The organism is Chitinophaga sp. CF118 (assembly GCF_900112615.1).
Lineage (GTDB): Bacteria > Bacteroidota > Bacteroidia > Chitinophagales > Chitinophagaceae > Chitinophaga.
Window position 1 is genome coordinate 519,043 of sequence record NZ_FOMK01000001.1, and the last position, 57,671, is coordinate 576,713.

The 57,671-nt window shown below is 42.1% G+C and carries 43 protein-coding genes (2 of these 43 only partly in view); 6 read left to right on the top strand and 37 right to left on the bottom strand.

Annotated elements, in window-relative coordinates; translation table 11 throughout:
* The 7 genes from BM176_RS01975 to BM176_RS02005 form a co-directional block, all read right to left on the bottom strand.
* Positions 1-280, bottom strand: the beginning of a protein-coding gene (locus BM176_RS01975) for a PKD-like family lipoprotein (protein ID WP_090099024.1). 1,187 nt of this gene lie to the left of the window's left edge; 280 of the gene's 1,467 nt are visible here — the first part of the coding sequence; its start codon is at positions 278-280; its stop codon lies off the left edge, out of view.
* A gap of 11 nt (positions 281-291) precedes the next feature.
* Positions 292-1,029 carry a DUF4843 domain-containing protein gene (locus BM176_RS01980; protein ID WP_177230270.1) on the bottom strand — a complete coding sequence of 246 codons (738 nt, stop codon included), beginning with the start codon at positions 1,027-1,029 and terminating at the stop codon, positions 292-294.
* A gap of 10 nt (positions 1,030-1,039) precedes the next feature.
* A complete protein-coding gene (locus BM176_RS01985) occupies positions 1,040-2,476 on the bottom strand; it encodes a RagB/SusD family nutrient uptake outer membrane protein (protein WP_090099028.1) in 1,437 nt (478 codons plus the stop codon).
* 17 nt (positions 2,477-2,493) lie between these two features.
* The gene (locus tag BM176_RS01990; RefSeq protein WP_090099030.1) at positions 2,494-5,862 is read right to left on the bottom strand and encodes a SusC/RagA family TonB-linked outer membrane protein; all 3,369 of its coding nucleotides are present in this window, start codon (positions 5,860-5,862) and stop codon (positions 2,494-2,496) included.
* 111 nt (positions 5,863-5,973) lie between these two features.
* Complete coding sequence (locus BM176_RS01995; protein WP_090099032.1) at positions 5,974-7,146, bottom strand: FecR family protein; 1,173 nt, start codon at positions 7,144-7,146, stop codon at positions 5,974-5,976.
* Positions 7,147-7,200: 54 nt separating this feature from the next.
* Complete coding sequence (locus BM176_RS02000) at positions 7,201-7,794, bottom strand: RNA polymerase sigma factor (protein ID WP_090099034.1); 594 nt, start codon at positions 7,792-7,794, stop codon at positions 7,201-7,203.
* Between the two features lie 57 nt (positions 7,795-7,851).
* The gene (locus BM176_RS02005) at positions 7,852-9,804 is read right to left on the bottom strand and encodes a KUP/HAK/KT family potassium transporter (protein WP_090099036.1); all 1,953 of its coding nucleotides are present in this window, start codon (positions 9,802-9,804) and stop codon (positions 7,852-7,854) included.
* 398 nt (positions 9,805-10,202) lie between these two features.
* Here BM176_RS02005 and BM176_RS02010 point away from each other — a divergent pair, with 398 nt between their 5' ends.
* Together BM176_RS02010 and BM176_RS02015 are read left to right on the top strand one after the other, a co-directional pair.
* Complete coding sequence (locus BM176_RS02010; protein ID WP_090099038.1) at positions 10,203-11,255, top strand: serine hydrolase domain-containing protein; 1,053 nt, start codon at positions 10,203-10,205, stop codon at positions 11,253-11,255.
* 95 nt (positions 11,256-11,350) lie between these two features.
* Entirely contained in the window at positions 11,351-12,211 is an 861-nt protein-coding gene (locus BM176_RS02015; protein WP_090099041.1) for a hypothetical protein, read from the top strand.
* A 71-nt stretch (positions 12,212-12,282) separates the two neighbouring features.
* On the opposite strand, the gene BM176_RS02020 is transcribed toward BM176_RS02015, so the two are convergent.
* The 3 genes from BM176_RS02020 to BM176_RS02030 all read right to left on the bottom strand — a co-directional run bounded on the left by BM176_RS02020 (position 12,283) and on the right by BM176_RS02030 (position 14,278).
* On the bottom strand, positions 12,283-12,939 hold the full coding sequence (locus tag BM176_RS02020; RefSeq protein WP_090099043.1) for a pirin family protein: 657 nt from the start codon (positions 12,937-12,939) through the stop codon (positions 12,283-12,285).
* Positions 12,940-12,941: 2 nt separating this feature from the next.
* Entirely contained in the window at positions 12,942-13,454 is a 513-nt protein-coding gene (locus BM176_RS02025) for a hypothetical protein (RefSeq protein WP_090099044.1), read from the bottom strand.
* A 77-nt stretch (positions 13,455-13,531) separates the two neighbouring features.
* A complete protein-coding gene (locus BM176_RS02030) occupies positions 13,532-14,278 on the bottom strand; it encodes a dioxygenase family protein (RefSeq protein WP_090099046.1) in 747 nt (248 codons plus the stop codon).
* Between the two features lie 280 nt (positions 14,279-14,558).
* On the opposite strand from BM176_RS02030, the gene BM176_RS02035 reads away from it, so the two are divergent.
* Positions 14,559-15,542: a zinc metalloprotease gene (locus BM176_RS02035; RefSeq protein ID WP_090099048.1), complete on the top strand. Its 984-nt coding sequence runs from the start codon at positions 14,559-14,561 to the stop codon at positions 15,540-15,542.
* A 50-nt stretch (positions 15,543-15,592) separates the two neighbouring features.
* The gene (locus BM176_RS02040) at positions 15,593-16,243 is read left to right on the top strand and encodes a M949_RS01915 family surface polysaccharide biosynthesis protein (RefSeq protein WP_143097679.1); all 651 of its coding nucleotides are present in this window, start codon (positions 15,593-15,595) and stop codon (positions 16,241-16,243) included.
* On the opposite strand, the gene BM176_RS02045 is transcribed toward BM176_RS02040, so the two are convergent.
* The gene (locus tag BM176_RS02045; RefSeq protein ID WP_218162136.1) at positions 16,244-16,918 is read right to left on the bottom strand and encodes a TIGR02117 family protein; all 675 of its coding nucleotides are present in this window, start codon (positions 16,916-16,918) and stop codon (positions 16,244-16,246) included.
* A gap of 85 nt (positions 16,919-17,003) precedes the next feature.
* Between BM176_RS02045 and BM176_RS02050 the strand changes: the two genes are divergently transcribed.
* Complete coding sequence (locus tag BM176_RS02050; RefSeq protein ID WP_090099055.1) at positions 17,004-17,516, top strand: DinB family protein; 513 nt, start codon at positions 17,004-17,006, stop codon at positions 17,514-17,516.
* Positions 17,517-17,578: 62 nt separating this feature from the next.
* On the opposite strand, the gene BM176_RS02055 is transcribed toward BM176_RS02050, so the two are convergent.
* The 24 genes from BM176_RS02055 to BM176_RS02175 all read right to left on the bottom strand — a co-directional run bounded on the left by BM176_RS02055 (position 17,579) and on the right by BM176_RS02175 (position 52,756).
* Complete coding sequence (locus tag BM176_RS02055) at positions 17,579-18,643, bottom strand: acyltransferase family protein (protein WP_090099057.1); 1,065 nt, start codon at positions 18,641-18,643, stop codon at positions 17,579-17,581.
* Positions 18,624-20,153 carry a DUF4832 domain-containing protein gene (locus tag BM176_RS02060; RefSeq protein ID WP_218162137.1) on the bottom strand — a complete coding sequence of 510 codons (1,530 nt, stop codon included), beginning with the start codon at positions 20,151-20,153 and terminating at the stop codon, positions 18,624-18,626. The genes BM176_RS02055 and BM176_RS02060 overlap by 20 nt, the downstream gene beginning before the upstream one ends.
* A gap of 69 nt (positions 20,154-20,222) precedes the next feature.
* Positions 20,223-21,083: a PKD domain-containing protein gene (locus BM176_RS02065; protein ID WP_090099061.1), complete on the bottom strand. Its 861-nt coding sequence runs from the start codon at positions 21,081-21,083 to the stop codon at positions 20,223-20,225.
* Positions 21,084-21,118: 35 nt separating this feature from the next.
* Positions 21,119-22,633, bottom strand: a complete 1,515-nt coding sequence (locus BM176_RS02070) for a RagB/SusD family nutrient uptake outer membrane protein (protein WP_090099063.1) — start codon at positions 22,631-22,633, stop codon at positions 21,119-21,121.
* A 17-nt stretch (positions 22,634-22,650) separates the two neighbouring features.
* Positions 22,651-25,905: a TonB-dependent receptor gene (locus BM176_RS02075; RefSeq protein WP_090099065.1), complete on the bottom strand. Its 3,255-nt coding sequence runs from the start codon at positions 25,903-25,905 to the stop codon at positions 22,651-22,653.
* Positions 25,906-26,184: 279 nt separating this feature from the next.
* A complete protein-coding gene (locus tag BM176_RS02080) occupies positions 26,185-27,327 on the bottom strand; it encodes a FecR family protein (protein ID WP_090099067.1) in 1,143 nt (380 codons plus the stop codon).
* A 60-nt stretch (positions 27,328-27,387) separates the two neighbouring features.
* Positions 27,388-28,596 carry an alkaline phosphatase family protein gene (locus tag BM176_RS02085; RefSeq protein WP_090099069.1) on the bottom strand — a complete coding sequence of 403 codons (1,209 nt, stop codon included), beginning with the start codon at positions 28,594-28,596 and terminating at the stop codon, positions 27,388-27,390.
* Positions 28,597-28,652: 56 nt separating this feature from the next.
* Positions 28,653-30,104, bottom strand: coding sequence for a SusD/RagB family nutrient-binding outer membrane lipoprotein (locus BM176_RS02090; RefSeq protein ID WP_090099071.1), 1,452 nt, complete (start codon positions 30,102-30,104; stop codon positions 28,653-28,655).
* Positions 30,105-30,116: 12 nt separating this feature from the next.
* Entirely contained in the window at positions 30,117-33,428 is a 3,312-nt protein-coding gene (locus tag BM176_RS02095) for a SusC/RagA family TonB-linked outer membrane protein (RefSeq protein ID WP_255373407.1), read from the bottom strand.
* 129 nt (positions 33,429-33,557) lie between these two features.
* Positions 33,558-34,493, bottom strand: coding sequence for a FecR family protein (locus BM176_RS02100; protein ID WP_090099075.1), 936 nt, complete (start codon positions 34,491-34,493; stop codon positions 33,558-33,560).
* A gap of 93 nt (positions 34,494-34,586) precedes the next feature.
* Complete coding sequence (locus tag BM176_RS02105; RefSeq protein WP_090099077.1) at positions 34,587-35,144, bottom strand: RNA polymerase sigma-70 factor; 558 nt, start codon at positions 35,142-35,144, stop codon at positions 34,587-34,589.
* A 38-nt stretch (positions 35,145-35,182) separates the two neighbouring features.
* Complete coding sequence (locus tag BM176_RS02110; RefSeq protein WP_090099078.1) at positions 35,183-35,773, bottom strand: RNA polymerase sigma factor; 591 nt, start codon at positions 35,771-35,773, stop codon at positions 35,183-35,185.
* A gap of 124 nt (positions 35,774-35,897) precedes the next feature.
* On the bottom strand, positions 35,898-37,439 hold the full coding sequence (locus tag BM176_RS02115; RefSeq protein WP_090099081.1) for a right-handed parallel beta-helix repeat-containing protein: 1,542 nt from the start codon (positions 37,437-37,439) through the stop codon (positions 35,898-35,900).
* Between the two features lie 157 nt (positions 37,440-37,596).
* Positions 37,597-39,258, bottom strand: a complete 1,662-nt coding sequence (locus tag BM176_RS02120; RefSeq protein WP_090099082.1) for an alpha-L-fucosidase — start codon at positions 39,256-39,258, stop codon at positions 37,597-37,599.
* A 72-nt stretch (positions 39,259-39,330) separates the two neighbouring features.
* Positions 39,331-39,651, bottom strand: a complete 321-nt coding sequence (locus BM176_RS02125) for a hypothetical protein (protein ID WP_090099084.1) — start codon at positions 39,649-39,651, stop codon at positions 39,331-39,333.
* A gap of 132 nt (positions 39,652-39,783) precedes the next feature.
* The gene (locus BM176_RS02130; RefSeq protein WP_090099086.1) at positions 39,784-40,248 is read right to left on the bottom strand and encodes a c-type cytochrome; all 465 of its coding nucleotides are present in this window, start codon (positions 40,246-40,248) and stop codon (positions 39,784-39,786) included.
* A 303-nt stretch (positions 40,249-40,551) separates the two neighbouring features.
* The gene (locus tag BM176_RS02140) at positions 40,552-41,571 is read right to left on the bottom strand and encodes a PorP/SprF family type IX secretion system membrane protein (RefSeq protein ID WP_090101546.1); all 1,020 of its coding nucleotides are present in this window, start codon (positions 41,569-41,571) and stop codon (positions 40,552-40,554) included.
* 11 nt (positions 41,572-41,582) lie between these two features.
* A complete protein-coding gene (locus tag BM176_RS02145; protein WP_090099090.1) occupies positions 41,583-43,526 on the bottom strand; it encodes a gliding motility-associated C-terminal domain-containing protein in 1,944 nt (647 codons plus the stop codon).
* 224 nt (positions 43,527-43,750) lie between these two features.
* A complete protein-coding gene (locus tag BM176_RS02150; protein ID WP_090099092.1) occupies positions 43,751-45,055 on the bottom strand; it encodes a RagB/SusD family nutrient uptake outer membrane protein in 1,305 nt (434 codons plus the stop codon).
* Positions 45,056-45,074: 19 nt separating this feature from the next.
* Positions 45,075-48,134, bottom strand: coding sequence for a SusC/RagA family TonB-linked outer membrane protein (locus BM176_RS02155; RefSeq protein WP_255373408.1), 3,060 nt, complete (start codon positions 48,132-48,134; stop codon positions 45,075-45,077).
* 272 nt (positions 48,135-48,406) lie between these two features.
* Positions 48,407-49,153: a DeoR/GlpR family DNA-binding transcription regulator gene (locus tag BM176_RS02160; RefSeq protein ID WP_090101548.1), complete on the bottom strand. Its 747-nt coding sequence runs from the start codon at positions 49,151-49,153 to the stop codon at positions 48,407-48,409.
* 118 nt (positions 49,154-49,271) lie between these two features.
* Positions 49,272-50,465, bottom strand: coding sequence for an anhydro-N-acetylmuramic acid kinase (locus BM176_RS02165; RefSeq protein WP_090099096.1), 1,194 nt, complete (start codon positions 50,463-50,465; stop codon positions 49,272-49,274).
* A 6-nt stretch (positions 50,466-50,471) separates the two neighbouring features.
* Positions 50,472-51,272 carry an N-acetylmuramic acid 6-phosphate etherase gene (gene murQ / locus BM176_RS02170; protein ID WP_090099098.1) on the bottom strand — a complete coding sequence of 267 codons (801 nt, stop codon included), beginning with the start codon at positions 51,270-51,272 and terminating at the stop codon, positions 50,472-50,474.
* A 26-nt stretch (positions 51,273-51,298) separates the two neighbouring features.
* A complete protein-coding gene (locus BM176_RS02175; RefSeq protein WP_090099100.1) occupies positions 51,299-52,756 on the bottom strand; it encodes a sodium:solute symporter in 1,458 nt (485 codons plus the stop codon).
* A gap of 160 nt (positions 52,757-52,916) precedes the next feature.
* On the opposite strand from BM176_RS02175, the gene BM176_RS02180 reads away from it, so the two are divergent.
* Positions 52,917-55,343: a glycoside hydrolase family 9 protein gene (locus BM176_RS02180; protein WP_090099102.1), complete on the top strand. Its 2,427-nt coding sequence runs from the start codon at positions 52,917-52,919 to the stop codon at positions 55,341-55,343.
* Positions 55,344-55,459: 116 nt separating this feature from the next.
* On the opposite strand, the gene BM176_RS02185 is transcribed toward BM176_RS02180, so the two are convergent.
* Positions 55,460-56,710 carry a glutamate-5-semialdehyde dehydrogenase gene (locus BM176_RS02185; RefSeq protein WP_090099103.1) on the bottom strand — a complete coding sequence of 417 codons (1,251 nt, stop codon included), beginning with the start codon at positions 56,708-56,710 and terminating at the stop codon, positions 55,460-55,462.
* A 14-nt stretch (positions 56,711-56,724) separates the two neighbouring features.
* On the bottom strand, positions 56,725-57,671 hold the 3' portion of the coding sequence (gene proB / locus BM176_RS02190) for a glutamate 5-kinase (protein WP_090099105.1). Its footprint extends 88 nt past the window's final position; 947 of the gene's 1,035 nt are visible here — the last part of the coding sequence; the start codon falls outside the window, past its right edge; its stop codon occupies positions 56,725-56,727.

The following is a 57,671-nucleotide window of genomic DNA, read 5'->3' on the forward strand; positions in this document are numbered from 1 at the left end:
AACAGCGGTTCCGTGAAATCACCTCAATCCTTCCCGGATCCAGCGGATTAGCCGGATCTGTAACAGGATACACCCTCCATTCGAAGCTGAGACGGTTAGTGTCCCGGCCGGTGATAACAGGTGATATGCGTAATGTGTCAAACTGACCTACATGAAAGGTATCCTTAACTACCGTGGCTGTAATATCATTGATAGGCTGATAATCGTAGTTACCTTTGTCTTTATAACATCCTGTGAAGAGGATGATCACCAAAAACAGCGAATTTAATATATGCTTCATAGTTATACTAATTAAGGGATTACAACAGGATTTCCGTTCTCGTCAATTAAAGGTCCATTTTCGGTATTGTAAGCAAGCAGCGCATTCCTGACTGCGTTCTGATAATATTGTAACGTTGGGTAATCAAGCGCATTGGGCCCCTCGGAAGGGAAAGTAGCAATACCCAATACAGATGCAATGAAGCGCAGCTTCGTTTCGCTATACGCGCCAAAGAAGATCACGAGGTAAGAATCCCAGTTCCCGGGCTTTATCAACCTGTCAGTGAAGATAATCCTGGCCTGGCTCCTGTTATAATAAGCACCATCCGCCATCAGGGTATCCTTCATCAATACAGGAAAATCTTTGCCGGGCTGCAAACTGAGGGTCAGTACTACAGAAGTATCCCGAAGGGAAACATCGCGCAGCAACACTATACCCAAACGTGTAGTGAACGAATCTTTCGGCATGTTGTAACTCAGCAGCCTATAATGCACATCAGCTATAGCTGTTGTTTTATTTGCTACTACCGCCAGGTCAATAGCACGGTCACGGCCAGACTGATTACCAGTGATGTGAACGGGTAACCAGACTGTATCCTGGCTCACAGTACTGCTCTTCTCCACAAATGTGTAACTCACACTATCAATGCCGCCTGAATAAACAGCGTTGGTGTTATAGATAAAATACACACTTTGCTGTCCGTTCCAGGACTCTGATATTTGATCTTTGCTACAAGCTGTTAAAAAGAGTATTACAAGTAATTTTTTCATGAAAAGGAGTTTAGTTTCTGTACTGTAATTCTGCATCTGGCAGCGGTAAAACATACATTTTATCAGACGTTGCTACAGCTGCGAACCTGATCTGGGAACTGTTAATTCTTTTGTAGTAATAAAACAATTGGCCCTCCGCATAAAATTCCTTCTGGTACTCTTTCAGGATCTCATACTGCACTCCCGCCTGATCCATCCCATCTGACAGATCACTCAAACCCCGCTGGTGACGCACTGTATTGAGGTATCCGATAGCGGTTGATGGATCGGAACATTCTGCAGCGATATAATACATCTCGGGTAAGCGAATGAGCGGCACAAGATTGTTGTAGATGAGATTACCGGAAATCTGCCAGAACTTTGAGCAGAAATAAACAGTACCACTGAGATCCCAGAGACGGGCATAACGGATATCACTGACGCCACCGGAACTGATCTCATAAATCTGATCTACCACTCCTCCATTGCCATACGTATTGGTTAGCTGCTGATTCACGTTCAGGTTTACAGTTCCGCCAGTGCTTTTAAAATACTGATCAACCTGCGCGCGAAGATTAAACTTACTGAGGGCAAAAACCTGTTCGGGAATGAAGGTTCTGTCTTCGTAGTTAGTAATACGGTCAGGCGTCTGGAAATCAAACATGCCGGAATAAATCACATTGTTCGCATGCAACAATGCATGTGTTTTATCTCCTTTGTAAAGGCAGGCCCTGGCAAGTGTAGCTTCTGCGGCCCAGTAATTAAAATGATTCTGCCGGTGATTGAGCCAGTCATTCTGCGACTGGTTGCTGGCATCATAATAGTTATAATTCACTGTCTTGTAACCAGCCAGCAGCGAATCAGCCAGGGTAAGCTCACTGATCACACTATCCAGCACCTGGCTTACAGTCAGTAATGGCGTTACATTCCCTGAAACCGTCTTTACATAAGGAATAGCTGGTCTTGACGGATCACTGACATAAGAGGCGCCAAACAACCGTAACAGGTCAAAGTGCATAAAAGCTCTTAGTCCGATAGCCTCCCCTTTCATCAGCTCATAATTGCCCGGCTGGAACAGGTCTTTATTCGCATCGATCCGTTGAAGTATATTATTAACATTGGTAATCGCATAATACATGGAATCCCATATATTATCGATCCTCGTCTTTACAACGGCATCCTGGTAGTTATAAACCGCTGCCTGATAGAACTGATGAGCAGGAATACTCTGACAGCTATATTGCTGGGCCAGTACATCGAGGAAACTCATGGAAAGCTGGTCTCCGTATAAGGAGGAGCTGCCCATTATTGTATACACGCCATACATCGCATCCTCAAAGCCACTTTCCGTAGAGAAGAGCTTATCAGGCGCCACAAGGGTCTGAGGACGGGTATCCAGCCATTTGTTACAGCCGGGCGCTATTAAGATGATACCTAAGAATATTATAAAGAAATGAGCCTTTTTCATACATCAGTTTTTAAGATTTAGAATCCCACTTGCAGAGAGAATGAATAATTGCGGGCAAAGGGATAACTAAGCCCTCTTTCCTGCCTCACCGAAGAAATCACAAATGGATTGTTGATATACAGGTAACATTGCAGCCTGCTCATCTTCCATTTGTCAGTAAGACTGTGTGGGAACAGATATCCCAGTGTGATGGCATCACAATACAGCGTATTATTATCCTGTATGAACCGGGAAGTGGCTTTGGTGATATCAGTGCGGGTATTGCCGTTCAGATTCGTCAATCCTTTATAGCGGACAACATCACCCGGCTTTTGCCATCTGTCTGTGAGTACACGTACGTCCACATTGTATACGGGATCGGCATTTTCCACCCGGTCGGCCAGCGTATTGTTGTAGATCTGTCCGCCCAGCTCTGTACGCATGGAAACATTCACACTAAATCCTTTGTACATGAAGTTGGTGCCGAAGTTACCAGTGACCTCAGGCTGGTTATCACCTACCGGCACCTCATCGAGCGGGCTCCATCTGTAGGTCTGCTCACCATTTGCTGTAAGAAAAACCTCATTACCAGTACTGGGATCAATTCCCAGGGAGCGCACTGCATAGATGGTGCTCACACTTTGCCCTTCTTTATACTGCAGCACGGGAGCTGTAACAGGCTTGTCGGACTTTGTCTGTTCACCCACAGCCTGTTCATTCTGTGCTTTTAATGCATCGGAAATGCGTAGCAGCTTATTTTGATTATGCAGCAGGTTGCCATAAATGCTCCAGAATATATTTTCCTTCTCCTTTTTCATGGCGAATACAGTCAGGTACACTTCCATTCCTTTGTTCTTCAGGGTACCCAGATTGGCAAAAAAACTGCTAAAACCTGTAGAAGGCGTGGTATTGACGGTTGTAAACAAGTCATTGGTACGTTCCACGTAATAGTTGAATGTGAGCTGCATCTTACCCCTGAATAATTCGATGTCAGTACCAATATTCAGCTTGTTCGTCTGTTGCCATTTCAGATCTGTATTACCCAGGCTTAACAGAGAAGCACCAATATGATCCAGGTAGCGGGTAGATGTTAAGTACTGGTAAGTCTGAGCCGCTGCAAAAGGAGGAAAGTTCTGTGAGCCGGTAGTCCCAATTGAAGCGCGCAGCTTAAACCGGTTGATCATCGCGGGAATGTGCAGGAACTTTTCTTTATTTACATTCCAGCCTATACCAACTGACCAGAAAGGTGCGTAATGTTTATTGGAGCCAAATAAGGAAGAGCCGTCCTCCCGGAAAGACAGATCGAGCAAATACCTATAGTCGTAAGCGTAACTAACGTTAGCATAATAGCTGATCAATCGCTGGATGCTTTCAGTACCGGTAGGCTTACCGTTTACGGGGTATTGTAATCCAAAGAGGATATTGTCAAGGTCAGCATTGGGAAATCCCTGTACCATTACTGTGCTGGCATTGGATTTATCCTGCTGGATATGATAACCTGCAGTAGAAAATAATGTATGCCGGCCAAAATTAGTTCCATAATTCAGATACACATCACCCTGATAGCTGGATGATAAACCGGTAGTTTGCTGGTAGTAACCACGGGTGGAGAAAAGACTGTCTGGCGTATTCACAAACTCCACCGCATCGGCCGGCAGGAAAAAATCGGCCGTATTTCGCTGGCTGTACATACTGAACCGCGTGCTCAGCTTCAGGTCTTTCAGGATATTCCAGTCTGCCTGAAAATTATTAGTGATATTAACGTAACCGGTTGTATTTTTTGTCTTCAGCTGCGCATCATACATGGGATTATAAACCGTATTCTGCAAGCCAGCATCGTAATCGCTATACTGGAGGATTTTAGAGACCTTTCCGCTGAGTGAATCAACAGCTCGCCAGTAAGGATTTAGCTTTGCATATTGTGAGAAATCGCCGTAAGGGGAATTAACCGCTTTGTTGCTGGTAACAGAGAGGTAGTTGCTAAACTGCAGTGGGCCTTTGTGATAAACCAGGTTCACTCCACCGGAAAGGTTATCTCTTTTTGATCCCTTCATAACTCCGGGCGTATTAGCATAAGAAACATCTACACCGTAACGCATGTAATCGTCGCCACCATCCAGGTACACACTGTGCTTCTGTGCAAAAGCAGTTTTAAGCGGCTGGGACAACCAATAGGTATTTACTCCTCTTCTTACCTCAGCCAGGCGCCTGTTGTATATTTCCGCCAGGGCTTCCTGCGATGAGAGCGGCTGGCTGGATGACTTGTTATAAATACCGGCTACCTGTTCCAGCTGCAGTTTTTGCTCCGCATTCAGCAAGTGATAGCTGGTCAGATCAGGTGTGCTGAGGGAAAGGTTATTATTATAGCTCAAACGCAGCCGTCCTTTCCTGGGCTGTATGCTTTCTATCACAAGTACTCCATTGGCCGCTTTGGAGCCATAGATGGAAGTAGCCGCAGCATCTTTGAGAATTGTCACCTTACTCACCCGGTTCATATCCAGGTCATAAACCTTTTGCAGCGGCACCTCGAAACCATCAAGAATAAACAATGGCGGGTTACTAATATAACCATACTGGCTGGTAAGATTCGTATTTGCGATACTGTTAGCACCGCGTACCTGGATCTGAGGCAGATGGTTAGGATCAGACCCGAAATTCACATCGGAAGGTACCTGGAAAGAAGCGTCCAGGGAACGTAAGGCGCCTGTTACGCTTGTATTATTGGCAGTACGCAACTGATCAACGGTGTAGATCTTTGCCTCTCCGGTATAATTTTCTACAGGTCGTTTATAAATCCCGTTCACCACGGTCTCGTTCAGGTTGAACACCAATGGCTGTAGTATGACCGTAATTCCGGAAGTTGGTGAAGATCGTACTTTTACTTCTATGGATGCCTGATTGATACAGGTGATCAGCAATACGTCTCCTTCTTCAGCCATAATTGAAAAACTTCCGTCGGCACCAGTAGGAGCAAATACATTTTTTCCTTTAACACTAACAGTAGCATCGGGCAATGGCTGCCCGTCCTTATCGGTAACAACCCCTGTTACAAGGGCCGGGGGCGGGCCATCCGACGGCTGCTTCTGTTTGCTGAATAATACAATTGTCTTACTCCTGATGATGTAATCTACAGGGAGATCTTTAAAGAGCAAATCAAGAAATTTTGTAAGTGGCAAATGGTCAGCCTTAATAGAAATCAAAGGAATGTTATCAAGGACAGGCCCATTGTAAATGACGAAATAGCCGGTCTGCTTTTCGACCTCTTTAAATACGGTCTTAACAGGAACATTTTTGCCAGCATAAGTAATTTCCTGGGCTGTCCCTCTGGCGCATAGGTTTAAGAGAGCGATTAACAGGTAGAGGCAACGCCTTAGCGCTGCGTATCTACACAAAGCAGTGTTCTGCATACTTTTGCAGGGTTTAATGGTTATTTGATTCTGGTTGATTTATGACATGCATTGTACTTTACCCGCCGGCAAGGGCGAATTCAATTAACAATGCACAGATACTTTTTACTTTTAATTTCCGGTCACCTGTATCGTACGGCTTTTCATAGTATAGTGCACACCCATTTTTGTCAGGAAGTCCATCACTCCCTGCAGGGTAAGATTACGATCCATTTTTCCATTGATCCTAAGTTCCGGCACGGGTCCTTTATACAGTACTTCTATATTATACCATCTTTCAAGTTGTTTCATCACTAACGGCAAACTGGCATCTTCGAAATAAAATATGCCATTTTTCCACGCAATTTCCTTTTCAATGTTCACATCTGTAAGAATGCTGAGCGGCTCGTCTGCGCTTTCAACCACCTGCTGTCCGGGCTTCAATATGACAGTGCTCCCGGTCATTCTGATACGTCCATCAATCAACGTTGTCTTTATTTTCCCTTCATCTCCATAAGCGTTAATATCAAAGCTGGTCCCCAGCACTTCTATACCAGAGCGGCCTGCTACATCTACGATAAAGGGGTGAGACATATCCTTTGCTACCTCCAGGTATACTTCCCCGGTGACTGCTACTTTACGGTCCCTGTCTGCAAAAAAAGCAGGATAAGTGATGGAAGAAGCTGCATTCAACCAGGCTTTTGTTCCATCGGGTAATGTTACCTGGTACTGCCCACCCATGGGAGTGGTAATTTTATTCATCATCACCTCATCGTTTGCAGCATCACCTTTTGAATCATAACGCACTTCTCCGTTTGCGGACTTTATAATGTTTACATTTCCCTGCCTGGCAATCGTTCCGCTGGCGGCACTATCCAGCGTGATGGTTGAACCATCTGATAATGTCAGCACAGCCTTATTATCTCCCGCGGGTATATCCATGACTGTTTCAACCTTAGGTACGGGCTGCCTGTTTACGAAAACAAAGGTGGTTATGGCAGTTATCAGCGCAGCTGCAGCTACCCAGCGCATCATCACAACAGGTCTCCTTTTTTGCTTTTGCCATTGTTTGCTTAAGGGCTCATTGGCTTCGAGCATATTCTCCCACACTCTTTTATGACTTTCCGAAAACCTTTTATCCGCGCCTGCCTCTTCGCTCATCTGCCGGGAAACCAGCTCATGGCTTACAGCATCGTTAGCCGGATCTTGCAGGAACAGGAACAGCTCCCTGACCTGCTCATCAGTTGCCTGATTGGTCACATACAGCTGAAGGAGCTGGCGGATATGTTCGGTTTCATTTGTCATATACAATTAAGTCGATTAAGAGAAAGTGAAGGACTACCTGAAATGGAAAAAAAATCAAAAAAAGAGTAAAAAGAAGAAAAGGGGCATAAACTCCCCATGGTCGATCAGATGTTGCCGGATGGCGGCAAAGGCACGTACGAGGTGATTGCGAACGGTATTGGGGCTTATTCCAAGCCGTTCCCCTATTTCTTTATAACTGAGCTCCTCCTGCTCCTGTAGCTTATAAACAAGCCGCTGCTGTTCGGGTAACCGGTCTACTGCTTCGGCAATCAGCTTTCGTAGCAGATTATAATCAAGTTGCCATTTCTGCTCTACCTTATTATTTTCGTATAAGGTGGCATTAATAATATACTGCGCCCTTAGCTCAATGCCCTGGCGTTTCATTCTGTCGAGGCATTTATTGGCAACCACACGAAAGATCCAGGCCGCAGGATGCTCAATACCGGTTAATGTGGCTCTGCTCTCCCAGATATAAAGGAAAGTTTCCTGCGTTACCTCCTCGCTCCAGTACTCGGATTTTAGCAGCTTTATGGCATTAAAGCGCAATACCTGGAAATATTTGTCATACAGCTGACGGAAGGCAAGAGCATCCCCTTCAGCAATTCGTGCAAAGAATTCTTTATCCTGATATAAGTTATTATTTTTCAATTTCTATAGTTCTCAGCCGCTTATTTTGAGTTCATCAGAGTGCCTCTAAATGGGCTTTCATATCCTCTCTAGTTTCAGGTTTTGTTTATTGGTATATACCAACGGATATTTTTCAATTATCACGTTACTTGTATCCAGTCCATAATTTACATCTTCTGTTACTCCTATTCCTTTCAGATTGTAATAACTTTTAATGAGGATGGATTTCCAGAAAGGCAGATCATTATCAAAAGAGAGATAAGAATTGATGATGATAAATTTGTAGTCGCCGATATCATTCATCGCAAATTCCATCATAGGGCTGCGTTCAAGTTTAAGTTCTCCTTTACTGACAAGTTCATTTGCTATATGCCGGAAGAAAAGATCCACACGGGGTTGAACACGGAATCCTAATCTGAGGGTTACATGATAAACATCATTTACTGATAATGTAGTAACTGAATATTGTAGTGTATAAGGTTCATCATCAATTTTTACATGAAAAAACCAATAAACATCTGCCTTTTTAATAGGATTGCTAAAAATTGATCTGAGCGTTTTATCTTCAATCTCACTAGGATCTGATGATGTGGTGAGGTATATAAGATTAGTAGCAAAGCTGTTTATCTCATTATGATGACTGAGTTCCACTAAGCGCTGCAGGTTTTTAGGCTCTAACTTACTCAGCGTAATAAGTTTTTTCTGTTGTAAACGACCGGTACGCCAAACCAACATTATGAAAGTAAGGAAAGCTCCAACAACCAGCATGATCCAACCACCTTCTTTTACTTTTTGAAGATTGGCAATCAAAAAAGAAATTTCCACAGTAAGGAATAATGCTGTGAAAACTCCAACTACTATTAATGGGCTTCTGCGGGCTCTTAACCAAAGGGCAACTAAAACTGTAGTTGTAATCATTGTCAGCGTAACAGAAAGGCCAAAAGCAGCTTCCATTCTGCCAGATTCCCTGAAGTGAAGTACCATTCCAATACAGGCTATCATTAAAGCCCAATTGAAGAAAGGAATATATAACTGCCCTCTTACGTTACTCGGAAAAACTATTTTATGGCGGGGCCAGAAGCCGAGATGAATAGCTTCATTCGCCAGGGTAAAGCAACCACTGATTAATGCCTGACTGGCAATAATAGTGGCAAGTGTAGAAAGGATAACTGATGGAACATAAATAGCCTTGGGAACAATACTGTAAAAAGGACTCAGGGCATTAGCCTGTCCCGCACTCAATAACCAGGCTGTTTGCCCGGCATAACAAAGAATCAGTGCTACTTTTATGTATATCCAGCTTACCCGGATGTTATTTCTTCCCACATGCCCCATATCACTATACATGGCTTCTGCTCCGGTAGTACAAAGAAAAACACCTCCCAATAACCAAAAGCCTTTCGGATAATACATCAGTAATTCATAAGCATATACAGGATTCAATGCTTTTAATACGCTAAAATCATGACTTAATGCCATCGCTCCAATCACTCCAATGAAAGTGAACCATATCATCATCACCGGTCCAAAGAATTTTCCTATCTGTTGTGTACCGAATTGCTGAATTACAAAAAGCAAAATGATAATAGCAATGACAATTGGTACTGTATCAATATCCGGATAGATAGCCTTCATACCTTCTATGGCAGATGCTACAGAAATGGGAGGAGTAATAATACCATCAGCTACAAGGAAAGAACCTCCTATAATCGCAACAACAATCAACCATCTCCTATAGTATCTTTTTATCAGTGCAAACAAAGAGAATATACCACCTTCTCCATTATTGTCCGCTTGTAAAGTGATGAAAATATACTTAAACGTGGTTTGCAAAGTAAGTGTCCAGATAACACAACTTAATACGCCTAAAGCCTTGGCACTATTAATAATTTCTCCAGGTTTGAATAAAGCAGTGTAAGTATAAAGCGGAGAAGTTCCGATATCCCCGAACACTATGCCCAGAGCAATAAGCACACCTGCTGAACGGATCTGCGTGTGAAAGTCTTTCGTAGTTTGCGCCGATTGCTCCATTATATATATTTTTAAAGTACTCAAATATATAAACAGAATTTCACTTTTTGATTATCAATAATATATTGATTAGCTTATAGCTGTGTGTGGGATAATATTTTCCATCTGCAATCTATTATCTTATTCATGGGTAATCGCATTTGTTGGTTTTGGGATGACAGTGGCGACTTCAGTTTACGGATGCTCTATGTTGATCAGAGGAAAAACCCTAATGACAGATTCATATAATGGGAAGTTAAGAGCAAGTTCGTAGTGTTTCCGGCTTATTCCACCATTCTACCCCCCCAAAATCAGCAATTATTAAACCTAATACATTCTAATTTCTTCTTATCTATACAATTTTGTATCTTCAGTATCGCCTATAGGCTCTATTTCAAAAAAAGATATCCCATCACCTTATGAATACCACTAACATCCCACGTATCGCATTAATGCTCATACCATTACTGTCCATTGTCAATAACAATACTAAAGGACAAAGCCGGAGCAGGGGAGGTTTAGATTCAGCCATTAATCATACTGCAGCCATGTTTATGAGTGATCCGGCAAGGGTAACCCTTTCCATTGGCATATATGATCATGGCAACCTGTTTACCTACCATTTTGGCAAAAAAGAGGTCCCTGATGATGAAAGTGTGTACGAAATTGGCTCTATCACCAAAACAATGACAGGCATCCTGCTGGCAAATGCTGTCAGGGAAAAAAAGGTAATGCTGGATGATGATATCCGGAAATATATGGATGGCCAGTACCCGAATCTGGAATATGAGGGACAGCCCATCCGCCTTTCCCAGCTGCTGAACCATACCTCAGGTCTTCCTTTCAGCCTGCCCGCTAGTCCGGTACCCGGCCAAACGTACACAAAGGAACAGTTCTACCAGGATCTTCACCTGGTTAAGCTAGATACTGTACCAGGCTACAAACTCAGCTATTCTAACAGTGCAGCACAATTACTTGGTTACATCCTGGAACGCGTATATCGCAAAACCTACGATCAATTACTGGCAGAATATATCACCACTCCCTTACGGATGAGCAATACAGGTATTAACATTTCCCGGCACCTCCTGAAAGGGCATAACAATGAAGGAGAGATCATGCCTTACACAGAGAGCGGTGCCGCTGGTGGGGTTCGTTCTACCCTTCCAGATATGTTGCAGTATATCCGCTACGAAATGGATGAAAGCAATCCTGTGGTGGCATTATCACATCAACCCACCTGGGGAGAGATCCAGAATTACGCAATAGGATTAAACTGGCAGATGCTGCAAAAGGCAGGTAAGCAGAAAAGCATTTTTCAAAATGGAGGAACATCAGGCTTCAGTAGTAACCTGGTATTTTATCCCGATCTGAAGACTGGTATCGTATTGCTAACTAATGAAGCAGATAAAACTGCCCAGGACAAATTAAGTGAAGTAGCAGAACAAATCTTTGCTCAGCTAAATAAGTAAAGTAATTTCTACGTCTCAGGCAACCCTTTTACTATATCGTCCGTATTAAGGTATTGTAACAACACAATCACGTGCTTTATTAAAACCTTAAAAAGATGAAAAATCAATTTAAAGTTGCAGCATTTGCTGCAATGTGCCTTATTACGTCTGTACTTTCCTCTTGTTCAAAGGACGATGACAATTCGAATCCGGATAATACTACTAAAGGAACAAGTGTAAAGGTTGCCACCAATGCCACATTTGGAAAAATATTAACAGATAGTCTTGGAAAAAGCCTGTATTTCTTTTCGCTGGATGCAAACGGTTCATCAGGTTGTACTGGAGATTGTATTGCAGCATGGCCTGTATTCTATAAAGAACATCTTACAATAGACACCTCACTGACTTCGGCAGATTTTGGTACCATTACCCGTGCTGATGGTTCAAAACAAACAACTTACAAAGGATGGCCATTATATTATTATGTTGGCGATACAAAGGCAGGTGATGTTACCGGAGAAGCAGTAGGTAAAATCTGGTTCCTTGCTAAACCTGATTACACCGTGATGCTGGCTAATCAGCAGTTAACAGGAAATGATGGAGTAAAATATAACAGCCAGTTACAGCCAGGAACAGAAGTAACACAATTTATCACAGATGCTTATGGAAGAACACTGTATGCATTTGCTAATGATAAGAGCAATACCAATGTGTATACTAAAGCAGACTTCAGTAATAATGCAACATGGCCTATCTATGAGTTAGATTCTATCAAAAGCATTCCTTCCATACTGGATAAAGCATCATTCGCAAAAATTACCGTTTTCGGCAGAACACAATTGACATATAAAGGATGGCCTCTCTATTACTTTGGCCCTGATCAGCAAACAAGAGGTAATACAAAAGGTGTAAGCGTACCTACCCCTGGAGTATGGCCATATGTAGGCTTGAATACTACAGCAGCTCCTTTACCTTAAACAGTGAACAATGCAAAATGAAAACGCTCCTTAATGTGAAACGCATTAGGGAGCGTTTTTAATTTGTCCAACTATACAGGCATTTCAACAAGCAGGATAATAGCATCATTGGATAATGCTTCCAGCTCAATATGTTCCACCTCCCACAGGCCAAGACTATCACCGGCATGCAACAGCCGGTATTGTACTTCAAATACGCCCTCTATCACAAAAGCAAATATGCCGTTTGCCGGATGAGAAATCTTATACTCCGCTTCTTCCCTGCCATCAAATTTACCAATCAATATCCCCTTATCTACTGAAATAAGTTTATTCTTATCCGTATCCACATCAAAAGAAGTTAACCGGGATGCTGTTGTACCTGGTACTTTTATCCATATCTGCAGAAATTTTATCAGCTCCGTTTCATAAGGATTGGTTATTGAAAATGAAGTACCCGCCTTCATACTCAGAAACTGTGTTTGTCCGGCCTCCACAATCTGATCCTCACACGCCACAGCTCCTACTACCGGAATTAAAATAATATCCGAATCTTCTTCTACCTGCATCATAATACTACGGCCACCTGCAAGCGTATCTTCATTCAAAACATATAATGCACCAAACGGCATTTTATGCTCATTATAATATCTGCCGAAATTAAAGGTATTATAACTTCTGAACCATGACAGTTCATTTAAACCACGTTCAGCTGCCAGGAAAATTTTTCCTTTTGATTGAGGTACCATGATTATCTTATTTCCTTTAATGAATAAATGCTCAGAAAGGGCTGCATCGAAAACTGTTCAATGAGTATTTCGTCATTCACAGAATTAGCGAGACCGTTAACAGATACCAGCAGCTGGTTATCTATCGTATCATACCAGGTAAGCGGTTCAGACATAAAATTAATGGCCACCTGATGTTTGCCCTTATCCTTAATATCAGAATTAATAATCTCAAACTTGTAATTAGAAAAAGGTAGAAAATGCTTCCCTAAGCTATTCAGAATATCAGGAACATTTCCGTTCAGTTGCTTTAAATAACCAACAATAGCACCACTCACCAGGAAATGTAATTTCTCCGCATTCGGAACGTTTGTGATCAACTCACCAAATGTGGTATATTTCTTCTCCTGATTATAGAACTGTGCCTGCATCAGGAATTCTGTATAGGAATCATTGAACACATAATTTTCCCAGGCCGTCCGGGAATTAACATCAATGATCTTTCTATACAATAAGCGGATCACTCTCTTTTCCATTTTTAGCTGAGATGAGATGTATCTAAAATATAAAGAGGCCGTATCATATTTTTGATACAGCCCCTTCCTGTAAATTATCAGGCAGCCACATAAATTGTATGTGTAAGAGTATAACCGCCAGATACACTACCGGTAACAGTAGACAATTCATTGGCCAGCGAGTCACTGAAAACCATGTCTGCTGTATTAGCTGTATCCTGTGTGCCGTGCGCCTTATAGTCTGTTGCAGTAGTGTACACTGTATTACAAACATCAGTTGGGAAAGCAATCTGTGTTACCAGCAGAGAGGTACCTGCAGAATTGTAAACGTGCACATGAATATGCGGAGCCCGTGGAGAATACCAACCAGGGAAAATACTGGTAAAAGTAACCAGCCCGTTCGAATCGGTAGTTTGTCTTCCCCGCAGGAAATGCGATGCTGTATAATCTACAGTAGCATAACCGCCGCCGGGGGTATCTACATACTCCGAATAATATCCCACTGCAGTGCAATGCCAGATGTCCACCAGTGCACCGGAAAGTGCCGCGCAACTGTTATTTGTATTATTAATCGTGATTTTTATGGTCAACGGCACCCCCGATTGCCCGTCAACAATATTACTTCTTACATAAGAAGAAGGAGTTTTTGTAGGATAAGGACCTGCAGTTTCGGAAGAAGTAGCCGTGCAGGAGCCGGATGAAGTGCCCCCGGTGCTGGTACTATCAGTTGTTGTCGTAGTGGCAGCAGTTGTATCACTGTCCTTACTACAGGAGCTGGCCAGGGGTGCTATTACGGCAAGCCCTAAAGCTGCCAGTCCGCTTTTCAAAAAATGTTTTCTTTCCATTGTTCGCCGTTTTTAAAAATGAGTGGTCGTGGTATATAAATTATCCGTACTATAAATATATCGCTGGAAAAAGGCTTTTATTACATTTTAGCGGTAAACATCCCTTTTGTTGCGGTGAATTATCTTTTTGGGAAAAGATGCAGCCCTTCAGCAGGAAAATAATAATGATGTTCAAATTTGAATTATATTTGATTTGTAAACCCGATCCTCAAGTATCTATCAAGCTCTCTCCCGGCAATATTATCCGATAGATGTATGAGTCAACCCAAATCTGTAACAAATGAAAAAACTATCGATTTTAGTAACCTGTGGAATCTTCTTTATTTCTGCATGCACTAAACCAGACAAAAATTCGACTGAAAAACCTGCAACAGACAACACTACTGCTGTTGCTACAGAGAGACATTGCGCCGCTATGGATGTATTAAATGAGCAACTGAAAAATGACCCGGCACTGGCTTCCCGGATGGCTGCAATAGAAGCAAATACAAACCGGATTATGCAAGACAAATCCCTTTATCGTCTCCTGCCAGATGGTAGTATCATGATCCCTGTTATAGTAAATGTGCTGTATAGAACAACTGCACAAAACGTTTCTGCGGCACAGATCCAGTCACAGATCGATGTATTGAACAGAGACTATAACGGACTTAATTCGGAGTACAGCACTGTACCCACCCTGTTTTCATCTGTAAAAGCAAGTGTAGGCGTACATTTTGTACTTAAATCAGTAGTACGCAAATCCACAACAGTAACCACCTGGTCTACCAATGATGCTATGAAAAAAAGCGCGCAGGGAGGTATCAATCCTACCACTCCGGACTCTGTTCTGAATATCTGGGTAGTAGGTGCTATGAGCGGCGGCGTAATTGGTTATGCGCAATTCCCCGGTGGCGCCAGTGCTACTGATGGCGTGGTAATTGCATATAACTGTTTCGGTAATACCGGTACTGCTGCGGCTCCATTTGGACTGGGCAGAACGGCCACACATGAAATAGGCCATTGGCTGAATCTGCGCCATATCTGGGGCGATGCCACCTGCGGTACTGATCTGGTAGGTGATACCCCGGCGCATAATGCCGCTAACTATGGCTGTCCTTCTTATCCGCATTTAAGTACCTGCTCCGGCACACCTGTAGAAATGACCATGAACTATATGGACTATACAGACGATGCATGTATGTATATGTTTACTGCCGGACAAAAAACCAGGATGCTGGCAACATTTGTTTCCGGTGGCGGCCGTTACGGCTTTGCCCAATAAATAAAACTCCGGGAGAGAGTTTTCAGATTCTTATTGTATTTTGTCGGGATATGAAGCTATTACTAACCATCATGATAGTATGCACATTCGGGCAATTGCATGCACAAACTATAATATCAAAAGCAGAAACGGAGAAGATATTTACCGGAACCAGGCCCCCTATACGCATAGCGTATAGCTATAGCGACAATACTGGAAAATATTATCTCGCACTCGCAGAAAGCATTGATTCAATAGCAGATAAAAATGACACCTTACACTATATCATAAAAGGAATCTGCCTGCAGGCGGGAGATAATGGAACCGTGAAAAAGTGGGAACTGAATGATCATAAAAGAAGTGAGATGGATGGCGAATTTTCTATCTGGTTCTGGACAAAGTTCTGTGAATTAAAAGATATCGACGGAGACGGAATCGTAGAACCTATTATAGTATATGGCACCGCCGGAATGAACGGTATAGGTGATGGCAGAATAAAAATACTGATCTATTACAAAGGACAGAAAACAGCTATACGCCACCAGAATTCAGAAATGGATGGTGGCAGGAGCACCGCTATAGATGCTACCTTTTATACCTTACCCCTCCTCCTGCAGCAACATATAAAAGATCTCATGAAAACATTGGATGATAAGGGCTTGGCTATTTTTGCACCATACTATGAAGCAAAAATGAAAAAGAAAGCCTTATCCTTGGAATAGCTATTTATACTGATAAAAGATACCGGTATCAAAAGGCGTCCACAAACATGCTTTTTGTCCGCAACTTTTAAGCCCGTTGTTAGCCCAGGTATTACAGGTATAAAACAGATTGTAATGTCCCTTTGCTTCGTAAAAAGCATCGTTTTTACTGTAGTTGGCATTGGTCACAATATGTATAAATTCTCCGTTCTCATTTGTGTCAAAACTTTTTTGTACAAATGCAATCAGTCGCAGATATTGCTCCTTACTGATATTAATCTTCACGCAGGATTTCCTTTCGTGCATCTGTTTATAAAAAGTGGCATGAATGGCAGAAGTACTTAAAGCAAATGCTGCTTTAAATGCTGTGCTGAATTTCAGATCCGCCCAGGTAGGCGTTTCAAGATAAAAGCCTTTATCGCCCCAGCCAAAAGCAATGAATTGAGCAAGTGTATCATTAGCAAGCGTATTGTCGAAATGAACGCTTTTACTCCAGTCTATACACTCATTCCTGACAGGCAATACCAGGTCTGTATGCACACCGTTGGTAAGAATATAAATAGTGATATCATTGTTTATCATATCTTCTCTTGCCACACTGATCCTGGATAACGAGAAAGCTAAAAGCAGGTAAATACCAACAAATAATACAAGGGCCAGTACAGAAATACCCAGGATCTTAAATATCTTCTTCAAAATGATGTGGATTTTATAAGTATAGATGGCATAAAAATAAATAATCCCAATAGAAAATGTTTATTTTTATTGAAATTTATAACCTATGGTCAGCAAACCACTACCAGGCGAATACACAAAATTTCAGGAAACTTACGTTAGCATGGTAGGGAATCTCCCCGTGCTGGATGTATTGATCGAATCAAAGAAAAACACGCACGCATTTCTTAGCAGTGTTCCGCTGGATAAGGAAGAATATGCCTATGCTGAGGGTAAATGGACTATCAAAGAAGTAGTGGGGCATATGATCGATACAGAGCGGATCTTCGCATACCGTCTTTTATGCTTTGCACGTGGCGAACAAAAGCCTCTGCCAGGCTTCGAGCAGGACGATTACGTACTGCAATCTTTTGCTAACGACCGGGTGTTATCTGATCTTGCAGACGAATTCAGAGTAATACGTGAATCTACCTTGTATCTCGTTCGGAACCTGAATGAAAAACAGTTACTAAATATTGGCACCTCTAGTGGAAACCCGCTTTCTGCAAGGGCATTGGTTTACATGATAGCTGGACACGAACTGCATCATATAAAAATCCTTAAAGAAAAATATATCTAGTATAACTCTGATTATTTCGTCTTATAATCCTTCCTGGAAAGGATTATAAGACGAAATAATCATCAGAGTTTAAAAAATATCTGCTTCTTATACAGCCAGTAACACAGGTACCATTCCAGGAATAATGTTACCAATGCTGACAATACCTTTATAGGTACAAAGATCGCCACTACCCCATTCACCCATTGCGCCCCTACAGTCTCAAAGAACACGTAGATAAAAATTGCATTCATACCTACTACCACTGCAATCCAGGTATACTTACTATGTTGCTTCACATCTATCCACCAATATAATGCGGCAAGAATCAATAACACCCATCCCACAGATGCGAGTACAAAACCAGCAGTACTGATACGTTTGATAATGGGCGATATATTACTTATATCTGCGCCAAAACCAAGTACCAATGCAATCACTCCTATTGCTAACAATGTAACCGTCTTTTTCGTACCACTGTTTGCTGTCATCAGGAATTTACCGGCTACCATTCCCCATACAGTATGTGCTGCTGTGGGAATAATATTAATCGCTACCCACCCATCAGGATTTATCTTTCCCATTAGCAAAGTATCTGCATATGCACCGAAGTTATGATACTCTGTAAATGGCTGATCAAATCCTGGCATTAATATCGTTCTGTATAATACATCATTCAATACAATCAGCAGTAGTCCGGCTATTATCTGGAATGTAAAAGATCTGCCTATAATCAGGTAAGCGATGATAGTGGTAACAGATAACTGGGTTAATACATTCCACAGTTCCCAAACGATCTTACCGGAATAGATACAATGTAATCCTGTACCCAGTAGAAACAGCTTCGCACTTCTTATCAGAATATGTTTGAAGTTTTGTCTCCAGGTGATGCCCTTCTTTCTTTTGCTCTCGAAAGAGATATACATGGCAGTTCCTGCCATGAACATAAAGGAAGGCTGTACCAGATCCCAGAAACGTAGTCCATGCCAGGGATGATGAAAGAATTGTTCTATCACTCCTCCCTCATGTAACTCTTTTATAGACTCATAAACCCGGCAACTTTCTGCGGCCAGTAAGATCATGATCATACCACGCATCACATCCAGCGACAATAATCGTTCCGATGATTTATTTAACTGTAATGGCATAATTCAGCTTATTATATCCTGTGTTTGCTTCCCATACATTCTCGTTAGCCAACCGCACACTAAAGGCTGGTTTCACCTTTAAAGCGGCATATTTATCGGGTAAATTCAGCAGCAGATCATAATTACCGGCACTGATACCTGCAGGCAAAGCAAAAGACTGCTGTAAAGTAATAGCACCTGTTAACCATTTGCGTACTTCGGTATTAAAGTCCAGTAAATAAACCTGGCCGGAAGTCGCATTCCGTAACACCAGTTGCACCGGCCGCGGATTGTATGGAGCGGCATAACCGCCGTTCTGCAGATGGATGAGTACAGACAGCGAATCGTTCAGCTGAAAGCTTGCATCTTTTAATACAAGCCGGTAGCCCAGTTTACGTTTGATGTTATCAAGGCACCCACCTATTTTCCAATCATTATTCACTTCAGGATTGTAATCCGCATTCAGAAAACTGTAATGCATATCACCAAATTCCTTTTCTGCATGACCAGTAGGCTCACAATCATTCTGGGGACTATATTCATCGCTGCAGGTTTCCCCTCCCACTACCACAAACTTGCTGTCCAGATTGTAGTAATTACGGAAGGCTGTAGTTGCTTCTTTTGGTGCTGACGAAGAATTACCATAATCAGCATAAGTACCGTAATCATTTGCACTGGCAAGGAAACAGTCATTATGAAATCCTATTCTTGCTTTATCAGTTCCCAATGCGGCTTCTGCAGATGTTAATGCAGCTGAAGTAGCAGGCGCATTTACACCATATATATAACGTTGTTTGATCTGCGGATAACGCACCTGCACCATTCTGTCTGTTGGTAATGCGCCAAGCATCGCACTCAATATCGCTGCCCTGTCGGTCCAGTTATTATCGTACAACTGACCTTGTCCATTTGAAGAAGCATCCCCAAAATAGTCTGTATAATAGTTCTCTCCCCAGGTACCAATAAAACCCAGCTGCACACAGGCAATCACATCTGCATTAGCCTGCAATACAGGTTTTAGCTGACTTATATGATTCAGCACAATACTCTTGGGAGCATCCCCGTAAGGAGAACAAATGAACTCCTCAGAACAACTACCGGCTGTTGCTGTAACAGTATAAGTAAATCGGGGAATCAGCTTTACCCCTGCTGTTCTGGCAGTAGCACAGTCTTTTGTTATATTGTTCAGGAATGCTGCGGGCAAGGCTTTTCCATTATATCCATCAAGAATAAAATACCTGAATACCAATGTGCTGATCACACTATAAGTAGTACCGGATACACTCTGTCCGGTACGGTAACCTGTCAACGTAGCAGCGTCCAGTGGATCATAATTATCTACTGAAGTTTCGGAATACCGGTAAAAACCACGCTCGGGGTTAGGAAAGTCTGCTGTACTCTCCGTATAGGTAATTGCAGTTGCTTTCAGAGCTATTTTATTGTCATCATCACTGTTGCTTTTTTTATCACAGCTGATGATCAATAGTGCAGAGATAAAGAATAACGATGGTTTCATTAATGAGGGTTTCATAAAGATGGGTTTGTTATAGGAGACTCCTCACGGAGTCTCCTGTTTATGATATTATTCAAATATAATATATTATTCAAAATTAATTAAGATAGACGGTTGTTTCCCATTTGGCATATTACCCAATGTTGCAGACCAATCACTCTTGGTTGCCTGTATCCCGATCCTGAAAGCACTTGTGGCTGCCATGTTTTTTATTTTGGAACGTACCAGCCGCATTTCAAACTTCAGGGTAGTACCATCCTGTACAACAGTTCCCACACTGTAAAATTCAGCAACACCTGTTGGTGTAAAGACAAATGCATCCTGTGTAGCGCCGGTGTGATTGTATACATCAAACCAATCTGCGAGAATACCACCTTCGATCAATACATCGTATCCACCATCAGGAAAAAGGCCTGGAAGTAATAAACCAGTAGTGGTACTATTATCTGTATCCATGTAAAAGTCAAAGATATCCCCGTTGGCCTTGTTTGAATTCATCTCAAAGTAGATGTACACATAGTTGGCATCATAATCAAACTTCGCCCTTTTGAAATAGGTTTCACCGGCACCGGAGGTAATGTCATAAGTAGTAACATTATCCCAGTCGGATAAAGTATTATCATCCAGTTTTACAGGTGATGATTTAGCAATATATACCACAGTAGAAGCTTCGGTTACACGACCTTCTTTTGTGGTAGCATACAGGGTAGGTACATACTTCCCTTTACCCGGATAAGTATGTACAGGACTGGCATCAGTAGAAGTTGTACTGTCTCCGAAATCCCATTTATAAGACACTGCTCCTGTGGTTGTATTCGTGAACGTTACATCATATCCGTTAATGCTTACAGCATAAAAGACATCCGCCTCTGGCGTATCTTTATCTTTTTTACAGGCACTTAATACAGTTACCAGTAACAGGAAAGAAAATATATGTTTGAGTTGCATAATGATACTTCATTAAAAAATGAATAAATAACTAATCAGGGATTCTGCTGACATAATTTATTAGTCTGTACTTCATCTATCGGTATGTAATAGATGATCCTGTTGTTATCCCAGTTAATGATCTCATTGTTATAATTAGCAGGCTGCGTGCTAAGGTCGATATCAGACTCCTTTAATCCGGGCAGATGATATCCCCAGTAGGTGCGGTTCATACTTAGTTTATTCCGGTATACATCAAAAGTACGATGCCCTTCAAAAGCCAGTTCAATACGCCTTTCTTTTAATACCACTTCCAGTGCGGTTTTATCTGCCGGTACTTTTCCTTTGTATAGGGAACTGTCCAGTCCGCGGTTCTTACGGATCATATCCACATCATTAAGTGCAGCAGTTATATCACCCTTTTTAGCTTCTGCTTCTGCTTTGTTCAGGTACATTTCAGAGATGCGGAACATGATAGGTGAACTTAATGTAGGACTACCCCCCTGGAAAGAGAACTTAGTAATATAATACATCTCGATACCGTTCTTCTTTTGCAAATTACTATCCGCGTCTCTCGCAGGTACAATGTAAGACCAGCGTATATCTTCCTGATGCTCAGACATAGTATCCCTTAAAGAAGCAGAAGCAAACTCCTCTCCCCATCCGGAGTTACCATCAGAATAGATCATGGAAGCAATAGAACCTTCCTTACCATAATCATCCACTGTTGTAAAAGCTACACACAGAATTGTTTCTGTACTGGTAGCAGCATTTGCAAACATAGTAGGGTAATTTGCAGCTGTCGCAATGCTGAATTTTCCTGAGTTGATTACTTTATCTGAGAAATAAATTGTACTATCATTATCACCTTTATATAAGAATACCCTGGATAACAATGCCCATGCGGCTTCCTGCGAAGCATACTGTACACCACGTGAAGCAGTCATAAGATCTGCACCTTTTTCTGCATCTGCAATAATAGAAGCATACACCTCTGATATTGTTGATCTTGCCTTGGAAGAAGGATCACTGGTAGAGGTACGCAATATAATACCATTCCCGTTCGGGTCCTGCGTATAAGGTCTTGCATAAAAACGAGCAAGGTTGAAATGACAGAAGGCACGGAGAAAATAACACTCCCCTATCAGCTGTTGTACACTTGCATCAGGATTGCTGATAGTTTGTGCCGCCTCAATAACCGTATTCACATCATTAATGATCTTATAAGAGATATACCAGAAATAACGGCTGTTCGTCTGCGTAGGGGTATGATTAAGAGAAAAACTGTAATAAAGTGGATCGGTGGTTGTTTGCCCGCATACGATATCATCACTGGCAAAGTCACTCATCTGGAAGTACTGACGCAGGTACATGTTATTAAGGTCTGTAGTACCGTTAAATTCCACATGATCCTTGAAGAGCGAGTAAGCACCATTCAGTGCATTCTTCAGTCCCTGAATTGTATTGGTTAATGTGCCGGTAGTTAATGAATCACTTGGTGTCACATCCTTCAAACAACCGGTAATAAGCAGCGGTAAAGCTAATATGATGATGAAAAATCTTGTTCTCATGGTCTTGATCGTTTTAACTAAAACCTGATGTTGATGTTAAACAGAAACTGACGGTTGTTCGGATACTTGAAATCCGAAACGCCTGGCATTACATTACTACCAGGGGTGATAGTAGTACTGGGATCCTGTCCCAGGAATTTTGTGAACGTGTATACATTGTCTGCTGTCAGCGACAATGTAACACCATCCATATGCCAGTGACTGATCAACGATTTAGGTAATGCATACGATAATGCAATGTTGCGGATAGATAAGAAACTACCATCCTTTAAATAACGGGTAGATGTTTCTGTTGAATTGGCAGCATTCTGCGGACTAGGTTCCGTTGCAATATCTCCGGGTTTAGTCCATATTTTATAGTCCTTCGGCAATACAATTTGATTATAGTAAGGTTCATTACCATCATTCATTACAAACCGTAGTGTATTGCTGAACACTTTATTTCCAGACAGGAAATATGCATTCACACTCAGAGAAATATTTTTGTATGTCCATTGTGAATTGAATCCACCCTGGAACTTAGGTAATGCAGAACCTACTTCCTGGTAGGTAGCACTGGCATAATCAGAAGTGGCTGCTCTTGAAATGATCTTACCATCTGCATCCTTATTTACTACTTCCCATTGGGGAGCACCCGTTTCTTTATTTACACCCAGCCATTTCGGCATATAGAACTCATACAGGTTACCTCCATTCCGGTAAATCTGTGAAATGCTCCATGTTGGCTGTGTACGGGTGATATCACTGGGCAACTGTTGCAGTTTGTTACTATTGAAGCTGATATTAAAATCAGTAGTCCATTCGAAATTCCTTGTTTTGATATTCACAGTATTGATACCTAATTCAATACCATTATTAATCACCTGCCCTACATTCTCCCAACGTTGTTCAAAACCAACAGAAAGTGGTTGCGGCACCTGCAACAGCAGTTTTTTAGTAATATTATTATAAGCATCCACAGTCAGATTGATCCTGTTAAACAGGCTGAGGTCAATCCCTACATTTGCCTGCTCTTTACTTTCCCAGGTCAGATTCGGACTAGGCAGCTGTGAAGGAGTAGCGGCTGTTCCTCCATTATACTGACTGTTCAGTGAATAGAGCCCCAGGTAACGGGAAGAACCAATGTCCTGTGTACCCGTAACCCCATAGCTAGCTCTCAGCTTCAGTGTATTTATAAGTTTGTTATCTTCCAGGAAACCTTCTTTACTGATCAGCCATGCTGCTGATATAGATGGGAAAGAACCATAACGATGACTGGAAGGAAACGCGGTAGAACCATCTACACGGTAAGATCCTGTGATGTAATATTTATCCTTATAACCATAATTCAACTGAGAAATAAATGACTGGATAATAGCCGCATCACTGGAGCCTGTTACAAGCTGATTATTGGATACTACATTCAACACTTTCAGTCCTTCCGGCAATCCTTTACCGGATGCTCCCAGTATTTCTGTTTTACTGTTTTCTATCGCAATACCGGCCAATCCACTGATCGAATGATCACCTTTCTTAAAACTAAACTTTAACAGGTCGTTGGATATGATACCATATGATAATGTACTCAACTCATTCAGATATCCGGTACCATTATACTGTCCTGCCACTACAGGAGAATAATAATCCGTTCCCTTGTTATAACCTACAGCCGCCCGGTTACTGCTGGAGAATGATAACCAGTCTGTGATATTCACATTCAATCCCAGATCGTAGTTTACATCAAAGTTCTTATAAGGGTGATTGGAATTTTTAATTGTATGAATAGGATTTATCTTATCCCTTGACCACCATTTGAAAGTGGAATTACCATCTACATATACCGGTTGTCCTTTACTGTCATATGGATTATCCCATGGCATGTTCAGATAAGCGTTATACACATCCTCATAGTTGTAACTCTTTCCGGAAGATCCGCTGATGTTGATATTATTAGTTACACTCACATTTTTTGAGAAATGATAGGTAGAATTACCACGCAGGTTTACCCGCTGGTAACCGGTATTCATGAAAGTACCTTTTTCATTATAGTAAGAAATCCCGGTATAGTATTCGTTCTTCTCTGTACTACCACTGGCAGAAAGATAGATATTCTGCATTGGTGCTGTTTCAAACATTGTAGTCAGCCAGTTATAATTCTGGTTCTGTAATGTTTTAGGACGCTCACTATAAAACTTAAGGATATCTATTTTGTAAGAGTTATTTGTAGTACCCGGAATATAATCACGGTAATATTCTTTCTGACGATCATACAACTGGCTGCCATTCATCATCTCCATTCTCCCAAAATCCGGTGTACGGAATCCCGTGGTTACCTTTGCTTCAAAACGTGTTTTACCCAGCTTTGCTTTTTTGGTTGTAACGATGATCACCCCTGCATTGGCCTGAGAACCATACATAGCAGTAGCACCTGCATCTTTCAGTACGGTAATATTTTCCACATCATTGGGATCATAATTACCGCCGATAATACCATCCACTACAAACAGCGGGCTCTGTGATGCATTCACAGAAGAAACGCCGCGTAGCCTGATTTCGGAAGAAGCCCCTGGCACACCGGAACTGTTCACTACCTGTAAACCCGCAACCTTTCCCTGCAACATGGAACCAACATCATTGGTGGTCACATCCTTTAGTTTATCAGATGACACCACACTTACAGCACTGGTCAGTTCACTCTTTTTCTTATCACTATATCCCACAACAACTACCTCATTAAATTTGCGGGTATCCTCTTCCAGTGATACGTTGATGCGGTCACGTGCAGCTACTTCTTTTGTAACATACCCGATATTGCTGATAACCAGCACATCTTTACGTTGAAGCTCCCGTAATGTAAAGTTCCCTTGTGCATCTGTCTGTGTACCCTTGCGCGTACCTTTTACCAGTACCGTAGCTCCTGGTAATGGTGCACCCGCAGCTGTATTTACTTTCCCGCTGATAGTGATCAGCGTATCGGCATAAGTCGCCGGCGGAGTGAATACTACCGGCTTAATAATGAAGCTATTCCCTTCATGGGAATACATCACCAGTTGATTCTTCAGGCACAGATCCAGCACCTCCTGTATGCTGGCATCTTTTACCTGTAAAGTAACCGGTTTGGCACTGGAAAGTACCTTTTCAGAATATACAATTGAAACTCCCGTTTGTGTAATAATCTCTGCAAACACCTGTTGGAGTGGCACATCTCTCACGGCTAAAGTCACCTTCTGGGAGTATCCCGCCGCAGATACATGCAAACAGGTCACTAACAGAACAAATGCGGTCAATTTCATAACCAGGCAAATTTTGGTTGTTAGCCCGCGCACACAGCGGGCCATTACATTACAATCGAAATGCATACTTTTGTAGTGTTTGGTAGTACTTAAATGGTCTTACAGCGATTATTAAAGGATACCAGATAAATTGCCGGAGGTGTTGCGAGCATCTCCGGTTTTATAAGGGTCCTTCCCCCTTTGATTGAATTAATTGCTTGATTGAATTGCCGGTGTTTTACCGGACAGCTGCTTAAATTCTGGTTTAATTAATTTCTACTGATTTTGATTTTCACTACCCTACGGCAGTACAATTACTTTCCTTCCTTCTATTCTGAAATGATTATAACCGCTGCCTTCCAGCAGACTTAATACTCCTGAAAGATTCAGGTTTCTGCCTATTCCTCCACCGTATAGTTCTTCACTTGGTTTGGCCGCATATACAATATCTACATCGTACCAGCGGGCCACTTCACGTAGAATGGCGGGCAAAGCCATATTGTTAAATACAAATAAGCCGTTTTTCCAGGCTGTTACTTTCTTCAGATCGGCATCCTTCACCGAGATAGCATGATTTTGGTTATCCAGTACTGCCTGTTGGCCGGGCTTTAGCAATTGCAGCGCAGGCCCTTCTTTTACCTGTACACTACCTGTTAATAACGTGGTGTTCACCGTAGTTTCATCAGGGTAAGCCATCACATCAAAGTCGGTACCCAGTACCTGAACTTCCATGTTGCTAACCATTACCCGGAACGGTTGTGCAGCATTCTTTGCTACTTCAAAATATCCCTGTCCTTCCAGTTCTACAATTCGTTTTTCACCGGTAAATGCAGTAGGATACCGGAGTGTGGATGCTGAATTCAGCCAGACTTTTGTACCATCTGGCAATACTAATTTGAACTGCCCTCCCCTGGGCGTAGTTAACTTATTATAATGTACACCGGTACCATCCCCATGGGCGGCGTACAATAATTGTCCATTTTGTTTCCGTATGGCTACCTGCCCCTGCCTGATCACCTGATTGCCGGTACTGTCCAGCGTAACGGTAGAACCGTCTGCGAGCGTCAGCACCGCCTTGTTTATACCCGGGGCAATATCCGTTTCCTGCACCTTAACAAGCATCTTTTCCGGTGTTTTCCGGTTTAACAGCCAGTAAGCGCTGCCTGCCAATAACAACACCACTGCCGCGGCGGCTATACGGGTAAATGAAAAGATCCTTGCACGGACAACGGGTGCCGGTGCAAGGATCTTCTCATAAATATCCTCAAAGTCTAATTCAGGTACAGTTGTGTCTGCCCCATAAACATCTCCCATGAAGCGTTTTAACACTTCCTCACTGTTTTCTCCCCCTATATAACTGAATAGTTCCTCCAGTTCCTCTCGGCTGCAGGACTTATTCAAATAACCTTCCAGGAGGTATTGTATTCTTGACGGATCAGGCATATAAGTATAAAGACGAAGCAGAAAACAAACAGGACCGTCAAAAAACAATATTTTTTTAAATTATGGTTTTACCCACCTGTTAATGGTATTCTCATTGGTTTCAAGCACTATTTTATACATGTTTGCCGGCAATTGTTGCACATTAATAAGGGCATGTTCGTTTTTCACCGGCACCTCTCCCAACAATTTATATTCATCAGTTCCTCCGGTTTTGAAGTCATTGGTGGTAGTCACCCATATTTTCACTCTCCCGGTATCCTGCATAGCCTGCCATTTCAGGTCTATATTTCCCTGGATATAATTTGCTACAGCATTAGTAATAGCTACTTTACCGATCAAAGACACCCCATCTACCTCACGGGTGGTATGTGCCGGAATAGTAAGATCCATAAACTTCGCTATAGTAGGCATGATGTCCACAATAGCGGGTTCATAATACCGGGCATAATCATTCAGTTTGGGATAGTTCGTAACCATCCAGGTGCCACGTTGTCTTGCAGACTGCCCACCATGATTCTTTCCGGTGCTTTCATCACGGCCATGATCTGTGGTGATAATGATCATCCAGTCTTCCGCAAATTTTTGCTGCCGGTAAGTGATCGCATCCCAAAGCCGGCCCATCTGTTTGTCCATCATCTCTACAGCAGTGTAGAACTGCGGACTGTCACCATACATATGGCCCATATCATCTGTATATTCCAGGTACACCCAGGAAAGATCAGCAGCCTGTTTTTTAATTCCCTCAGCAGCTTCTGAGATTACCTTCTCATCAATAGCATGCATGAAGTCCCGCTGTTTGTCATGTTTGAAATTCACGGTATCCAGTTCATAACCATCAGCATGAAAATCTATATAAGTATCCAATGCCAATTTGGTACGATTATCAAGCCAGCTGGAATAGATAGCCGTCTTTTTACCGGGATACTGTGTTTTCAACAGCCTGAAAATGTTGTAGTAATTATAATTGGGAGCAGTGATATCATTATCAGGCACATTGTGTTTATTCACCCATACACCAGTTAGCAAACTGTTATACCCCACCGCTGAAATAGTAGGTGTTTGTGAATAGGTATCTTTATCACCACCCACATGCATACGGGTATAATTACCGGCAGCTTTTATACGATCTATATTAGGTGTAGCCAGTCTTTCAATAACATCTGCAGGAATACCATCAGCAATAACAAATACTACTTTCTTTATTTTCTGTGCAGATAAAGAGCCGGCAAATAATAAACATCCTGCAAATGCGATATATAATTTCTTCATGACTTTGGATTAAAAAGGGCCAGCCAGTTACCAGCCGGCCCATACAATATAATAAATTATTCAGCCTTTAATAACCACATCACGCCATTGATATTATCCCCTTCCGGATACTGACGGGAGATAGCTTCATTCACATGCTGCTGGTTATTCTGTAATTCAGTTTCAGGATACATCCACCGCGCAGGCACCTTCTTATTGTTCAGCACTCCGTCGCCCGATACATCAAACACAGGCAAACCAGTGCGGCGTTGCTCATAGAAGAATTGCCAGCCGCCACTCAGGAAAGAAGCCAGATATTTCTGCGTCATTACTGTTTCCAGGCTGTTAACTGCAGGATAAGGATTCAATTGCAGATAAGCAGTAATCTCAGCCTGGGCTATACCATAAAACTGCATAGAGGCTGTTACTCCTTTATTGTAGTAATCAGCAGCACTGCCACTTATCCAGCCACGGATCACACCTTCTGCAAGAATAAATTGCAACTCAGGATATCCCAGTGCCACACTAGGTTCATTTACCGGGTTATTGTAATAACGTTTCTTAATTCTGGAGGCTTCTCCCGCTAATATGCGTACGCTGTTTTTATCAAGAGAAGCACTACCTTTTACACCCCCATACGCATTAAAATCATTATCAGGTAATGCAGCATATTTAGGTGCTTTTTCTGCAAAAGCGAATAACCTTGGGTCTTTCAGTCCTTTCAGCAGATCCATAAATGTCTCCTCCATATAATAAGCTGTTTGCAGATCATTACTGTTATAATGCTTATAACGGTTATCCTGCAGATCATAAAATGTTAGCTGACCATTATCCCCATTACCTGTCAGCAATGGATAAGTAGTGGGATCATTTACGATAGCAGCAAAACGTTTCTTTACTTCTATTTTAGTATTATTTCCTTTCTGAGATAAGCTTATCAACACCCTGAGTGAAAGCGTATTGATCAGTTGTTTCCATTTAGTCATCTCTCCTTTATACACAATATCTCCCTGTACAGATGCAGTAGACGAAGTGATCAGCTTATTCGCCTCATCCAGATCATTCAGGATAGACAGGAAAATATCTTCCTGTTTATCGTATACCGGCGCACCGTTTCCTTCATCTCCTTTCATGGCTTCACTGTACGGAATATCACCGAAAGTATTGGTCAGTTGTAAAAAGTACCAGGCATTGAAGAATTTAACCAGTGGGATATACTCCGGTTTTCCCATACGGTTTGCTTCCTGTTCCATTTTCTCTACCTGTAATAATTGAGAATAAGGATTAAAAGAAGCTCTTGCCCATCCATAATACTGTTCGTTAGAAACGGAGTTGTTAAACACCATTTGTCTGGTAGCCAGAGTAGCACTCAGATCTAATACCTCAAAGGCATTTTGTTCTACACTATTCAACAACAGATCTGGCGTAGCTATGGTTGAATAATTAGGATCTATCTGAAATTCTTCGAATTTTTTACAACCGGCAGCCATGATCAGCAACAGGGTTGTTATAGTATATATCTTTCTCATGATCGCTGATGGTTAGAATTTAAGATTAACATTAAAGCCCATACTCCTTGTAGAAGGCGTTTGTAAATTATCAGCACCTGCATCCGGATCCACATTAGGCATTTTAGAGAACAATAACAGATTTCTACCTACTGCAGACACTTCTGCACTATGGAAGAAGCTACCTTTCAGCCAACTACCGGGAACTCTCCAGGTAAGTGTTACTTCTCTTAACTTCAGGAAGGTTTGAGAGAAATAATTGTAATTATTGTTTGCACCATTGCTGGTTTGCTTCATATAAGCGATATAGTTAACCGTGTTTGTATTTGGTGCAAACGTGCGGGTATCAGTAATTATATTTCCGTCGTCATCATAACTGGCAGCACCACCTGTTACCACTACACCTTTACCTACATAAGTAGCTTTTCCTGCATTGGCATCATCCCTGAACTGATTTACTGTACCAGGGTTGGTACCACCCCACCACATTTTCTGATTGGTTGTTGAATAGATCATTCCACCAATACGACCGTCTACCAGGAAACGTAAACTAAAGTTTTTATAGCTGAAGCTATTCTCTATACCATAGATCCAGTCGGGATCCTGATTACCTACAGAACGTTTGAAAACATCTTTCAGCGGATATCCGTTTGAGTCGTAAATAATGTTTCCTGAAGCATCTTTCTGGTAAACGTCTGCAAAAACCATATCTGTTCTATCTCCTTCTTTCAGATAATTAAAACGTTTAACAGTACCGGAAATATCTTTAAGATAACGACGGTAAGTACTAAGATTCACCATTACATCCCATCTGAAATCAGCTTTACGGATAGGATTGGCAGTGATTACTATTTCCAGACCTTTGCGCTGATATACATTACCATTTTCCTTCTTGTAGTTATAACCGCTACCCAGTGAAATAGGAACAGATAAAATGTTATTATAGTCTTTCGTCTGGAAGTAAGTAAATTCCACACCTAGTCTGTTACTAAAGAACTTTGTATCTACCCCCGCTTCCCAGCTGTCTGATGTTTGCGGACGCAATGATTTATTATAGATCACATCCCCATAAGTTAGTGATGGTACAGTATTCCAGATAACTCCTTTGCCATAGGAAGGCAGATATGCATAGGTATAAGCATTATCATCCAATGTACCGCTGGACACCCTGGATAAAGATCCTCTCGCTTTCAGGAAAGAGAACCATTCAGGCAATTTAACTAATTGGGAAACCACCACTGCACCAGTTAAGGATGGATAGAAGAAACTATTATGTTCAACAGGTAATGTAGAGATCTTATCATTACGCCCTGTTACAGAGATATACAGTGCATTATACAATTCAAGGTCTACAAGTCCGTAGTAGCTGCGGGTTCTCCGCTCTTCAATACCATTGGTGGCAGTTACAGGGCTGGTTGAATTATTCAGATTATAAAACCCGGGAATCGTTAACCCGTCTGTATTACTCTTATTATATTTATAGTTGCGATAGTAATTAGAGCCTCCTCCCTGTACATGGATCTTAAACTTATCACTGAAAGTATGGTTGTAATCCACAATAACATCAGATACAATATCGAAATAACCTTCTGAGGAAACGGTATACTGTCCTCTCGATTTATTACCATATCCTATATAACTTTTAGGTTCGTTATAGTTACGGTTAAGCCCATACTCATTAATACCCGTGCGGAACTTTGCAGTAAAGGACGGACTAATCTGATAATTCATGTCCACTGATCCAAAAGTATTATCCTTGTTATACCCACGCAGATACTCATATGCCTGGAAGTACGGATTGTTATAATAAGATGTATTGAAATGCCGTTGTAGCACCCCTTCTTTTCCCGGTGCCCAGTAATTACGCAGGTCACGTACATCCACGTCCGGTCCTGTCCACAAAACCAGGTTATACAGGTAGTTGGTAGGACCATATCCTGTTTCAGGGAAGTTTTTTGTATACTCCTTATTGTAGCTGATCCTTGCATTAATGCTGAATGCATCACTGAGGTTATAATTACCAGCCATATTAAAAGAAGTATTTTTCAGATCAGTATTAGGAACAATACCCTGCTGATAGATATGTGAAGCAGATGCCCTGAAACTTCCTTTATCGCCCGATTTTGTAAAGCTCACGTTATTACTGGAAATGACACCGGTACGGAAAAAGTTCTTCACATTATCCTTACCTCTTGATAGAAAAGGTATCGGCACTAATTTACCTGTAACTGGATCCACCGGGCTGTTAAATTGCGTGGTTTCAAAATAACCGCTGGGAGTAGAAGGATCCCTCTGATCCAGTTTAGGCCCCCATATCCATCCACCACCTTCTTCAGAACCACCTCCACCATCAACATAAGCATACTTTCCGGCATCCCCATTTCCATAAGTTGATTGCACTTTAGGGATGCGGATAAAGCCGGTCTGGAATTGCGTAGATGAATTAAACTCTACACTCAGATCTTTACCACCACCTCTTTTAGTGGTAATCATAATTGCACCATTCTGACCAATAGATCCATACAATGCAGAAGCAGAAGCACCTTTCAGTACCGTCATACTTTCCACATCATCAGCATTGATCTTGAAAAGATCTGCCGACTGATCAGGGATTCCATCGATAACAATCAGTGGTTTTCTTCCACGTAAAGAGATTTCAGGATCCTGAAAAAGATCGGATTTATTACGGATAGTCAAACCGGCTACCTTACCTGTCAGAGAACTGATCACATTCGATTCACGGGCTTTCACCAGTTCTGCTCCTTTTACTTCCTGTGCAGCATAACCCAGTTTGGCTTTCTCTTTTTTGATACCTAAAGCAGTTACCACAACTTCAGATAATTTCTTTTCATCATCCGGCAATGTTACCTGGTAGCTGGTGGTTGCTCCCACAGTGATCTGTTGGGATACATAACCAGTGAAGGAAATAATCAGTACATCACCTTCAGATACTTTTATCTGGAAGTCCCCATTATCATTAGTGATAGTACCCCTTTTAGTTCCTTTCACCATTACAGATACACCGGGAATAGGCTGTTTCTTTGCATCCGTTACCTTCCCTGAAATCGTCTTTTCTTCAGGCGCAGGAGCAGTTGTAGCTACAGATGAACGGATAATAATATTATTGTCCAGGCATTTGTAATTAAACGTTGCCTGACTGGCCAGCAGCTGTAATACTTTTTCCAGTGAGGCATTTGGTGCATTTACATTTACCTTTCTTTTCATCAGACCTGACTGATCCATACAAACAATAGAATACTTTGTTTGCTGCTCAATCATCTCAAACACATCTTCCAATGGTTTATTCTGCACAGAAATTGAACAGGGCACTTTTTGAAGATCCATCAGTGAAGTTGCTTTTGCAATAGCAAAGCTGTGTAGAAAAATATGGCATAACAAGACACACAAGAGTATCCTGCCATGTTTTGGCATTAGGCTTTTGTACAAAAAATGCATATATAGGTGTTTATATTTTTACTTTATTCGTGAGATGTATACGTTCTTTTCTTTAATGGTGTAATCAATATCATTGGCTGCTTTAATCATATCCAGCACATACCGGAGTGGCTTGTTACTGAATTTTGCGAAGAGCATATAGTTCGCAGTTTCAGGATCAGCAAAAATGATCTTAACATCATACATCTTTTCAATCTTTGCTGCTGCTGATGCAAAACTTTCATTACGGAATACGAGTAATGCCGAAGCCCATCCGGTAACTGCTTCTACATCATAATTACGCTGATAGCAGCGATCTTCACTGGCATTATAATATAACTGCTGTCCTGGCTGAAGGTTATAGGCATGTTGCTGTGCGATCACCTGTACCTTACCCTCTACAAGGGATACAGCGGTATCAGATACATTGAATTTTGTACCCAGTACACGCACAGATAATTTTCCGGCAAGTACTGAAAATGGTTCATGTGCATCTTTACGCACTTCAAAAAACGCCTCTCCATATAAGGTAATATCACGGTTTTTCTCTCCAAAGTTTTTAGCATATCTGATCCTGCTACCCGGTGCAAGATCCACCAATGTTCCATCTGCCAGTTGCAGGTGCATTACCTGTCCGGGCCCTGATACCGTTTCAATATATGCATTGCCCTGATGGCTAAAGAAGAAAGCACATGAAATAACAACAACGGCTATCATAGCGGCAGCGGCGGCATATTTCCGGTAAATATTTCTCCTGGAAGCTGCTATCTTATATTTAACATTATTTAATCCGGCATTCATCACTTCATTATTTGCCGGTTGTTTATCCACATTCCATATTTCCTGCAAGGCAGAAAAAGTTTGTCTGTTCTCGTTTGATTCCTCTAGCCAGCCTGTCAGAAAAAGTTCCTCTTCGGTTGTAGTTTCTGCATTTAAATGACGGATAATCAATAAATAAAGTTCCTGCTGTTCCAACGATCCATATGTTTTATAGCAGAAAGACGTATTTCAGGAAAAGATTCGTGACAGGAAAAACGGAGTTAACAGTTTGGTAATATTGGAAGGTAATCAGAGGGGAACGGGATATGATGCCTTCAATGATTTAAGTGCACGGAACATATGTGTTTTCACAGAGTTCACTGAGATATTCAGCAGTCCCGCAATCTCTTCATAGCTGAAACCTTCATAGCGGTTCAGTTGAAACACCAGACGCATTTGTGGAGGAAGTTCATTAATCAGGTGACGGATACGCAACGTTACATCTTTATACATCAGCAGATGATCTGGTTGCTGGTAGCCTGCTGCGGGGGGTTCGGGTGCGCTGTCTTCTGGAATGCTGAATATAACTTTACGCTTACGGTAATAATCGAACACCCTGTTCTTCACAGCAGTATACAGATAGGCTCTTAATGTATTGGTGATGTTGATTTGTTTCCGGTTATGCCAGAGACTGCAGAACATTTCTGCAACGATATCTTCTGCTTCATCAGTAGGATAAGGGATTAACACCTTTGCAAAGTTCAGCAACCCTTCATAATATCTTTTGAAGATAGTATTAAAGGCATCTTCACTGCCGGAGATAAATAATTGCAGGCATTTGTCCTCTTCAAAAAAATCCTGGTCCATGACAGCACGAAACTAAATAATAGCCTCCGCTTTCAATGTTAGCTTTTCATTAAGGATGCCAACACGAACAATATACCTAAAGGGCCTCCATGTTGCACAAGAAATTGTCTGATGTAACGGAGTGTTTCTACCTGCACATTCTTCACCCTACTTTTGGACAACCGCAATTGCTGAGCAATGGCTTCGTGGGTCATGCCCTCCTGCCGGCTCAATCTGAAAATAGTCTGCTGCTGTTCAGTTAGTTGTGTAAAAGCCCTGTTAATCAGTTGCTGACTTTCCCGGGCATGTAGTTGTTGCTCAATCCCATCTGCCGGGGTGGAAATGTTGGCCCATACATTGTCTAATAACCGTTGTTGCTGTGCAATCTTCCGGAGGTGGTCGAGGGTTTTATTCCGGGCTATCATGAAGATGTAATTACCGATATTGTCAATAGGAGGCAATTGTTCCCGGCTGGTCCATAGTTTCAGAAAGGTTTCCTGTAAGATGTCTTCTGCATCTACTGCAGAATGGGTAAGATGATAAACAAATGCCGATACCGTCCTGCTATGCCGGTCATATAGCTCCCTGAAGGCATTTTCATCCCCTTCTCTGAACTTTAGCAATAATTCCGTATCTGTAACTGCCTGCATTGGTGAATCTCCTCGTATCCACTTAAAAATACAAAAAAACTCATCTTATTCACAGTTCAGTTATAATTAACGGATCATAAGTGTGCTAAAAGCCCACTTATGATCCGTTAAAGAAAGAAATATATTAGTTAGCCGTTTCGTCCGCACCAATATCAACACGGGTACCCTGTTTACGGGTTTGTTTATCAATATCCAGTTCCTGATATCCGGTTACAAAAGCAGGATCTCCGGCATTAATGCAGGCAGAACCACTGGCCAGATGGAAATTGGTAGCACTCACTAAACCCGGTGTGCCATAGGTTGAATGTGCATCCAAACCCGTTGCAGTTGTAAAGTCAGCCAGTGAACCATATCCGGTTTGAGTAATACCACCCCAGTCGAAAGCAACATTGGTAGCAACACCGGAAACAGAATAGTAACGGTTATAATCCATTGACAGGTTGGTAGAGGCATAGCCAAGCAGGGCAATCACTTCCATGTTAAATTGATTGCCTGACTGAATGATATTATTCTTAATCTTTAAGTAGTCAGTATTCTGAAGATTGATCTCTCCTATCCATCCATCTTTGGTATTATTCTTATAGAAAACATTATTGGTAATAGAAGAATTGGTCACTTTGCTATTGGCCTGATTGGAACCCATAAAAATACCTGCATCAATATTATTGTATATGAAATTATCTCTTATATTGATGTTATCTGCCGTATAATTATTGTTCTCGCAACCTACGGAAACTCCTGTACCATTCTGGTAGATGGTATTTCCTTCAACATTAACATACTGGGCACCATCCACATAAATACCAGCGCTTACAGCAACAGGAGATACACAATGATGTACTATGTTATACTTCACATTACCATTGCGGGCATAATTTACACTCGGCGTTGGATTAGCCCATGCATAATGACCAGCAATATCTATCCCGATATTTCTATTATGATGAACCACATTGCTTTCAATCAGGAAGTTTTCAATGTTTCCATTCAGCGTAAGTGATTCACTGTACCCTGTATTACAGCTGTAGATCTCATTACTGCCAATATAGATCTTGTTGTAGGAAGTTGCTAAAGAACCTACTACCACCAGTGGATTGGCATTATCACCAGAACCAGCTACAGCCGTGGAATCGGCCGTGTAACCGATATTATACAGCTTACAGGAAGTAACCTGTATATCAGTACCGGCGCCGCTAATATTAATACCGGAAGCATTGGCCCGGATATTATTGGCGATTCTGATGTTGTTAATCCGCAGATGACTTTTACTGCTGATGCTGATCATCGCTCCCTGTGTACCACCGGCAGTACTGGCACCATCAAGAATTACAGTTCCTCCGGCATAATTGGTTAATGTAATTGGTGAAATAGAATCTGCGCCGGAATTAGGCCATACCAGCCTTTCACTATAAGTACCTCCTGCTACCCAGATAGTAGCACCGGCGCCATCGGTCGTTTTATTCAGGGCAGCCTGAATAGTTTTAAGTGCTGTAAGATCAGTAGTACCGGTATTGGCATCATTACCAGTGGTAGCATTCACATAATAATTTGTAACGGCTAAAGTAGAAACGGCCAATGCATCTTTATTGTTGAGCCGGTCAACATTCTCCTTTTTACAGGCGGAAGCTACTAAAATGAACATGCATACTGCAAGTGTGTTTCTCATAGTAAAACTACATTTAAGGTGAGTAGGTTTGGGTTATTCTCATAGTAAAGACGAAGATGAGAATCCGTAGGACCGCCAAAAACAAAAATTTATTCTTAATAAAAACAAAGCCGCCCCCGGAATACAGGGACGGCTTCACTTTTTTCAGCAAAACAGACTATGCTGGTAATATCTTTAAAGCAAGTGCAATTGTTTCTTGTTTGCCTTCCGGCAATTTCACCGCCAGTCCATTTTCATTGCGTTCAAAAGTGAGAGACTGATGACCGCCCAGCAATGCTACACTTCCTATTTTACCTGGATAATGAATACTTCCTGATGCAAGCGATTTTACAACCACCTGCCCGTTTGCTGGCATTCCCAGCACAATGCAATAGAGCGCGTCCCCTTTCAGTGTGAAGCGTATATCTTCTGCACCAAAAGGTTTCCCTTTCCCTTCATTGAATCCCTGTGCAGATAAAGGTGCTGCACCTTCCATAGCCGGTCCTTCTCCAAAAATTTTCCACGGAGTAGTATCATAAATGCTCTCACTGTTCTGCGACATCCAGGCGGTAATACCGGCCACTACTTCCTGCTCATCACTGTCGATAGTACCATCTGCACGAACAGGGATACTTAACAACAGGTTTCCATTTTTACTCACTACATCTGCCAGTGTATGGATAATCGTTTTTGCGCTTTTATACCCGTGATTCTCGTAGATGGAGCGGTCGTAATGCCAGCTGCCTATACAAGTATCTGTTTGCCATACAAACGGCTCTATACGATTACTCTGTCCCCGTTCTATATCCCATACCATACATTTACGCTGTTCCTCATCCAGGATTTTTCCGTTTAATACAGCTTCCAGTTTGCCATGTTTTTTAATACTGCTGTTATACAGGTGTGCCGCAATACGCAATCCCGCATCGCTGATGGGGTACAGCGGTAATATAGTATCATCAAAATAGATCAGGTCAGGCGAATACTTATTAATCAGATCTGCTGTGCGGTTATAAAACTTTTCACAATACTCTTTGTCTGGAATACTGGCTCCCTCAGCAGCATCCCAGCCCCATATTTTATGAATACTACCATTATCTGCTGAATTTTTACTCAGAGGATGATTCTGTGCATACAATGCCTGCGGGTCCAGTCCATCCCACCAGGTGCCCTTCCCATCGGCTTTTGTGAGTTTACCATCATAAGGAATGCCTGCCATTGGTCCTGCCTTATCTGCTCGTTGTGCCACTTCATACCAGGTCCAGGCGTGGGCCGCGTGTACACTCACGCCAAAGTGTACCCCCTGCTTACGTGCAGCTTTCGCCCATCCTCCTATAATATCCTTTTTAGGTCCTAATTTTGTTGCATTCCAGGGCTGGTACTTACTATCATAATTATCGAAGTTGTCGTGGTGGTTGGCCATGGCTACAAAGTACTGTGCACCAGCTTTTTTATACAGCTCCAGTAAATGATCAGGGTCCCACTTCTCTGCTTTCCACTGGTGTATCACATCTTTGAATCCGGATTTTGAAGGATGCCCGTATTCCGTCACATGCGACTTATAATCCCTGCTTCCCTCCTGATACATTTCCCTGGCATACCAGTCACCATGTTCCGGCTGGCATTGCGGGCCCCAATGTGCCCATATGCCGAACTTTGCCTGTTTATACCAGCCTGGAACCTTATAATCTTTCAGAGAGTCCCAGGTGGGCTTAAAAGGGCCTTTTGCAACAGGCTCTCCTGGTTGCAATGTTTCCAGCAAGCCAGCTCCCAATGCCCTGGATAGCCATAGTGCAGGTAACGTACCTGCCAACCCTTTTACGACAGCTCTTCTTTGCATAAGCGTATTTGATATTATTAATAATCTTGTATCGTTTTAATGATACAGGCTCCTCTCTTTATTTGGATATACTTATCGCTTATTTACAATATACTTTGGCATAATCAGGAAGCGTACAATAGTATGCGCAGAAAGAGATAACAACAATACTGCTCCAATAATCATTACCTGCTTCTCCATTGTATCGAATACATCCACCAGCGGTGATATCTGTTTACCTGCATATAGCCATGCCAGCAGGAAAAGAATCACGCCGCAGATCCATAAAGTAACATGAGAATAGAAATACCTTTTTTTATGATACCCGTTTTTTCCAAACGATGTGAATAATAAAAATACGTGCGCAATAAAGAATACCAATGCCAGAATGGCCAGGGAATTAAAGGTGGTCATAACAGTTCAATTTTAAGTTGTGTGGTCTGATAATGATTATACAATAATTAGGTGGAATCATTATAAAGATAAATTTTTCCGCCAATTATGGGCTAAATACCATGTATTTTTTTCAGACCAAAACCCAGACAATCAATGATCCTGCGGTGGTGCTGCATGCGGTTGCTCTCCATGCGGCGCCCCCTCTGGTCCTCCTTCCGGCAGCTTCTTTGGCTCAGCGTTTCCATTATGACAGGTATAGCAGGTTACTGTCATAATAGTCTGCCCATTCTCATCTTTACCTGATTTAAAGTATTTCTTATTGATACGATTGGTCAGCTTCATCATATCCCGGGCTGTTTCCTTTTCCTCCTTATCATCACTCACAAAATCCATTTTCTGTGGATTATCCTTAGACTTTGCATGACAGAAATCACACTTCACCCCTAATGCTTTGTTGAAATGACGCATAGTTTTCATCAGCTCGTCATGACTGATGTTCTTAGGCAGTATTTTTAAATTCTTCGCCTTTTCTTCATTTGGCGGTAATGAAAGAGAACAAAGCATAGCTGCCACAATGAGTGACAACGGTACTGCAAATGTTTTTTTGAATTGCATGACCATGGGATTTAGTAGATAAATTATTAGCTTCCTCAAATTATAACTGGAACTTACAAAAAGAACGGCAGAAAGTTGCAGGCCCTTCTCTTATTTTACATAAACGGTCAGCAGATCCTCCTAAACGTACAAACAGCCCGCCCCCGATAGTTGTAAAACAGGAACAGGCTGATGCACAGTTGTAGGTATAAAAAGGTATAATTATAATATTAACAGCGGAAATCGGATTTCCGCTGTTAATATACTTTATTTCCAAATGATGAGATAAAATTATACTGATTTAATTATTCTATTACACTAAAATCACCATACATTCTTAGGACAGGAATCGTCATACTTATTGCCAAGAGTAAAGCCCAGTATGATTTCATGCGTCCCTTTATTGTAACTGGCCAGTGCAGTAGTGGAATTATCGTAAGAGTAGCCGATATTCAATTTACTTGAGATGTTTACCCCCATCATACCGGCAAAACTGTCCTTATGCCGGTAGCTGGCACCAATCCATATCAGATCCCTGTATTGCAGCTTCGTATTCACTTCTACCTGCACAGGAAGCGGATTAATGTATTTGATCATCAATGAGGGAATCAGGTTAAAATCATCATCAATCAGGAAACGGTAACCACCGGTCAGAAACAGATGGGGTACCGTCTTACCTGTTCCAGTAGTAATGGCATGATTTGAATAGTCTAACCTGGAAGGCACAATCTGTTGTGCCGATAAACCCACAAAATAATCGGCAGAATACAGGTACAAACCTGCTGTCATATCAAACTTGGTAGTATTAATATACCCACTGGAATATACCACCGGATCAATTGTTGTATTCTGAAAATCCAATCCTGAACTTTTCAAACCAAAGCGGCTGATACCGGCACCAAAACCTGCTGATATACTGGTACGGGGAGTAAGCCCGATATGATAAGCATAAGTGCCATACACGCTAAGATTACTTAAAGGCCCGGTAACATCATTAATGATCTGCATCCCTACCCCATGATGTGGTTCTGAAGCCGAATAGTTCTCCCAGTAACGTTGCCCCCTGGGATTTTCACCAGGTACAGCAAAAGAAGTAGCAGTCGTACGGTAATCCTTTTTGTTGATAGGCCCCTGAATCGTAAAGTATGTGGTAACAGGAGACCCACTGAGTCCTGTCCACTGGTGCCTGTGACTGAGTTTTATATCCACATAATTCTCTATCCCGGAAAGAGCAGGATTAATGATATACTGATTCAGTATATATTGTGTATAATGAGGTTTCTGCTGCGCATAACAAGTACCGGCAAAAAGAACGCTCACACACAGGATTATTACTTTATTCATCATCTGCTTTTTTATCTGAGAATCACTACCCAGCCAGTAGGATTTTTGCCGAAACCAGTTTTAAGATCTATCACATAATAATAAGTACCTACCGGCAACTGTTTGCCATCATAAGTACCCGTCCATTCATTGCTATATCCCCTGCTTTTAAACACCAGTTGCCCATACCGGTTAAAAACGGATACATCTGCTTCGGGATAAGTATCCAGTTTCTGAATTCTCCAGGTATCATTGATCCCATCATTATTGGGAGAGAAAGCATTCGGGATAATGATCTTCTTATACACACGGATAAATACCTGATCTGTAGCCACGCCACATCCGTCTCCAGATGTTACCGTCAGTGTATAGGTGGTATCACTATCGGGTGTTACTATCGGGTTCAGGATAGTGGCATCTGTAATATTATATACTGGTGTCCATGCATAACTAACATCCGATCCTCCGGCTACACCGGCCAGCTGTGCAGGATCTCCTTCAAATATTTTCTGATCAGGTCCTGCATCGGCAGTAGGTTTTTTCCAGACAAATACCACAACCGTATCATAGGCATTACATTGCCCGTTGCTTACCGTCAATATATAAGATGTAGTATCAGTGGGTGAAGCAACAGGACTGGCAACAGTGGTATCAGACAAGCCAGTGGCAGGCGACCACAAATAAGTGCTGCCTCCGCTACCCTGCAAAGTGACGGTATTACCCTCACAGATATTTACATCACTGCCGGCATCGGCTGTAGGTGCCGGATTTACGTCCACTGTTGTCGAGTCTATATTACTACATCCCAATGCAGTGGTGAGCGTTACATAATACGTCCCATTGCCGGCAGAAGTGATTCCATTGATAGTAGGATTTTGAGACGTACTGCTAAAGCTATTGGGCCCTGTCCAACTAAAAGTAGACCCCGTACTTCCGGAGGCACTTAATTCCAGTATATCTCCTTCACAGGAAGGATTATTGCTGCTGGCAGCCGGATCGGGATTATCATTGACTATAATACTGAGTACATTTGATGCAACACGACAGGAAGAAGAACCAATATTCGCACTTTGTGCTATAGCAAGTCTGTACAGATAGGTACCGGGAGCTGTGGGCAAACGGGTATACGTAGTACTGGTAGCTCCGGCAATATCTGTCCAGGTAGTACCCGTATCCGTACTTACCTGCCACTGATAAGCAGTACTACTGTAGCCGCCCGAAACAGTTCCTGTTAAATTAAAAACGGTTCCATCTCCCTTACATACTTCCGTTGACGTTATACCGCCATTCATAGTGGCGCTTACACTTAGTCCGCAGGGACGAAAGGTGATATCATCCAATGCAAGGTCATTGGCTGGTGCTCCACCAGGACTACTGTTACTCATCTTTATCATCACATCTGATACACCGGCGGGAGTGGTAAAATAAAAACCAAACTGCCGCCATACAGGTCCAGTGCTTGTTCTGGCAATGGAACCTGTGGTATACGATTGAAGTACAGTAGCGCCGTCAGAAGTTAAAATAGAGAAGGTTACGTTGGGTGGATTATTATCTGAAGAGCGTAACAGATTCACGATCCATGCCGCAAATTCATATGTTGTATTGGGACATAATCCGGTTACTGATTTCTTATAAAAATAATCTGTTACTGAAGTACTCGCATTCACCACCATCATATATCCCCCTGTATTACCGGTATGATCAGTTGTTGACCACCAAACATTTCCAGCACCCGCAGTTGTATTTTCAACTGTATAAGAACCATCATAAGGAAAGCTTTGGGCTACATAAGAATATGTAGTAATATCCGAACCCAATGCCCCGGCAAATGTAGCAGTACCTGCACCAAAATTCAGGCTTACAACCGGGTCTCCCAGGCTGCCGGTACATAACTGCGCTTTTGAGATATACGAGATACACAGGAATAGCACAACTAAGCAATAGCCCTTAACGGTCCAATAATCAGGCAATTTCATTTGAATTAATTATAACTAGGTATAGTACTTCTCAGTATGCTAGCAGGCGCTAAAAATGGGGAATAGAGGTTGACTGGTACAACAAAAATATTCTAATAGGGTTATCGGAACAAAATAATATGCGAATGCCAGTTTTTTATAGACGGATGCCAATAAAAAAGAGTTGCACCAAAGGCTTGATGCGATCGCCCCCCGGTACAACTCCTGAATATATGACATCTTCATTAATACGCCGGATCGTCCGGAGTATTGGTATTATCGTTACGTTCAACAAATGGGAACGGGAAATAAGTACGTTTGCGTTCAGTTACTGGCCGCCCAAATCTGCGCTCATCTTCAAGTGCCAGTCCCGCCATAAATAATTCAATACGGCGGTGTTTGTAAATCAGCGTAAGTAGCTCTGCTTCTGTAAGAGCTACTTCTGCCGGCAATGCAGCACCTACACCAAATGCATCATTAGCTGCGGTTTTGGTCACCACCTTATTCAACTCAATCAATCCATTCGTTACATCATGCAAACGGGCATAACACTCTGCTTTAATCAGGGTAATTTCACCAGGCAGATATACAGGAATAGCCTGTGTAGTGGTAGTGTAAAACCCTTTTACCCTGAAACGCGGACTAGCACTGATAGTTACATAAAACGGATATCGCTTGTCTGCTGCATCAGGCTGTAATCCTGCCGGCAGGCTCATTGTTGAATCCACTACCTGGTAAATATTATTGCTGGATGTTACCAGCGTAAAGATCGGATTGGTAGTAAGAGAATTGTAATTAAATGTTGAAGCAACAGACAGGTTCACCTGGTTGGCAGCTGCCAGTGCATTTGCATAATCCCCTGCAAACAATGCATAACGTGCCTTCAGCGCATACAATGTATTCTGAATATTAATACCAGCAGGGACGATGGGTGATGCAAAACCACCACCAATAGCATTCGCGCTGATCGCATTCAATGCCTTATCAATTACCTGCACAGCTTTGGTATAACCTTCTGCGCTGGTAATAAATGCCACGTTTGATCCTACAGTATCAGGAACATGATCCCAGAACATCGCCATATTGCCAACAGCCAGCGCTTTGAAAATAGAAGTATAAGCAATCACACCACTGGCATAGTTTTTATCTACTACAATACTATCCACACTGTTTAATACTTTGTTTGCATCGTAGATAATCTTATTGGCAACCGTCCACATCCCGGTAACAACAGTATTCGTATTCTGTACACTGGTTCCTCCCAGATATAACTGGTTCTCATCTGTATTACCTGCATTTACCACATATGTTTCACCTGTCAGCAAACTGCCTGCTGCGATCGATGTATATATAAGTCCTGTTCTGTTTGCAGTATAAACATTTTGTAAACCAACGGCAACATCCGTCAATGCAAGCGGCGAACTGAATGCCTGATCTGTTGATGGTCCGGAAGGATCTGTATAATCCTTTTTACAGGAAGTAACAGTGAGCAACAGTAATGCCGCCGCTGCTATTATAGAACTGTTATATTTATTGATATACCTTTTCATAAATCTCCTTTTTGATAGTTTAGAATTTTGCACGAAGCGCCACATTAAATGTTCTTGGAGCTGGCACCGTACCAAAATCAATACCACGCAAAATGGTACTCTGTCCGGCTGCATTCACCTCAGGGTCATATCCCTTGTAGTGATCCCATGAATAGAGATTTCTACCTCCCAGGCTAATGGTCAGATCGCTTAATCCTTTCATTTTACCAACATTGTAACTCAGTGATACTTCTCTCAGCTTTACAAAAGAACCATCATCCACTCTCCATTCCTGTATATTATATACACCGGCAATGAAACCACGTGGAATTTCGCCTCTGTCTTCTCTCTCTGCTACTTTACCATTGTCAACACCCTGCCTTGTTCTGAAGTCAGCATTAAATACACTACCACCTTGTACAGCATCCAGCTGGGTATGTAAACTGAATTTTTTATAGTTAAAATCATTCGTCAAAGTCCCTGTCCATTTAGGATTAGGATCCCCTATTTTCTTCTGTAAAGCAGAACCGGTAGGTAAACCATTTGCATCACGTTTTGCTGTATAACTCAGAGGACTATTCTGTGTACCTGCTTCTGTAAGTGGAATACCTGCTGCATTTTTCAGTTCATTACCATTTGCATCACGTGCAAAGAAACTACCGTAAAAGAAACCAATGGGCTCTCCATTCGCAATCGCCACAGGTGCACCACTGGTAGTAGCATACAGGATAATAGACTGTCCTATATCCACCGCTTTGTTTTTATTATGGTTATAGATAGCGGTCATTTCCCAATTGAAATTTTTTGTTTTCACAGGAACAACATTTAACACTACTTCCATACCATTGTTTGCCAGGGAGCCAATATTATCCAGGCGGCTGGTAAAACCTTTTGTAGGGGCAATTGCGCGACTGATCAGCAAATCTTCCACACGCTTGCGGTAATAGTTTACAGATACATTAATACGGTTATCCATAAACGCGAGATCTGTACCAAACTCCAGTTCTTTCTGTCTTTCCGGTTTAACATCCGGATTTGTGTAGGTTGTACTGGAATTAAAAGCTGCACTACCAATAAAAGGAGAAGCATTATAAGTATTATAACGGCCGTATGCAGGAATACCTGTCAGGTTACCAGACTCACCATAGGCAGCACGCAGTTTAAACAGGTTCCACCATTTAGACACACCCATATTCTTCCAGTAATCAGTTCCTGAAATCACATAACTGCCACTCAGTTTAGTATACACCTGGTTCCTTTCAGATTCCCCGAATACGGAAGATCCATCTACTCTTAAAGCACCGGTCACAAATAACTGGTCACGGTATTTAAAGTTCTGCTGAATAAATTCACCGGAGATAGATGTTTCTGTACGCTGATCAGCGCCTGTAATAGCAGTAATAGCACCACTCACTACTTTTACAAAAGGAGGTAAACCCCTGCCCTGTTGTAATGAATAATGCATCCGCTGGTATTGCAGTGAATAACCTATCTGGGTTACAGAAGCCAGCGACTCACTGATCTTTGCATTATAGGTAGCATTCACATCATGATTGATCAGGAACGAATTATTACTACCAGCACTGGCATAACCATTCTGGGTAGGATCTAATGTAGCACCACCGCCAAAGAAACCGGAACTCACATTATAAGCATATGGAGGAATGAAAGTAGTACCATCCTGGCTATAGTTATCAATACCCATATGATAATCTATCGTCAGGTTTTTTGTTGGCGTCAGTTTGATACCTGCACCTGCAATGATCCTGCTGGTTTGTTGTTGTTGTTTGAAATCTTCAATAATAGATACCGGGTTCACACGTCCGCGTTCACCTACTGCCTGAATATTTCCCTGCGCATTCCGTTTTTCAATATCGTAGTAGTTACCAATGATCGTAACGGAGTTTGTTGGAGAGAAAAAGGAATTACCATCAGGTTTCTCGTTAGACTTACTATACACGTAGTTCATGCTTGCATTAAAGCTGATCCACTTATTTACTTCCTGATCCAGGTTCAAACGAAAGCTATAACGGTTAAAGTCTGTATTCTGTATAATACCCTGATTGTATAAATAACCAGCAGAAGCATAATACCTTGTTTTATTCTGACCACCTACAACAGACACATTATTATCAGTGCCTACGCCAGTGCTGAAAATATAATCCTGGTAATCGTACCGGTTTACAGCAGTTGTATTCGTCAGCGAAGGAGTCAATATTGTTTGTGTAGATACATCTGGTGTTCCACCAAACTTGGTAGGCGCCTGGTTCACATCCAGTTTTTTACGCAGTTGGTTCACATTGAAACTGCTGGAAAAACTTACTACCGGAGCGCCACCTGCACCTCTTTTAGTAAAGATTTGTACCACACCCGCATTTGCACGGGAACCATAGATAGCTGCTGCTGCTGCACCATTCAACACCTCTATTCTTTCTATATCTGCAGGATTAATATCCACCATACGGTTCTGACCGATAGAACCAGTAGTATTAGCGCCAGACGTGCCAACACCATAACTTGCATCTGCATTTGTAACACGGGTGGTAGAGTTATCAATGATTACTCCATCTATTATATACAAAGGATCTGTAGAACCGGAAATAGTGCTGATACCCCGTAGTTTGACAGATATACCGCCAGCAGGGTCACCGGAGTTTTGAGATACCTGTGCACCCGCAGTTTTACCCTGCAGGGCGGCCAATACGTTGCCGGTTGCTCCTTTTGTCAGTTCATCCGCTTTTACACTACTGATATAACTACCAAGTTGTTTACGTGTAGTTCCCTGCGAAGTACCGGTGATCACTACCTCATCCAGTTTGGATACAGACTCAGATAATACCGCATTCAGCGTATATCCTTTTGCCGTGGTAATGACTAGAGTACTCTCTCTTGTTGAAAATCCGATCCCTGAATAAGTCACCGTATAATTACCCGGCTGCAAATCTGCATTCAACACATAATTACCTTCCCCATCTGTTGTAGTGCCAAGTTTGGTATTCTTAACGGCTACGGTTATACCGGGCAATGGCGCACCTGTTTCATCTGTCACCTTACCTGATAGTTTAACCTGTGCAAAAGCAGCAGCCGTTATACTATGCATAACAAGCAAGAGCAACAAATACCTGCATTTGACATGCCGGAATAATTGATACATTCTCATAACTAAATTTTAAAAATTGAAGATGTTAATTGCTGGCTGTATACTTCCTGAACTCTAATTGGCCTGTATACTCCTATAGTTTAAATGGTCCCTTTATGAGTTATTAATTTATTACTGCTATTTATTTGGCTGATGGGCAATAACACACTCTAAAGTCTTACGGGTACTCTACTCCCACATAATGACTTTTAAAATTATATTAGCTGATATACTTATAGTATTTGTATTCCTTTTTTCTTATACGGTAATAACTTCTTAGCGTTTGGTGGTAATTCGGTTATTAAAACATCTATCTCATCTACATCACAGATTTTTAATTGTTCAGAAGCATTGATCTTTTCTGAAATGGATAACACGACTACCTTCTTGGAAGTACTGATCATGGCTCGTTTCACCTGTACTACATCCCAATCATTATCTGTCAGTCCATCTTCTGCATCTATAGCGTTATTCCCCAGAAAACAAAGGTCCGCCTTGATCATTTTTATCTTAGAAATAGCTTCCCCACCTACCGTTATTTTAGATCCCTTTGACAATTTATCGCCTATAACGATCACTTCTATATTTGGATGATTAGCATATTCAAATGCTGCCGGTAAACTTACCGTGATAAATGTTGCCTGCAGATCCTTGGGCAGGATCCTGGCCAGTTCTGCAATGGTAGTTCCTCCCGTGGTCAATACGAACATACCATCCTGTATTAATTGTACAGCCTTTAATGCAATTGTTCTTTTGTCTTCTACAGCATACACATCCTGAGATGTAATACCAAGATGAAAAGAGTTAGATAACGCTCCTCCGTGTACTTTGATGATCTTCCCGTCCTGTGCCAGCTCAGCGAGATCACGTCTGATCGTATCTTCTGATACCTGGATCTGTTCACTCAAATGAGAAGACAGGACTTTATTATGCAAATTTACCTGATGTAATATATATGCGTGGCGTTCTTCCTTTAGCATCAGCAGGTAATTATTACTTTGGTTGAAAATCTGTATCTCCGAATGAAAATTGAAATTCGGCAAATAAACGCAGAAAACAAAATATAAAACCGCATTTTCTTGCTGTTTTTAGCAAGAATTATGCGGGAAACGATATTTTCCCCATGGTTACCGCAGGCATACCGGGTTTTCCGAAGTCTATTCCCTCTCCTGCTATCGCTTCATTAGCCAGTATTGCAAACAATACTGCTTCTTTTGCATCACCCGCTATCCCAAGTTCTCCTGTAGTGTGCATATTAAGATGCGGCATTCTTTCCTTGATCCAACGCATCAGCAAAGGATTATGTGCACCACCACCACTTGCATATACAGCATACTCCTTATCTGCATCCAGCACACTGCCCAATGCATCTGTAATCGTATCTGCACTGAAACACGTTAGTGTGGCCATCATATCATAAGCAGTAATTCCCGTTGTATTACTCACTGCCTGCGCATTTTCTACATATGCCTTATTAAACAGTTCGGGGCCCGTTGTCCTTGGAAAAGGTTTTCTGAAAAAATCATTATCCTTCAAAGCTGCCAGCAATGATGCATTCACCGTTCCCTGTAAAGCAAACAACGCATCTTTATCATATTCCACTCCGAAATAAGTACGTGCAAAAGCATCCAGCAAAGTATTTCCTGGTCCTGTATCTGTTACATACACCGCTGTGGCATCAAGTGTGCCAGGAAGGAATGTGAAGTTGGAAATACCGCCCATATTCAGCATCACCCTGTCCTCCCCAGCTTTGGAGAAAAGACAGTAGTCGCCGTACAATGCGAGTGGTGCACCTTCTCCACCGGCAGCAATATGTTTCTGGCGAAAATCACTGAGTGTGATAATACCCGTTCCTACGGCAATATGATCCCCGTCTGCGATCTGTAAGGTTGCATTGGGAAATCCGTTCCGCTGATGTAAGATTTTCGGACTATGATATACTGTTTGTCCATGCGATGCTATCAGGTCTATGTCCTTTGGCTCCAGGCCCCATTGATAAAGACATTCATGAATGTAGACGGCATGAAAGTTTGCCAGCCACGGATTCAGCAAACATAGTTGCTGAAAATCCACCGTTTCCCGCGCAAATACTTTGCGGATTTCGTCTTTCACAACGACAGGATAAGCTATAGTATCGAAATATTCCAGCGTAACTTTTGTATCCATGCCACTCCCGCTGATTGAACATAATGCCACATCCAGCCCATCCAGAGAAGTACCCGACATCAGGCCAATGATACGCCTTACCGGCTTATTTGCAATGTCAAACAGTTTATGCAGATTCCTGTTCATAGCTGATTATTTTCTGCTTTCAATAGCAGCTCTGATACTGCCCTTTTCATTTATCAGTTGCTTCGCAGTAGCTTCATCTACCTGCAATTCAGTCATCACCATTTTTACACCACGACCAATTAATTTCTTATTACTTAACTGCATATCCACCATCTTATTTCCTTTCACTCTTCCCAACTGAATCATCACTGTAGTAGAGATCATATTCAGGATCAACTTCTGCGCTGTACCCGATTTCATACGTGTGCTACCAGTTAAGAACTCTGCGCCCACTTCTGCCTCTACAGGATATTCCACTACTGCAGCCAGCGGACTACCAACATTACAGGTAATACAACCTGTAAGCAATCCTTTTTCACGCATCATCTTTACCCCACCAATCACATACGGTGTTGTGCCTGATGCAGCAATACCAATCACAGTATCTTTATCAGTCACCGAAAACTGTTCAAGATCTTTTGCGGCCTGCATTACATCATCTTCTGCAAATTCTACCGCTTTGCGGATCGCCTTATCTCCTCCGGCAATAATCCCTACCACCAACTCATGTGGCACACCAAACGTTGGCGGACATTCAGAAGCATCCAGTATGCCCAACCGGCCACTGGTCCCGGCTCCTATATAGAACAGCCTACCGCCCTGTTTCATACGCGCAACAATCGCAGTTACCAGTTGCTCTATCCGGGGAATCACTTTGGCAACAGCCAGCGGAACTGTCATGTCCTCACTGTTAATACCTTCCAGTATAGCCGTCACACTCATTTTTTCCAGGTCATTAAAACGGGAAGACATTTCTGTAGTAAGCATATCTGTATTACGTTAAATTTTGAGGATCAGAATAGTTTTTTTTCAGCAGGTTTGGAGAACAATAGCAATCCCATAAACATCAGTAATCCATTCAGCACAAGCAACTCAAGTCCTATTTTATAATCGCCCAACACCTTTGCCTGATAAGTATCCAGAAACAAACATACCAGTGGTGCTGCAATAGCAATCAGCGGCACTACGCCATCTTTCACCCTGCGCCGGGTGAGAATACCAAATGAGAATAATCCCAGTAATGGACCATAGGTGTAACTGGCCACTATCAGGATCACACCAATCATACTGGCACTGTTGATATATTTAAACAACAGCACAAACAACAGGAAGATAAATGTAAAGACCAGATGCACCTTCTGCCGGGTACTTTTCTGCTGCGCTTCCGTAAGATTTCCACGCTGACGGATATCCAGTATATCAATACAGAAAGAAGATGTTAATGCTGTAATTGCACCATCTGCACTGGGGAACAATGCAGAAATCAATGCAATAATAAAGATGATAGACATAAATGCCGGCATATGATTCAATGCCAGTGCCGGGAAGATTTTATCCCCTACGGCATCAACATGCAACTGATCTGCATACAGATATAATAACCCTCCAAGGAACAGGAACAACAGAATCACTCCTATCATTACAAATGCCAGAGTCATTACATTCTTCTGCGCCCCCTTCAATGTTTTAACAGAAATATTTTTCTGCATCATTTCCTGGTCCATCCCCGTCATCGTGATCGTTATGAAAGCACCTCCCAGGATCTGTTTCAGGAAAAAAGATCTATCATCGGGATTTGTAAAAAAGATCTGCGTCATTCCCTTATGCCCCATCGCCACCAAACTATCTGCCATACTCATGTTCATGGTATGCAGGATATAAATCACACAAATAACCAGTCCCAGCAACATACAGGTGGTTTGCAATGTATCAGTGTACACAATGGTTTTCACCCCTCCTTCAAAAGTGTATAATAAGATCATGATCAGGATGACCAGTGTAGTAATCCAGAAAGGTACATGGAACTGATTCATGATAGCTTCCTGCAGGATATTTACCACCAGGTATAACCTGGCTGTAGCACCCAGCGTTCTGGATAATATAAAAAAGGAGGCGCCGGTTCTGTAAGAAGATTTACCAAACCGCTCATTCAGGTAATTATAAATAGACGTTAGGTTCAGCCGGTAATACAAAGGCAGTAATACATAAGCGATTACTATATAACCAAGGAAATAACCCAGTACTACCTGGAAATAAGAAAAGGCAGTAGTCGCTACTCCTCCGGGCACACTTACAAATGTAACCCCACTCAGCGATGTACCTACCATCCCAAATGCTACCAGCATCCAGTTACTGTTACGGTTACCTATAAAGAAAGATTCATTATTTGAATTACGCCCCGTATACCACGCTACAAGCAACAGAACTGCAAAATAAATGATAACAATAGAAAACAGAAGGATTGGTGACATATCTGATGTTTGGTTGTACAGTTGTTAAAACTGCATAAAAACGCACACTATCTCTTAAATGTAAATACAAAAACGCAGAAAAACTAAAAATATGCGCATAAAGACGAATAAAACGTTATTTTTAGTATCAAGGGCATTCCACATTTACAATCAACCTAATATGAAAACACTGCTTTTATGCTGCTTGTTTGCTTTTATTAATATTACTGCATTCTCCAACTGGATCCGTATTAACCAACTAGGCTATACACCTGCTGGTAGTAAGGTAGCCGTATGGTGCAGTAAAGAACAAGATACATTAAAATATTTTGAGCTAATAGATGCAAACACGCATAAAGTTGCATACAGGCATTCCGCTGGAAACCCTTTTGGGGCATACGGTCCATTCCGGCAAACTTATCGCCTGGATTTTTCCGCCTTTAGTAAACCGGGACAATATTACCTGCAAACAGGTACTACACAGTCTCCAATATTTAATATCACTACTACTGCCTATAAAGGTGCTGCGGATTTCTGCCTGCGCTATATGCGTCAGCAACGCAGCGGATTTAATCCCTTTCTCAAAGACTCCTGTCATACACACGACGGATTTCCTGTATACGGTCCGGATAGCGTTTTTGTGCCGGTTTCCGGTGGCTGGCACGATGCGTCCGACTATCTGCAATACGTGACCACTTCCGCCAATGCTACTTATCACCTGCTGGCGGCTTACCGCGACTTTCCAAATGTGTTTACAGATACCTTGCAGGCGAACGGACTGGCAGGCAGCAATGGGATGGCAGATATCCTGGATGAGGCTAAATGGGGACTCGACTGGCTATTGAAAATGTACCCCGCAAATGACAGAATGTATAACCAGATTGGCGACGATCGCGATCACCAGGGTATGCGGATTCCAAAACAGGATACCAATTTTTACAACCACGGACTGGAACGCCCTGTTTATTTTTGTACCGGTGAACCACAAGGCTTACTGAAATATAAAAACAGATCCACGGGCATTGCTTCTACTGCGGGAAAATTCAGCAGTTCCTTTGCATTGGGGGCCCAATTATTCCAGAATACCTATGCAGATACACTCCGGAACAAAGCCATAGCTGCCTACCAGTTGGGAATAGCGAAACCCGGCGTTTGCCAGACTGCTCCCGGCAGATCGCCTTATTTTTATGAGGAAGATAACTATACGGATGATATGGAACTGGCGGCCGCATCCCTTACTAATACCTCTGATGCCTGGTCCTTCGCGTTACAGGAACCCGTTACTCCCTGGCTGGGCAAAGACACAGCGAAACACTATCAATGGTATCCTTTTATTAACCCGGGTCATTATGAACTGGCTAAACAATTAAAAGGTCCGCATCGGGATACTATCATCCGTTATTATAAAAAAGGCATTGAGCGGGTATGGAACAAAGCAGCCCGCAATGGTTTTTACCGGGGCATCCCTTTTATCTGGTGCAGCAATAACCTTACGGTAGCCTTTGCCATCCAGTGTTACTGGTACCGGCAACTGAGCGGGGATCAGACTTACCTGCAACTGGAACAGGCTTGCTTCGACTGGATTTTCGGTTGCAATCCCTGGGGGACTGCTATGGTATACGGACTTCCGGCAAATGGCGATACCCCTGCCGATCCGCATTCGTCTCTTTCACACCTGAAAAAATATCCTCTGGACGGCGGACTGGTAGACGGTCCTGTGTACACCAATATCTTCAAAAACCTGATCGGGATAAAATTAGAGGAGGAGGATGAATATGCTGCCTTTCAAAGCGATCTTGCTGTATACCATGACGATTACGGCGATTACAGTACTAATGAACCTACAATGGATGGTACCGCTGTAATGATTTACCTGCTCGCTGCTAAAGAAGCAGAAAAAGGAAATACCATTATACAAAGCGGTATTACAAGAGCAGACAGTACTAAAAAAGAAATAGCATTAGTTTTTACTGCGGATGAATTTGGGGATGGATTACCATCCATTACACATACACTTCAACAACAAAAAGTAAAAGCATCCTTCTTTTTCACTGGAAGATTTTATAACAACCCCTCTTTTCAATCCGGTATTAAACAACTCTATAAGGCTGGCCATTACCTTGGCCCGCATTCAGATGAACACCTGCTTTACTGCGACTGGCAAAACCGCGATAGTATGTTGGTAACAAAAGAAGAATTCGAAACAGATATGCGCCGGAATCTGGAGAAGATGAATGCACTAGGCATTGATACAACAAAAGTGCATTACTATATTCCTCCTTACGAATGGTGGAATAAACAGGTATCAAAATGGTCAGCTAATATTGGATTACAGATAGTGAATTTTACCGCGGGCACCGGTAGTAATGCAGATTATACCTATCCGGAAATGGGTAAAGTATACAAAAGCAGTTATGAAATTTATCAGTCTGTCATGGGGTTTGATAAAAACAGATCAGGCAAGCTGAATGGTGCAATCTTACTCATTCACGCCGGTACAGATCCCCGGCGCAAAGATAAATTCTACACCCAGCTGAATACACTGATCAGTGAATTAAAAAAAGAAGGATATAAGTTTAAAAAGATAAATGAGCTAATAGAAGACTAATTGCTACTATGATTTTTATGATGAATATCCGTTTAAGAAACCAGATGGGCTAATAGAAGAACTAATTACTACTATTAAGGATATCCATTTAATAAGATAGATGAGTTGGCAGGGAATTAGTTCCTTACCTGTCCGTCTCCTCTTACAAACCATTTTTCTGTTACCAGCTTTTCCAGGGCAAACGGTCCGCGGGCATGCAATTTCTGTGTAGAGATACCTATCTCTGCGCCCAATCCGAATACTCCACCATCGGTAAAACGGGTAGATGCATTCACATACACCGCTGCGGCATCTACTTCATTAAGAAAACGTTCACTGATAGCAGCATCCGAGGAAATAATAGCTTCTGAATGTTTAGAAGAATATTCCTGGATATGTTTCAACGCTTCATCCGCACCTGATACTACTTTCACAGAACATTTAAAGTCCAGGAACTCACGCCCGAAATCTGCAGCAGTAGCAGGTACTACATAAGGATATTCCAATGCTTTTAAGATGTTATATGCTATTTCATCTGCGAAAATCTCTACATCATATTCTATCAGCATAGGTGTCAGTAAGGCTAACAGTTGACCTGCTACCGGCTCATCCACCAATATAGTGTCCAGCGAATTACATACAGATGGGCGGGATACCTTTGCATTGGTAACAATCGCGCTCGCTTTTTTCAGATCTGCTGTTTTTTCCACGTAGGTATGGCAAACACCGGCACCTGTTTCTATCACAGGTACACGGGAATTAGCACGTACATATTCTATCAGCTGTTGCGATCCGCGGGGAATAATGATATCAATATATTTTACGGCCGTCAGCATCTCTGCTATCAATGCACGGTCTACCGGCAACAACTGTACGGCATTCACATCTACACCAAACTCCTGTAATACTTCCTGAATAATATGCACCAGGATGGTATTAGTAAAAAGGGCATCTGATCCTCCACGTAATACACAAACATTACCAGAGCGGATACATAATGCTGCAACATCCAGTGTTACATTTGGTCTTGATTCATATATCACACCCACCACACCCAGAGGTACTGTAAGTTTCTTTACCTGTAAACCATTTTCCAATGTTCTTTCCAGCATCACCTGATTGGCAGGATCAGGCAGCATAGCAATTTCCTGCAAACTTTCTGCCAGTTGCCTGATACGTGATTGATTCAGTACCAACCGATCCAGTTTGGGATCACTTAAAGACATCTTCTCAGCGTCCTTTTTATTCTCTTCCACGATAGCTGCTGTATTGGCCACTATTTGCACGGCCAACCGTTGCAGCAGCTGCTGCTTCTGCTGATCAGGCAATCCTTTTATAGAACGGGTAGCTGCCTGTGCCTTCTCCAATAATCCCTGTATCGATTCCATGTTACTTTTTTCTGCTACAATAAAACAATATCATCGGCATGTGCTACTTCCAGATTTTGTACTTTTCCATCTTCCGTTAATATGTCAGAAGATACCTTTGCACGCCCTACCGCAATCACATTGTGTTCCTCATCCACTATTTCAAATACTTCACCACACTCAAACTTTTCCAGCACAGTAAGCACACCTACAGCCAGTAAGCTACGCCTTTTCTGCAAAGCATTTAAAGCTCCTTCGTCTACCAATACCCTGCCTGTTACCAGGCTTCCGCTGGCCAGCCACTTTTTACGGGCCGGCATACTGCATTCCTGTGGCAAGCACAATGTACCTGTTTTCTCTGCGATGGCATTGATAATACCATCCGGAGTATGAATACCGAAAATCACCACTTTAATACCCATGCGGGTAGCTAGTCGCGCAAAAGTGAGTTTGGATACCATCCCTCCCAGTCCAAGGCTTGATTTTTTTGTGTCTGCAAGTGATAAAATGGATTCGTCAATCTGCTCTATCCGGGGAACCACTTTGCCCTCTCTGTCTAACACACCACCAACAGAAGTACTGAACAGCAGAATGGAAGCACCAAATCCAACTGCGATCAATGTTGCTAATTCATCGTTATCAGAGAACTTCAGCTCCAGGTCACTCACTACATCATTCTCATTAGCAACAGGAATTACTCCGCTCTCCCATAATTCTTCATATGTTTTTTTCAGCTGGAGGAATTGTGCACGGTTACTGAAATGCCGGCGTTCACACAAACTTTGTGCAATCGCAATATTGTATGGAGAAAAATAACGGGCATACTTACTCAGCAACAGCGGGTTACCAATAGCTGCTGCTGCTTTTCGCTCACTGATGGTGCCATTATAGTGATGCAGGTATTTTTTACCTGCCGCTACCGCTCCTGAAGACACCAGTACGATGTTATAATCCTGCTGTAAATCGGCTGCCTGCCTGGCTA

Bases quoted from the DNA above. Each gene is read 5' to 3' on its own strand.
- BM176_RS02160 (WP_090101548.1), bottom strand. From the start codon at position 49,153: ATGCTAAAGGAAGAACGCCACGCATATATATTACATCAGGTAAATTTG.
- BM176_RS02145 (WP_090099090.1), bottom strand. From the start codon at position 43,526: ATGAAATTGCCTGATTATTGGACCGTTAAGGGCTATTGCTTAGTTGTG.
- BM176_RS02060 (WP_218162137.1), bottom strand. From the start codon at position 20,153: ATGAAACCCTCATTAATGAAACCATCGTTATTCTTTATCTCTGCACTA.
- BM176_RS02155 (WP_255373408.1), bottom strand. From the start codon at position 48,134: ATGCATAGTATAACGGCTGCTGCTTTTGCACAGGTTAAACTATCAGGT.
- BM176_RS01995 (WP_090099032.1), bottom strand. From the start codon at position 7,146: ATGACAAATGAAACCGAACATATCCGCCAGCTCCTTCAGCTGTATGTG.
- BM176_RS02105 (WP_090099077.1), bottom strand. From the start codon at position 35,144: ATGGACCAGGATTTTTTTGAAGAGGACAAATGCCTGCAATTATTTATC.
- BM176_RS02020 (WP_090099043.1), bottom strand. From the start codon at position 12,939: ATGGTACCTCAATCAAAAGGAAAAATTTTCCTGGCAGCTGAACGTGGT.
- BM176_RS02065 (WP_090099061.1), bottom strand. From the start codon at position 21,083: ATGCAACTCAAACATATATTTTCTTTCCTGTTACTGGTAACTGTATTA.
- BM176_RS02120 (WP_090099082.1), bottom strand. From the start codon at position 39,258: ATGCAAAGAAGAGCTGTCGTAAAAGGGTTGGCAGGTACGTTACCTGCA.
- BM176_RS02015 (WP_090099041.1), top strand. From the start codon at position 11,351: ATGAAAAATCAATTTAAAGTTGCAGCATTTGCTGCAATGTGCCTTATT.
- BM176_RS02035 (WP_090099048.1), top strand. From the start codon at position 14,559: ATGAAAAAACTATCGATTTTAGTAACCTGTGGAATCTTCTTTATTTCT.
- BM176_RS02055 (WP_090099057.1), bottom strand. From the start codon at position 18,643: ATGCCATTACAGTTAAATAAATCATCGGAACGATTATTGTCGCTGGAT.
- BM176_RS02075 (WP_090099065.1), bottom strand. From the start codon at position 25,905: ATGAAATTGACCGCATTTGTTCTGTTAGTGACCTGTTTGCATGTATCT.
- BM176_RS02125 (WP_090099084.1), bottom strand. From the start codon at position 39,651: ATGACCACCTTTAATTCCCTGGCCATTCTGGCATTGGTATTCTTTATT.
- BM176_RS02090 (WP_090099071.1), bottom strand. From the start codon at position 30,104: ATGAGAAAGATATATACTATAACAACCCTGTTGCTGATCATGGCTGCC.
- BM176_RS02115 (WP_090099081.1), bottom strand. From the start codon at position 37,439: ATGAGAAACACACTTGCAGTATGCATGTTCATTTTAGTAGCTTCCGCC.
- BM176_RS02175 (WP_090099100.1), bottom strand. From the start codon at position 52,756: ATGTCACCAATCCTTCTGTTTTCTATTGTTATCATTTATTTTGCAGTT.
- BM176_RS02180 (WP_090099102.1), top strand. From the start codon at position 52,917: ATGAAAACACTGCTTTTATGCTGCTTGTTTGCTTTTATTAATATTACT.
- BM176_RS02185 (WP_090099103.1), bottom strand. From the start codon at position 56,710: ATGGAATCGATACAGGGATTATTGGAGAAGGCACAGGCAGCTACCCGT.
- BM176_RS02165 (WP_090099096.1), bottom strand. From the start codon at position 50,465: ATGAACAGGAATCTGCATAAACTGTTTGACATTGCAAATAAGCCGGTA.
- BM176_RS01990 (WP_090099030.1), bottom strand. From the start codon at position 5,862: ATGCAGAACACTGCTTTGTGTAGATACGCAGCGCTAAGGCGTTGCCTC.
- BM176_RS02085 (WP_090099069.1), bottom strand. From the start codon at position 28,596: ATGAAGAAATTATATATCGCATTTGCAGGATGTTTATTATTTGCCGGC.
- BM176_RS02040 (WP_143097679.1), top strand. From the start codon at position 15,593: ATGAAGCTATTACTAACCATCATGATAGTATGCACATTCGGGCAATTG.
- BM176_RS02080 (WP_090099067.1), bottom strand. From the start codon at position 27,327: ATGCCTGATCCGTCAAGAATACAATACCTCCTGGAAGGTTATTTGAAT.
- BM176_RS02150 (WP_090099092.1), bottom strand. From the start codon at position 45,055: ATGAAAAGGTATATCAATAAATATAACAGTTCTATAATAGCAGCGGCG.
- murQ (WP_090099098.1), bottom strand. From the start codon at position 51,272: ATGCTTACTACAGAAATGTCTTCCCGTTTTAATGACCTGGAAAAAATG.
- BM176_RS01980 (WP_177230270.1), bottom strand. From the start codon at position 1,029: ATGAAAAAATTACTTGTAATACTCTTTTTAACAGCTTGTAGCAAAGAT.
- BM176_RS02005 (WP_090099036.1), bottom strand. From the start codon at position 9,804: ATGGAGCAATCGGCGCAAACTACGAAAGACTTTCACACGCAGATCCGT.
- BM176_RS02030 (WP_090099046.1), bottom strand. From the start codon at position 14,278: ATGGAAAGAAAACATTTTTTGAAAAGCGGACTGGCAGCTTTAGGGCTT.
- BM176_RS02050 (WP_090099055.1), top strand. From the start codon at position 17,004: ATGGTCAGCAAACCACTACCAGGCGAATACACAAAATTTCAGGAAACT.
- BM176_RS02130 (WP_090099086.1), bottom strand. From the start codon at position 40,248: ATGCAATTCAAAAAAACATTTGCAGTACCGTTGTCACTCATTGTGGCA.
- BM176_RS02025 (WP_090099044.1), bottom strand. From the start codon at position 13,454: ATGGAAAAGAGAGTGATCCGCTTATTGTATAGAAAGATCATTGATGTT.
- BM176_RS01985 (WP_090099028.1), bottom strand. From the start codon at position 2,476: ATGAAAAAGGCTCATTTCTTTATAATATTCTTAGGTATCATCTTAATA.
- BM176_RS02110 (WP_090099078.1), bottom strand. From the start codon at position 35,773: ATGCAGGCAGTTACAGATACGGAATTATTGCTAAAGTTCAGAGAAGGG.
- BM176_RS02140 (WP_090101546.1), bottom strand. From the start codon at position 41,571: ATGAATAAAGTAATAATCCTGTGTGTGAGCGTTCTTTTTGCCGGTACT.
- BM176_RS02070 (WP_090099063.1), bottom strand. From the start codon at position 22,633: ATGAGAACAAGATTTTTCATCATCATATTAGCTTTACCGCTGCTTATT.
- BM176_RS02010 (WP_090099038.1), top strand. From the start codon at position 10,203: ATGAATACCACTAACATCCCACGTATCGCATTAATGCTCATACCATTA.
- BM176_RS02095 (WP_255373407.1), bottom strand. From the start codon at position 33,428: ATGGATCTTCAAAAAGTGCCCTGTTCAATTTCTGTGCAGAATAAACCA.